The organism is Sphingomonas sp. FW306-05-A, assembly GCF_058782275.1.
In genome coordinates, this window is sequence record NZ_JBYSXN010000002.1 from 683,525 (window position 1) to 739,295 (window position 55,771).

Sequence of the window (55,771 nt, forward strand, 5' to 3'; positions counted from 1 at the left end):
GCAGCGCTGCTTTCACCCAGAACGCGCGCAACCGCGAGCAGGACTTCGGGGCGCACCTGCACCAGCACGTGACTGCTGCGCACCTCGATCGTCCGGCCGTTCGCATCGTGGCAGATCATGCCGTTGACGAACCCGTCGCTACGGCTCCAGATCGCGGTCGACGGCACGGGCAGCGGTTCCGCCACCAGCTTGCGTTGCGCCAGCACGCCGGGCGAATCGATCCGTTCGCCGGTCAGCAGCTGGAACGTCCGCCACACGTTGGTTGCAAGCGGTGATCCCGCAAAGGGCGAGCTGATCGTGATCACTTCCGCCACCGCGTCCGGCAGGCGGTGCGCGGCGTAGCGCGCCATGATCCCGCCGAGACTGACGCCCACCAGCGTCACACGCTGCCCGGTTTCCGCATGCAGCGACCGGACTCGCTCGAGCAACAGCGCGCCCTCAAAACCGATCGCCCGAACCCCGAGGTTACGCCCCAAACCCCAGCCCTCGGCGCGATACCCGAGACGCCGCAGATAGCGCCGCAGCACGACCATAGACCGGTCGCTGTTGATCATCCCGGGCAACAACAGCACCGGCCGCCCGTCCCCGCGCGGGGCCGCGTCGAGCTTGCGCCGAGCGCCCAGCAGTGATGCGAGCCCGAAGGCAGCACGCGGCAGTTCCGCGGCCCACAACAGGCGCGATGGCGGCTTCATGCCGCAAACCAATGGAGGACGGTCGCGGAGAACGGCGTCCACGCGCCGACCCGCACCCCCGCAGCGCGCAAGCCGTCCCCGGTCCAGGCGTTGCATGTGTGGATCGCGTCGTATCGACCCGTTGCTGCGTAAAAGGCGTCGTCCATCCCGTATCCCGTGCGGTGCCAGCCTCGCGGCGCGAAGCTTGCCCGGATGAACGCGGCCAACCGGCGATATTCTCCCGGGCGCAACAGAATAACGCGCGCATCCGGCCCCGGCTTGGGCATCGCGATATGCTCGACGTGGAGGACCGTCTGCCCGCTGCCGAGCGCGGCCCACAGCATCGTCATCGGGCGCACGTCCGCCCAAGTCGGCGTCTCGACGTAGAATTTCCGATCGCCCCACCCGATCGCGACGTGATCATAGCCGGCATAGCGCGGATCGGCGAGGTCGCCCGCGGGCAGCAGGTTGCGCCAATCCACCCCGGCCGCGACCTTGGGCAGCACCAGTCCGGTGTGGACCCCGTTGCTCTCGATGATGACGGGAATGCCCTGCGCCGGGCGAACCGAGCCGGCATTGGACGGGATCAAACCGCCGACCACCCCCGCGACACCGTACGCCCCCAGCACAAGCAGCAGAAGAAAAAGGCCGATTCCGACCGAAAGACGCAACTGTCGCATTCGCTTCCTGTTTCAACCGCAACGATCGCTATGGTAGGGATGATGGATGACCGATGATACGCATGTTCTCGACGCTCCCCCGGCAGAGGCCAACGCCGACTGGACCATTCCGCAAAACTGGGACGCTTTTACGGCAGAGGAGCATCGCGTCTGGGATACCCTGTTCGAACGCCAGGCGAAATTGCTGCCGGGGCGTGCTTCGAACGCCTATCTACGCGGGCTGGATGTACTCAAGCTGTCCAAGCCCGGCATTCCCGATTTCGACGAATTGTCCGAACGGTTGATGCAATTGACCGGCTGGCAAGTCGTCGCGGTGCCGGGACTGGTGCCGGACGACGTGTTCTTCGACCATATGGCGAACCGTCGCTTCGTCGCAGGCAATTTCATCCGCCGTGCGGACCAGCTCGATTATCTGCAGGAACCCGACGTCTTCCACGACGTGTTCGGGCACGTGCCGATGCTCGCCGACCCGGTGTTCGCAGATTATCTCGCGGCCTATGGGCGCGGAGGCCAGCGTGCACAGGGACTCGATGCGCTCAAATATCTCGGGCGGCTGTATTGGTACACGGTCGAATTCGGCCTGATCGCCGAACCTGAGGGGTTGCGCATCTATGGCGCAGGGATCGTATCGAGCTTCACCGAGAGCCGCTTTGCGCTCGACGATCCGAGCCCCAACCGGATCGCGTTCGACCTGGAACGGGTGATGCGCACCGAATATCGGATCGATGATTTCCAGCAGAACTATTTCGTCATTCCGAGTTTCGAGGAGTTGTTGCGCGTAACGGTCGAGACCGATTTCGCCCCATTGTATCGCACGCTGGCGACGCAGCCCGACGTGCCGGTCGCCGAAGTGCTGCCGGGCGACACGATGATCACGAACGGAACGCAGGCCTATGCGTTGGGCAAGCGTTAACCCATTCTCTAGGAACACCGCATGATCATCGTCAGCATCCTGTACGAAGCGTCCGACCATTTCGACGAAGACTATTACATGACCCAGCACATGCCGCTGGTGCGGGACCGCTGGTCCGGCGTGCTGAGCGAAACGCGGATCCTGAAGGGGATGACAGCGCCCGACGGCACGCCGCCGCTGTACGTCATCATCGCGGAACTGTCGTTCGCGACGATGACCGATGTCGATCAGGCGATGAACGGTCCGCACGCCGCCGAGATCTTCGGCGACGTCGCCAACTTCACCGACGCCAAGCCCAAGCAGTTGATCAGCCAGACGCTCGACTGATTGGTTCGCTACAGATCCAGCGCCCAGCCATCGCGCCCCTTGGGGTCGATCGGCTGGGTCGGGACATAGCGCACTGCCCCGGCGTGCAGGCGCAGGATCGTCCAGTCGCCCCGCCGATCGGTCTCGGCAAGCGCACACCCGCAGCGTTCGAACGCTGCAACGACATCGGCACGTTGCGTGTCGAGCAACCCGGCAAGCACGATCGTCGCCCCCGGTGCCGCAATCGCGGCAATCTCGGGCGCCATCGAGACGAGCGGCCCCGCCAAAATGTTGGCGATGACCAGATCATAGGGCGCACGCGCCGTGATCCCGTCGTCCAGCGTCCCGTCCGCGACGATCAGGTCGACCCCGTCGACGCCGTTCAGTGTCGCATTCTCTTGCGTCACGATAATCGCGCGCGGATCGATGTCGGTCGCGACGATCTCCGCCTGCGGCCACAGATGTCGCGCGGCGAAGGCCAGCAGCCCGGTGCCCGTCCCGATATCGATCGCGCGCGTAAAGGACTGTTCCGCCATCCGGTCGAGCATCGCCAGACACCCCGACGTGGTCGCATGGTGCCCGGTACCGAACGCCTGCCCCGCCTCGATCAGGAACGCGCGGCCACCGGCGGGAACATCCGCCGGATGCGCGCTGGTGTGGACGACGAAGCGTCCCTCCGCGATCGGCTCGAGCCCCTGCTGACTGAGCGTTACCCAATCCTCCTCGGGCAAAGCCTCGATCTGCGGTACTGAACCTGCCGCACTGGGCACGAGCGCCTGGATCGCGGCGATCATCGCGGCGTCGGGTTCGTCCTCGAGATACGCGTCGAGCCGCCAATGCTCGCGGTCGTCCTCCTCGAGTTCGGTCGTCATCAGAACGACGCCGTCGGCGATATCCTCGGCGGCATCGATCGCTTCCGCTTCGGCGCGTGTGCAGGGGAGGCTCAATTTCCAGCTGGTCATCCCGGCGTCCTGCCCGCGCACGCCCGCACGCGCAAGCGTCCTACAAACCCTGCTTCTCTTTGTGGCTTCGTGCCTTTGTGCGAGTCCATTCTGCCTTCTTCAGAAGAAGATGGACTCGCACAAAGCCACAAAGCCACGAAGGTAGAAGAGAGAGTTGTTGCGCTGCGCGCGGCTATTCGTGGCGGAGGGCGTCGATCGGGTTGAGCGCGGCGGCGCGGCGGGCGGGGAAATAGCCGAAGACGACCCCGATCACCGCCGAAATGGCAAAGGCGATCATGTTGATCTGCGGATCGAACAGGTAATCGACCTTCATCACCCCCGTCAGGGACAACACCGCGATCTGCGCCACGACCAGCCCGATCAGTCCGCCCAGCATCGACAGCGCGATCGCCTCGACCAGGAATTGCAACAGGACCTCCCCCGCCACCGCGCCGATCGCGAGGCGGATACCGATCTCGCGCGTGCGCTCGGTCACCGAGACGAGCATGATGTTCATGATCCCGATCCCGCCCACGACGAGACTGATCCCCGCCACCGCGGTCACGATCCCGGTCAGCAACGTGGTCGATTGCGTCAGCGTCGCCGAAATCTGCGCGGTATCGAAGATGTTGAAATCATCGTCCTTGCCCCCGGTAATGTTGCGCCGTTCGCGCAGCAAATCCTCGATCGCCGCCTGCACCGATCCGGTCGAATACGCCTGGTCGACCCCGACCAGCATCAGCTTCAGGTCGGTCGACCCGGTGAAGCGGCGTTGCACCGCCTTCAACGGCATGATCACGACATCGTCCTGATCCCCGCCAAACCCCGCCTGTCCACGCGCCGACAGACGCCCGATCACGTCGCAGGAGATCCCGCCGATCCGCATCCGCGTGCCGAGCGGCGAGCCGCCGCGATACAGGTTCGTGTTGACGGTATTGCCGATGATGCAAACGGATTTGCCCGCGCCCTCTTCCGCCGGCGTGAACGTGCGGCCCTCGGTCAGTGGCCACGGCTGGACCTGGAAATAGGCGTTGGTCGTGCCATTGAGCGTGGTCGACCAGTTCGCGCCTTCGTAGATCGCGGTCGCGGTCGTACCCGCCTGCGCGGCGACCGCAGTGACGCCCGCAATCTGGTCGCGGATCGCGACTGCGTCCGCGGGCTTGAAGTCGGGCGGCCGCGGCCCGCCGCCGCCACGTCCGAACCCCTGGCCGGGCCGGACCTGCAGGATGTTGGTGCCGAGCGAGGAGATCGATTTCTGGACCGCGGCGGTGGTCGCCTTGCCGAGCGTGACCATGGTCACGACCGCCGCGACGCCGATGATGATGCCGAGCGTGGTGAGGAACGAGCGGAGCTTGTGCCGCGCGATCGAGCGGAGGGCGAGTGAGAGGGTTGTGCCGAACATTATCTTAGCCCCTCCCCTTTAGGAGTGTCGGGTCGGCCATGCCCCCGGCATGGCCTGAAGGATGCGGGGCATCCTTCACCCGACACTGGGTTGGGGTGGGGCCGTGCAGATAACACCGCGCCGGCATGCTGCACGGCCCCACCCCCAACCCCTCCCCTGAAGGGGAGGGGCTTTTTGGACATCCAACTCACGACACCACCTCGTCCTGCCGATGCTGCGTATCGATCCGCTCCACCAGCCCGTCCTTGAAATGCACGATCGTCCGCGCGAACGCAGCCATTTCGGGTTCGTGCGTCACCATGATCACTGTGATCCCGCTGTCGCGGTTCAACCCCGCGAGCAATTCCATGATCTCGACCGACCGCTCCGAATCCAGATTGCCCGTCGGCTCGTCCGCCAGCAACACCGCCGGGCTGGTGACGATCGCACGCGCGATCGCGACGCGCTGCTGCTGCCCACCCGATAGCTCGGCCGGCGTATGGTCCCACCAGTTCGCAAGGCCCACCTTGTCGAGCGCTGCCATCGCAGCGGCACGCCGCGCGGCCTTCGCGTCACCACGATACAGCAACGGCAGCTCGACATTCTCGAGCGCAGTGGTCCGCGCGAGCAGATTGAACCCCTGAAACACGAAACCCAGATACTTCCGCCGCAACAAGGCGCGCTGATCGCGGTCGAGCGTCTCGACATGGACGTTCTTGAACGCGAACGTCCCGCCGGTCGGCACGTCCAGGCACCCGAGGATGTTCATCGTCGTCGATTTGCCCGATCCGCTCGCGCCCATCACCGCGACGAAGTCACCCTGCGCGATATCGAGGTCGATCCCCTTGAGCGCGAGGAACGCGGTCGCACCGTCGCCATAGCGCTTGATGACGTTGCGCAGCGAGATGATCGGCGCGACCGCAGCCGCCTCCGATACCGCGGGGGAGGCGGGGTTACTGGCCACCGCCCTGCCCGCCCGACCGCCGCCGCTGGCCGCTTCCGCCGCCTGCGCCATTCGCATCCTTCGCGAGTTGCCCGGTAATCACCTTGTCGCCGGGCTTGAGTGCGCCGCCGAGGACCTCGGTCATCGATCCGTTGCTTTCGCCGGTGGTGATGTCGACCGACTTGGGCGTGCCTTCGGCAGTCAGCACATACACCGTCTGCGCGCCGCCACGCTTGACGGTCTCGCCCTTGCCGCTGTTCGCGCCGCCACGCCGACGCGGGCGGGGCACCAGGGCACCTGCGATCCCGCTGCTGCCGGTCGAAGCCCCGGTGTCGGTCGGCTTGAACCGCAGTGCGGCATTGGGGACGAGCAGAACGTTGGGCTTTGCGGTGGTTACGATGTCGGCGGTCGCGGTCATCCCCGGGCGCAGTTGCAGGTTGGCGTTTCCGACCGACAGCTTCGCGCTATAGGAAACGACCTGCCCCGCCGTCGTCGCGGTCGTAGTGGTCGATGTCGTCGATTGCGCACTAAGGTTCGACCCGAGATCGACCCGGGTAATCGTCGCAGGGAAGCTCTTGCCCGGGAAGGCGTCGACCGCGAAGCTCGCGGCCTGCCCTTCCTTGACCGACCCAACGTCCGCTTCGTCGATCGCGACCTCGAGCTTCATCCGGCTGAGATCCTCGGCGATGACGAACAGCGTCGGCGTGCTGAACGAGGCGGCGACGGTCTGCCCCGGTTCGATCTGGCGCGCGAGCACCACGCCGTTGACCGGCGACCGGATCACCGTCTTCACCAGCTGAGTCGCGTTCGACGACAGGGTCGCGCGCGCGGAAGCGACGTTCGCTTGTGCCGCGCGCACGTTGGCCACCGCGCGCGCGCGATCGGCCCGTGCCTGGTCGAGCTCGGTCTTGGCGGGAACCCGCCCGCCCGACAGCCGGCTGACTTCCTCGAACCGCGTGAGCGTCGCGGACGATTGCGCGAGCGTAGCCTGATTCTGCGCCACCGTCGCGACGGCGTTATCGAGCGCCGCCTGGCTCTGGTTGACCGCATCCTGGAACCGCGACGGATCGACCAGCGCGAGCGGCTGGTTCTTGGTCACGCGGTCGTTGACGTCGACGACCACCTTTGTGACGAGGCCCGACAATTCCGAACCGACCTCGACCTGATTGGTCGGTGCAAGCTTGCCCGTTGCAGATACGCTGACCGACAACGCACCGCGCTCGACCGCGGCGGTTGCATAGTCGGGCTTCTCCGCTCCGGCGAAACAGCTCTTGAGCGCGAGCAGCAACAGCACAACGCCGAGAGCGACGAGTACCCATTTCCCCCAGCGCTTCCACGCCGGAACGGGTTTGGTACCCAGAAAGGCATCGAGATCGCCGTTGGGCTGGGTCGGGGAGGTGCTGGCCATTTAGCGTTCCTGGCGGACGATGGGGTTCGACGCGGGTGCGGCGATGACGGCGGTAGGATCGGCGCTGCTGTCCCACCCGCCGCCGAGCGCGAGGAACAACTGAACCAGCGCGGTGGCGCGGTCCGATTGCGCCTGACTGAGCCCGTTGCGCGCGTTCAGCAGCGCGGTCTCGGTGGTGTTGAGCGTGAGGAAGTCGGTCAGTCCCGCGCGATACTGGCTGCGCGACAGGATCGCGCTGTTGTTAGCGGCGTCGAGCGCGATCGAGAATTGCTCGACCCGGCGCTTGGCGGAGTCGAGCGCGACCACGGCGTTCTCGACATCCTCCAGACCCTGCAGGACGGTCGACTTGTACGCCGCGAACGCGCCCTCGGCGGCGGCTTCGCTGCTGCGCACCTGCGAGCGCAACCGTCCGCCGTTGAAGATCGCCTGCGTCAGCCCGCTGAACACCTGCCCCGCGATCGTCTGGAACAGATTGGTGATCTTGGAGGCGTCAGTCGACAGGCTGCCGCTGATCGCGAACGCGGGATAAAGCTGCGCCTTTGCGACGCCGATCTGCGCGGTCGTCGCGGCAAGCGAGCGTTCGGCGGCGCGCACGTCGGGTCGCTGCCGCAAGGTGTCGATCGGAACGCCGACCCCCACGCTGTCCGGCCCGTTCGGGATCAGGCGCGGCGCGGCGAGTTCGGCTTTGAGCGCGCCGGGCGCCTGCCCCGTCAGCACGCCGATCCGCGACACCGCCGCATTGTAATTCTGTTCGATTGTCGGGATCGTCGCGGCGGTGCTCGCCCGCTGCGACCGCGCCTGCTCGACATCGACCGACGAGACCAATCCGGCCTGGACGCGGAAGCCCGCGATCTCGAGATTGTCGTCCTGCAGCCGCAGCGATTCCTGCGCATTACCGAGCTGTGCCTGATACAGTCGCGCGAGCAGATAGTTGCGCGCCGCTTCCGCTTCGGTCGACAGTGCGATCGTCGCCAGATCATAGCCCGCCGTCTCATATTGCGCCCGGCTCGCCTCGACGGTGCGGCGGATCTCGCCGAACAGCCCGACCTGATATTGCACGTCCGCGCCGAGCGACAGCGTATCGCCCGATCCGCGACCGGTGATGACGGTCGCACCACCGGGCAGCGTCGTGGTGCCGCCAAGGATGCTTTGCGACCGCGTATAGCCGCCCGATCCGTTGAGCGTCGGCAGCAGTTGTGCGCGCGACTGGACGAGCGATTCACGGGCTTGCCGCAACCGCGCGACCGATTGCGCGATGTCGAGGTTGTTGGCGCGCGCGCGCTCGACCACGCTGGTCAGCAGCGGATCGTTGAACTGCGTCCACCACGCGGTCAGGTCTCCGCGCGCCTGCGCTGGCAAGGGCACAGAATAGACGTCGGGAACCCCGAGAGCAGTCGGCGACGCCGGATGGTAATCCGGGCCGACCGTGCAGGCCGCGATCGGCAACGTCAGGGAGAGCAGCAGGATCGGGCGGAGGCGCATTCGTCCTATGTGGCTAACACACCGCGCCCGGTCCACCGAATAGTTGTCGCAATATGTCGCGACGGAGCCTCCTGACGTTATTCCATTTCGAGGATAATCGCGTCGACCGCCAGACTGTCGCCCGTCTTGGCGTTGACCGTCTTGACCGTCCCCGCCTTTTCGGCGCGCAGGATGTTCTCCATCTTCATCGCCTCGACCACGGCAAGTGGTTGTCCCGCCTCGACCTTGTCGCCGACCCCGACGTCCAGCCGCATCAGCAGGCCCGGCATCGGGCACAGCAGGAACTTCGACAGATCGGGCGGGATCTTCTCGATCAGATGCTGCGCATAGGGCGCGACATGCGCGGGCAGCACACGCGCCTCATGGCTCGCGCCGCGAGTGGTCAGCCGGAAACCGCCGCGCGTGCGGACGATCTTCACGCTGAGGTCGGCGTCGTCGATCTCGGCATGCACCATCCGGTCGCCGGGGGTGTATTCCAGCCCGATGTCCAGATCGTCGCCGTCAATGGTGACGCCGTCGGTCGAAATGTCGACGACATGCGTAGCGTCGCCGATCTTGACCGACCATTGTGCGGGCGGGCGCAGCCGCTTGCCGAGCTGGCCATCGATCCGGCGCGCACGATCTGCTTCGGCGGTCGCGGCGAAGGCGGCGATCGCGGACAGGTCGCGGATGAGGTCGTCCGACGCGGGCGCGCCGTGGAAGCCGTCGGGATATTCCTCGGCGATGAACCCTGTGGTGATGTTACCCGAGCGGAAACGCGGGTGCTGCATCAGCGCGGAGAGGAAGTCGATGTTGTTGCCGGGGCCGGTGATCTCGAACGCATCGAGCGCGGCGATCTGTTCGTCGATCGCTTCCTCGCGGGTCGGCGCCCAGGTGATCAGCTTGGCGATCATCGGGTCGTAGAAGATGCTGACCTCACCGCCTTCGCGCACGCCGTCGTCGACACGGACGTAAGCTGCTCCTTCTTGCCCCTCCCCTTCAGGGGAGGGGTAGGGGGTGGGGGCGGTCTCACCGAGCCCGACGTCGGTTGAGTCCGCTGCACGGCCCCACCCCAACCCCTCCCCTAAAGGGGAGGGGCTCAAGGTCGAATAAGGCGTCCCCACACTCTCCGGCGGCTGATACCGCACCAGCCGCCCCGTGCTCGGCAAGAACCCGCGATACGGATCCTCCGCATAAACCCGGTTCTCGATCGCCCAGCCCTTGAGCGTCACGTCGTCCTGCCCGAACGGCAACGCCTCGCCCGCCGCCACGCGGATCATCAGCTCGACCAGATCCAGCCCGGTCACCGCCTCGGTAACCGGATGCTCGACCTGGAGCCGGGTATTCATCTCGAGGAAATAGAACCCCTCCCCAGTCGTATCCGCGCCCGACACGATCAGCTCGACCGTCCCCGCCGAATAATACCCGACCGCCCGCGCCAGGGCGACCGCCTGCTCGCCCATGGCTTTCCGCATCTTGGGCGTCACGAATGGCGACGGCGCTTCCTCGACCACCTTCTGGTGGCGGCGCTGGATCGAGCATTCACGCTCGCCGAGATAGACGATGTTGCCGTGCTGATCGCCCATCACCTGGATCTCGATGTGGCGCGGCGATTCGATGAACTTTTCGATGAACACGCGGTCATCGCCGAACGACGCCAGCCCCTCGCGCTTTGTCGCCTCGAAGCCCTCGCGGACGTCCTGCTCGGAGTAAGCGAGCCGCATCCCCTTGCCGCCGCCGCCCGCGCTGGCCTTCATCATCACCGGATAACCGATGTCGCTCGCGATCCGTACCGCCTCGTCGGTGTCCGCGATCTCGCCCAGGAACCCGGGGACGACGTTGACGCCCGCCGCCTTGGCCAATTTCTTGGACTCGATCTTGTCCCCCATCGCGGCGATCGCTTTCGGGGGAGGCCCGACGAACGCGATCCCCGCATCGGCACAGGCACGCGCGAAGCTCTCGCGTTCGGACAGGAAGCCGTAGCCCGGATGAATGCAGTCCGCGCCGGTCTCCTTGGCGGCGAGCAGGATCAGGTCGGCGAGCAGATAGCTCTCGCCCGCCGGCGGCGGCCCGAGCCGGACGCTCTCGTCCGCCATCAGCACATGCGGCGCGCGCGCGTCCGCGTCCGAATAGACTGCGACCGTCGCGATCCCCATCTTCTTGGCGGTCCGCATGACGCGGCAGGCAATTTCGCCGCGGTTCGCGACCAGGATTTTCTTGAACATCACTCGCCCTAAACTGTGCCGTCTCCCCGAACGAATACCGGGTGCGGACTGATCGTTATTGGTACCAGATCATCGACTTGAGTTGTGCCGTGCGGGCCCGCGTCAGGCGTGTCCGGCACGCCGCCATCGTCATGCCCTGCGCGGAGCCGCCCGCATATTGCCCGCCCTCGATCACGCACTGCGTATCGCGGAACTGAAGCCACGCGCGCTGGCTCGCGAGCAACGACGCCGCGAAGCCGAACCCGCCACCGCGCGACGTGTCCTGCCCGTCGCGGCGCTTCATATACGCATAGGTGCGCTTCCACTGCGCGGTCATCGCCGCATCAGCGACCGCATAGCTCGAACCCGCACTGCGGTTCATGTCCGCCTGCGTCTGGACCGGCGCGGCAGTGGCGATCAGCAGCGCGATCAGCAGCATGTCTTCTCCTTCCGCATCGGTTCTTCGCCAACCATCGGGACGAGCCCGAGCTTCGCGAGCAGCGCAGCGTCCTTGTCGTCCCCGGCATTGCCCGTGGTCAGCAGCTTGTCGCCGGTGAAGATCGAATTCGCCCCCGCCATGAAGCACAAGGCCTGCGTCGCATCGGACATGCTCTCACGCCCGGCCGAAAGCCGCACCATGCTCAGCGGCATGGTGATCCGCGCGACCGCGACGGTGCGGACGAACTCGATCTCGTCGATCGCGGCGAGCGGCGTGTCCGCCAGCATGTTGCCGAGCACCGTGCCCTTGACCGGCACCAGCGCATTGACCGGCACGCTCTCGGGATGGCGCGGCAAGGTGGCGAGCGCGTGAATGAAGCCGACGCGGTCGCCGCGCGTCTCGCCCATCCCGACGATCCCGCCGCAGCACACGTTGATCCCCGCCTCGCGCACATGATCGAGCGTATCGAGCCGGTCCTGGAAAGTGCGCGTGGTGATGACTTCGGCGTATTTCTCCGGCGAAGTGTCGATGTTGTGGTTGTAATAATCGAGCCCCGCGTCGGCGAGCTGCTCGGCCTGGCTCGGCGTGAGCATGCCGAGTGTCATGCAGGTTTCCATCCCCATCTGGCGGACGCCCTGCACCATCTCGATGATCGCGGGCATGTCCTTGTCCTTGGGGTTGCGCCACGCGGCGCCCATGCAGAACCGCTGGCTCCCCGCGTCGCGCGCCTGCGCGGCGGATTGCAGCACCGCGCGGACGTCCATCAGTTTGCTCGCTTTCAGTTCGGTGTCGGCGCTGGCGGACTGGTTGCAATAGCCGCAATCCTCGGGGCAGCCGCCGGTCTTGATCGACAGCAGCGTACACAGCTGCACCTGCCCCGCGGCATGATGCGCGCGGTGCGTGGTCTGCGCGCGGAACATCAGTTCGTCGAAGGGCAAGTCGAACAGAGCGGCGATTTCAGCGCGCGTCCAGTCGTTCCTGGTCTGCCCCTCCCCTTCAGGGGAGGGGATGGGGGTGGGGGACGTCTCACCGAGCCCGACGTCGGTTAAGTCCGCTGCACGGCCCCACCCCAACCCCTCCCCCGAGGGGGAGGGGCTTTGAACGGCGGTCAGTCCATCAGTCATTCCACATTTCCCTCAACCGGGGGCATGTTATGCCCCAGCAATCGCAACACTTCGCCCGCCGCCTCGACCAGATTGGTCCCGGGCCCGAAAATCCCCTGCACGCCCGCGTCGCGCAACGTCTGATAATCCTGCGCGGGGATCACCCCGCCCGCGATCACCTTGATGTCGCCGCGCCCGGCCTCGTGCAAATGCCCGATCAGCTCGGGGATCAATGTCTTGTGCCCCGCCGCCAGCGAGGACGCGCCCACCACGTCGACATCGCGCGCGATCGCCAGCGCGGCGGCTTCGGCGGGCGTCTGGAACAACGGCCCCGGCACGACCTCGAACCCGAGATCGCCGAACGCCGACGACACGAGGTTCGCGCCGCGGTCATGCCCGTCCTGCCCCATCTTGGCGACGAGCATGCGGGGCTTGCGGCCGTTGCGCGTTTCCAGCGAGACGACGCCTTCCTTCAGCCCCTGCCACGCGGCGTCGAACTCATGCGCGCCGCCGTAGATGCCCGACACCGGCGTAGGAACGGTGTCGTAGCGCCCGAACACATCCTCCATCGCGGACGAAATCTCGCCCAATGTCGCTCGTTCCCGCGCACATTCGACCGCAAGCGCGAGAAGGTTCGACTCCATTCCTCCCCCAACGGGGGAGGTGGCAGCCGAAGGCTGACGGAGGGGTTCTGCCGCAAGCGCTGCGCCCGGATCGACCCCTCCACCGTTCGCTGACTGCTCACGGTCCCCCTCCCCGTTCCGGGGAGGATTTGCTCTGGCACCCTCGCGCAACGCATCCAGCGCCGCCTGACACTTCGCCTCGTCCCGCCCGGCCTTCGATCGCGCAATCCGCGCGATCTGCGCCTCGCGCACCGCGACGTTGTCGACGTCGAGAATGTCGATCGGATCCTGTTCGGAAAGCTTGTACTTGTTGACGCCGACGATCACGTCCTCGCCCTTGTCGACCCGCGCGGCACGTCCGGCAGACGCCTCTTCGATCATTGCCTTGGGCCAGCCCGCCGCGACCGCCTGCGCCATCCCGCCCTCGGCCTCGACGCGCTGGATGATCTCCCACGCCTTCTCGACCAGCTCCTCGGTCAGGCTCTCGATATAATAGCTGCCGCCCAGGGGATCGACGACCTTGGTCATCCCCGTCTCTTCCTGCAGCACGATCTGCGTGTTGCGCGCGATCCGCGCCGAGAAGTCGGTCGGCAAAGCGATCGCTTCGTCGAGCGCGTTGGTGTGGAGCGACTGCGTCCCCCCCAGCATCGCCGCCATCGCCTCGACCGTCGTGCGGATCACGTTGTTATACGGATCCTGCTCGGTCAGCGAGACGCCGCTCGTCTGGCAATGCGTCCGCAGCATCTTGGAGCGTTCGTCCTTCGCGCCAAGATCGGTCATCACGCGGTGCCACAGCTTCCGCGCAGCGCGCAGCTTGGCGATTTCCATGAAGAAGTTCATGCCGATCGCGAAAAAGAAGGACAGCCGCCCCGCGAACGCATCGAGATCGAGCCCCGACGCCATCGCCGCCTTGGCATATTCCCGCCCGTCCGCGATCGTGAACGCCAGCTCCTGAAGCTGCGTCGCCCCGGCTTCCTGCATGTGATAGCCGGAGATCGAGATGCTGTTGAACTTCGGCATGTGCGCCGACGTATACCCGATGATGTCCGAGATGATCCGCATGCTCGGTTCAGGCGGGTAGATATACGTGTTGCGGACCATGAACTCCTTGAGGATGTCGTTCTGGATGGTCCCGTCGAGCAGATGCTGCGGTACCCCCTGTTCCTCGCCCGCGACGATGAAGAAGGCGAGGATCGGGATCACCGCGCCGTTCATCGTCATGCTGACCGACATCTTGTCGAGCGGAATCCCGTCGAACAGGATCTTCATGTCGTCGATCGTGTCGATCGCGACCCCCGCCTTGCCGACATCGCCGGTCACGCGCGGATGGTCGCTGTCATAGCCACGATGCGTCGCCAGATCGAACGCGACCGACAGGCCCTTCTGCCCGGCGGCGAGGTTGCGGCGGTAGAACGCGTTGGACGCCTCCGCGGTCGAGAACCCAGCATATTGCCGGATCGTCCACGGCCGCCCCGCATACATCGACGCGCGCACGCCGCGCGTGAACGGCGCGAAGCCGGGGAGGCCGGGGTCGATGTCCGCCACGTCCGCCGCGGTGTAGAGCGGCTTGACGTCGATCCCTTCGGGCGTGTGCCAGGTCAGGTCCCTGCCCTTGACCTCCTTCGCCGCCGCCGCCGCCCAGGCGTCGAGCGTCGGACGCTTGCTGGGCTCGGGAAGATCGCGTGGGGCCGGCGTACTCCCGGCGTCCTCACCCGTGTTCAGTTCAATCTCTGCCATCAGGTTCCTGTGAACTGTGGCTTTCGTTTCTGCAAGAAGGCCATGCCGCCTTCCATCGAATCCGCCGTACCGCGGACATGCCGCTGGTTTTCGGCCTCCTGGAGCATCGCCGCAGCGTAATCCGTCTCATAGGCATGGCGGATCTGGCGGCGGATCAGCCCCATCGCGACGGTCGGCCCGGCGGCGAGCCGTTCCGCCAATGCGACCGCTTCGGCATCGAGCGAGTCGTCCGTGGTGACCTTGTGGATCATCCCCCAATCGAGTGCCTTTTCAGCGGGAACGCGTTCGCCCAGCAGCATCATCTCGGTCGCGCGCGCCCGACCGATCAGCCGCGGGAGCATCCACGACGCGCCGCCATCGGGGACGAGCCCGATGTTGACGAACGCCTGGAGGAAATAGGCGGTCTCGCTCGCGACGCAGAAGTCGGCGGCGAGCGCGAGGCTGCACCCGATTCCGGCGGCGGGTCCGCGCACCGCACTGACGACGGGGACGGACAGGTCGGCGATTGCGGCGATCGTCGGGTTATACGCTTCGGTCAGCGCCTTGAACGTGGCGTTGCCCGGGTCGTCGCTCCCGAGCGCGCCGCCGCCGACATCCGCGCCCGAGCAGAACCCTCGGCCGGCCGCGGCGATCAGCACCGCGCGCGCGCCGTCCAGCGTGGCAAGCGCGGTGCGGAGGTCGTCGAACATCTGCGGCGGGGCTGCATTGAGCCGGTCGGGGCGGTTGAGCGTCACGATCAGCACGTCGCCGCGCCGTTCGGTCTGGATCGAGGGGTCGGGCATGGGTCGGTCCTTGGAAACGTGCTGTGATTGGTAGCGCAAAGCGGGGGCAGGTTCCCCCCTATCGATTAGTTGAAGCAGGATTCCCGTCCCCCCTTCCGGCATTCTCGCGAAAGCAAAAGTTTTCAAAACCGTCCGTCATCCTGAACTTGTTTCAGGATCCAGCCCTCCGCGAGTCCGGACTTGGCCTGTTGCGCGGTGGATGCTGAAACAAGTTCAGCATGACGGCAGCTTGTGGGGCAAGGGGTCACGATCAAACCTTCGATTGCCTTCATTCAGCGGTCTCGCCTTCGCCTGAGGGCAGGCCGAACTACCCGCTCCCCCCTCACCCCGCCGCGAGCGCCGCAAGCAGCAGCAACGCCACGATGTTCGTAATCTTGATCATCGGATTGACCGCCGGCCCCGCCGTATCCTTATACGGATCCCCCACCGTATCCCCCGTCACCGCAGCCTTGTGCGCCTCCGATCCCTTGCCCCCGTAATTTCCGTCCTCGATGAACTTCTTGGCATTGTCCCAGGCACCACCCCCCGAGGTCATCGAGATCGCGACGAACAACCCCGACACGATCACCCCAAGCAGCATCGCGCCCAATGCCGCGAACCCCTCGGCCTGCCCCGCGACGAAGGTGATCACGAAATACACCAGGATCGGCGACAGCACTGGGAGCAGCGACGGCACGATCATCTCGCGGATCGCCGCGCGCGTCACGAGGTCGACCGTTCGCGCATAATTCGGGCGGCTGGTGCCGAGCATGATCCCCGGATTGTCGCGGAACTGCGCGCGGACTTCCTCCACGACAGCACCCGCCGCACGCCCGACCGCAGTCATCCCCATCGCACCGAACAGATAGGGCAGCAACGCGCCGAGCAACAGCCCGACGATGACATACGGGTTGGAAAGCGCGAAATTGACCGTGAGCGTCGGGAAATCGCGTGCCAGATCCGACGTATAGGCGTTGAACAGCACCAGCGCGGCAAGCGCTGCCGAACCGATCGCATACCCTTTGGTCACCGCCTTGGTGGTGTTGCCCACTGCGTCCAGTGCGTCAGTACGATGCCGCACGTCATCGGGCAGCCCCGCCATCTCGGCGATCCCGCCCGCATTGTCGGTCACCGGCCCATAAGCATCGAGCGCGACGACCATCCCCGCCTGCGCGAGCATCGCAGTCGCGGCGAAGGCGATCCCGATCACCCCCGCCAATTGATACGCCGCGATCACTGCGACGACGATGACCAGCGTCGGCAGCGCGGTCGATTCGAGGCTGATCGCGAGTCCCTGGATCACGTTGGTGCCATGCCCCGTCTCGGACGCCTTAGCGATCGAGCGGACCGGGCGGAAGTTGGTGCCGGTGTAATATTCGGTGATCCACACCAGCAGGCCGGTCACTGCCAGCCCGATCATCATGCACCAGAACAATTGCATGCCGGTGAAGCTCGTCGCCGCCATCCCCGCGATCGCCTCGGGCGTCGCACCGTCGAGAAACGCATTGCCCCCGATCCGCGCGCTCATGTCGCCGAGCGTATAGCTGGTCGCGAAATAAATCGCCGGGATCGACAGCCCGACGCTCAGCCAGAAGCCCTTGTACAGCGCCCCCATGATCGTGCCGTTCCCCAGCCGCACCGCATAGGTGCCAAGGATCGAGGTCAGGATGCACACGCCGCCGACGATCAGCGGCAGCGTCATCACGCTCAGCAGATGATCCGCATTCTTGAGCGCGAGCGCGACCGAGATCATCGTCACGCCGATCGTGACGACATAAGTCTCGAACAGATCCGCCGCCATGCCCGCGCAGTCGCCGACATTGTCGCCGACATTGTCCGCGATCGTCGCGGGGTTGCGCGGGTCGTCCTCGGGGATCCCCGCCTCGACCTTGCCGACCAGATCCGCACCGACGTCCGCCGCCTTGGTGAAGATGCCCCCGCCCAGCCGCGCGAAGATCGAGATGAGCGATGCGCCGAACGCCAGCGCGGTCAGCGCCTTGACCACGACGGGCGCACCCGCGTCGACACCGTTCGGCCCGGCGAGATACAGGAACGTGCCGGAGATGGAGAGCAACCCGAGCCCGGCGACGAGCAACCCCGTCACCGCCCCCGACCGGAACGCCATCGTCAGTCCACCCTGCAGCGAGGTCCGCGCCGCCTCTGCGGTCCGCACGTTCGCACGAACCGAGATGTTCATGCCGACATATCCCGCGACGCCGGAAAGCACCGCGCCCAGCGCGAAGCTCAGCGCGGATACGGGCGTGCGCATCCCGTCGAGGAACACCCACACCAGCAACAGGACGATGACGCCGACGATCGCGATCGTGCGATATTGCCGCCCGAGATAGGCCTTCGCCCCCTCCTGAATCGCGGCGGCGATATCCTGCATCTTTTCATTGCCCGCGGGCGCGCGGAGGACCTGCTGGCTGGTGATCGCGCCGTAGGCGACGGCGATCAGGCCACAGATGATGGCGGCATAGACGATCGTCATGCTGTTCCTTTCCCTGAAGTCCGGCAAGGATCGCGACACGCGGTCTCGTCCCCGCTCTTGGGCATCATCCTACAGGTGGAGGATGGGTTGGCAAGCGCGCGCGACGCTTACCGGTTGTGCTGGAACCCGAGATTGCCGGGAAGCGGAACGGCTTCGCCCGCGTCGGTCAGCGTCAGTCCTGATCCCGATGCGAACCAGCCGACGCGTGTCGCGGGACACGGCAAAGCAACGTCGGGCGCGGCGGCGAACAGGAGCTGGTAATCGTCCCCCGCGGTCGCCGCCGCGAGCCGCGCCGCGCGGTCATCCCCCGCGAACGCGCGATAAGCGTCGGACAACGGAATATCGGCAAGGTCGAGCGTGACCGCCAGCCCGCTCGCCGCCGCCATCCGCTGCGCATCGATCAGCAAGCCGTCGGACACGTCCATCATCGCGCTGACGACGCCCGCCAGCGCGCGCCCTTCGGCGAGCCAAGGCTGCGGGCGGCGGTACGCGGCTAGCAGCTCGGCGGGGCCTGTTTGCCCCTGCGCGATCCTCAGGCCAGCGCCCGCATCGCCGATCGTCCCGGTCACGTAGAGCGCGTCGCCCGCACGCGCGCCGGTGCGGATCGGTGCCGTCGCGTTCGAGCCAATCGCGGTGAGGGTGATGACGCGCGGAGCGTGCGCAGGAAGCGACACGGTGTCGCCACCGAGCAGCGGGGCGCTAAAGGTGGTGAGCGCGTCCGCGAAGCCTTCGAGAAACGCGGCGTCCCAGCTTTCCCCATCCCCCCCTTCTTGCTTCCCCGGCGAAGGCCGGGGCCCAGTCGAAGTGGCCGAGGTAACGTCTGGCTGCCCTTCGCCATCACCGTTTCGCAACTGGGCCCCGGCCTTCGCCGGGGAAGCGAAGTAAGGGGAAGAAGACGCCCGCAAAGGATAGTTGAGCATCACCCCGACCGGCACAGCGCCCTTGGCAGCCAGATCCGACACATTGGTCGCCACCAGCTTCCACGCCACATCCCCCGCCGAATCGTCGGAAAGATAATGCACCCCCTCCACCAGCGTATCGGTGGTGAGCACCAGATCCCCCAGCCGCGCCGCATCGTCGCGCAGGTCGAGCGCACCGGGGTGGAGCGGGAGGCGGCGCAGCGCGGCGATAAATTCGGCTTCGGTCATGCGCTGGGGTCTAGCGGGAGTGGCAGCCCTGCAGGTACGAATTTTTCGGGGTAGTCGCGCCACGCCCCGCAATCAGGGTCTCAGCCACGCAGCGACCGAGACGGTCACGCTAGAACAGGAAGAAGGCGCCTGGCGGATCGTCGCGGTAGTCATCGACTAGCGACGACGGACCGAGCGCGAGGACTCACTCCTCGCGCTTCGCACCGTCGAGCAACCGCGCCTGCCGTTCGGCCTCGACCGCCGCAGCGTCGCGCTCGGCCTTGGTCCGGCCGAACGCGGCGCGGTTGACGGCAGCACCTTCGGCGGCGACATCGCGCGCGCGGGCCTTGCGGGCGCGGCGAAGGTTGATGACCTCCGCCATGCTCAGCTGCGCACGTCCTTGGCGATCGCGTCGAGCAGCCCGTTGACGAACCCCGACTCGCGCTTGTCGAAAAAGGCGTGTGCGACGTCGACATATTCGGTGATGACCGCGCCGGTCGGCACGTCGGCACGCGCCAGCAGTTCATAGGTGCCCGCCCGCAGGATCGCACGCATCGCCTTGTCGAGCCGCGCGAGGTTCCAGCCCTTGGCGAGCTTACCCGCGATCGCGGTGTCGATCTCGGACAGCCGCGCGCTCGTGCCCTTTACCACGTCGTCGAAGAAATCGACTTCGGGCTCGGCATATTCGGCATCCTCGATCGTCGCGCCGAGGCGGTGGTTGTGGAATTCGTGGAGCAGCACCGGGATCGCGGTGGCTTCCATGTCGTGCTGGTACAGCGCCTGGACGGCGGCAAGGCGAGCGGCGGCGCGCGCCTTGGAGCGCGGGGCGGTGCGGGGGGTAAGGTGGGAAGACATTGCGCGGCCCTTAAGCGAAAAAGCCGCGAACGGGAAGCGGGCGCAACCTAAGCCCCTCCCCTTCAGGGGAGGGGTTGGGGTGGGGAAGTCCAGCAGAACTTTGCTCTCTGCGAGGCACTGCCCCACCCCCTACCCCTCCCCTGAAGGGGAGGGGCAAGAAAAACGGGTTACTTCAACCGCAACGCCACCGACCTTGCATGCGCAGGCAACCCCTCGGCCTCCGCCAGCGCCACCGCCGCCGGCCCGATCGCCGCCAGCCCCTGCGCCCCCAGCTCCAGGAAGCTCGTCCGCTTCATGAAATCGAGCACTGACAACCCGCTCGAAAACCGGGCCCGCCGGCCAGTGGGAAGCACATGGTTCGGCCCAGCAACATAATCGCCGATCGCTTCGGGCGTATGCCGTCCCAGGAACACCGACCCGGCATGCCGCACCCGGTCGAACAACGCCTGCGGATCATCACACGCCAGCTCGAGATGCTCCGGCGCAAGCCGGTCCACCAGCGGCAACGCTTCCTCGAGGCTCGCGGTCACGATGATCGCCCCATTCGCATCCCAAGCCGCCCGCGCAACCTTGGCGGTTGCGAGCGTGCCGATCTGCAAATCCACCTCCGCCGCCACCGCACGCGCGAACGCGGCATCGTCGGTGAACAGGATCGACTGGCTGGTCGGGTCATGCTCGCTCTGCGACAACAGGTCGGCGGCGATCCAGTCCGCACGGTTCTTGCCGTCCGCGACGACGACGATCTCGGACGGCCCCGCGACCATGTCGATCCCGACCACGCCGTACAATTGCCGCTTCGCCTCCGCGACCCAGGCGTTGCCCGGTCCCGTCACGACATCGACCGCGCCGATCCGCCCGGTGCCATAAGCGAGCGCGGCCACCGCCTGCGCCCCGCCGATCCGCCACATCTCGTCGACGCCAGCGACATGCGCGGCGGCGAGCACCAGCGGATTGACCTCGCCGTTGGGGGTCGGCGTCACCATCACCAGCCGGTCGACGCCAGCGACCTTGGCCGGAATCGCGTTCATCAGCACCGAGGAAGGATAGGCCGCGCGTCCGCCAGGAACATACAGCCCCGCCGCCGCCACCGCATTCCAGCGCGCGCCGAGCCGCACGCCCGCGTCGTCGGTGGTGTCGCTGTCCGCGGGCTTCTGCTTCTCGTGATACGTCCGGATCCGCGCCGCCGCGAGATCGAGCGCATCGCGCAATTCGGGCGTCAGCGCCTCATAGGCGGCGAGCCATTCGGCGCGTTCGATCCGCCAGCCGGTCTCGTTGAGATCGTGGTGGTCGAACTTGCGCGTGAACGCGTGGAGCGCGGCATCGCCCTCGTCGCGTACGCTGGAGACGATCGTGCGGACGTCGCGCGCGACATCGGCGTCGGCCTCGCGGCGTGCGTTGACGAGGGTTTCGAACGCGCGGTCGAAGCCGGGCTCGGAAGTGGAGAGACGGATCATGCTTTTCTCCCCTCCCCTTCAGGGGAGGGGCCGGGGGTGGGGCAGTGCAGCAAACTGGCCGTCGGAAGGAGGCACGGCCCCACCCCAACCCCTCCCCTAAAGGGGAGGGGCTTAAGAATAGAAACTAAATTCACGCCGCCATCTCCCGCGAAACCGCCCGCCGAAACGCCTCGACCAGCGGCACGATCTGCCCGCGCGTCTTGAACGCGGCGCGATTGACGATCAGCCGGCTGGTGACCTCGCAGATCACCTCCACCTCGACCAACCCGTTCTCCTTGAGCGTCCGCCCCGACGACACCAGATCGACGATCCGCGGCGCCAACCCCAACAGCGGCGCAAGCTCCATCGCCCCGTTCAACTTGACGCACTCCGCCGACACGCCCCGCGCGGCAAAATGCGCTTCGGTAACGTGCGGATATTTGGTCGCGATACGAACATGGCTCCACCCCCGCGGGTCGTCATGCGCCGCCAGATCCGCAGGTTCGGCGACCGACAAACGGCAATGCCCGATCCCGAGATCGACCGGCGCGTACAGTTCGGAATAGTCGAACTCCGCGAGCACGTCCGACCCCACGATCCCCAATTGCGCCGCGCCATGCGCAACAAACGTCGCGACGTCGAACGCGCGGACGCGGATCAGGTCGATCCCAGGATTGTTGGTGGTGAAGCGCAAGGCGCGCGAATCCGGGTCGCTGAACGCGGCTTCGGGAACGATTCCAGCGCGTTCCAGCAAGGGAACCGCTTCGGACAGAATACGCCCCTTGGGGACGGCAATGATGATCGGGTCGGCCATATGGGTCGGGGCTTTACTTGGGCGGGGGGGTAGGCGCAACAACGCCGGGAAACACACCAAACGCCGCGCAAAAAGGATTGGTTCAATGGCCGACGAACAGACCAACCGCGGCGCCTTCCTGATCCAGCAGCATTATTGCGACCGCAATGCCGCGCCGATCTACGCGCGAATGTGCGCGGCGGTGGCGGCGGGCCTCACGCGGGACAGCGCGATCGGCAAGCGAGTGCTCGACTGGCCGGGCGAGCCGACGCGCGACGCGCTGCCGTTGCGGCTGTTCGGCGGGCTGCATGCGCTGGTGCTGGCGGGGCAGGATGCGGGGCTGGCGGAGGTGTATGCGGGGCGCGTCACCGATCCGGGCGAGATCAGCGCAACGCTCGAACGCGTGTTCGCCGAGCATGCGGCGGCGCTCCTCCCGTGGCTCGACGGGCCGCCGCAGACCAACGAGCCGGGGCGGTCGGGCGCACTGATGCTCGGACTGATCGCTCTGGCGCAGCGGCACGGGCCGAAGATCGAACTGCTCGAGATCGGGTCGAGCGCGGGGCTCAACCTGTTGATCGACCGCTATCGCTTCGATCTCGGCGGGACGCTTTATGGCCCCGCGGACTCGCCAGTGACGATCCGACCCGCGTGGACGGGGTCCCCTGCCCTCTCCGTGCCGCTCGACATCGTGTCGGTGCGCGGCTGCGACATCAACCCGATCGACGCGACCGACCCGGCGGTCGCAACGCGGCTCGCGGCCTATGTCTGGCCCGACACCCCCGAGCGGCTCGCGCGCGTGCGCACCGCGATCGCGATGCTCGGGGCGCGCGGGGTCGATCTGGTCCGCGCGGATGCCGCCGACTGGATCGAGGCGCAACTCGCCGAACCACAGGCGGCGGGGGTGACTCGGGTGCTGATGCATTCGGTCGTGTGGCAATATCTGCCCGAGCCCGTCGCAGAGCGGATCCGCGCGGCAATGCAGGCGGCGGGTGCGCGGGCGACGGAGGAACGTCCGCTCGGCTGGGTGATGATGGAGCCGGACCGATCGGTCGGCCACCAGAATATCCGCGCGCGAAGCTGGCCGGGGGATGGGGCGTGGGAGACGGTTGCCACCGCGCATGCGCATGGCGCCTGGGTGGATAGCGGCGGGGGGAATGGGGATGCACCGTTGGTAGCGCTGCCGGAGGGTGCGAGGGTCGCGGTTTGAACCTTCTGCACGCTTCCCCTTCCTGCTTCTCACTTCTTACTTCTTCCCCGGCGAAGGCCGGGGCCCAGTCGAGAGACGACGGTAAAAGGGCGCAGCGCGCGGTAACAAGAACCTTCGCTACTGGGCCCCGGCCTTCGCCGGGGAAGCGGCCTTAAAACGGAAAGCGGCCTTATGAGAACGCGTTCGAATAAAACCGCGCTAGCGTCAGCTATCCTCCAACCACCCCCGGATCGCGGCAACCACCGCAGGCGCATTCTCCCACGGCACAAAATGCCCCGCATCGACTTGCCGCACCGTCAGGTCCGGCACCAACACGTCCAGCCCCTCGAGCTGGCTCGGCAACAACGCCACATCCTTCATCCCCCAGATCACCAGCGTCGGCTGCCGCACCGGCGGGAATGGCGCGTCGAGGAACGCGGGGCGCTCGGGGGTCTCGTCCATCTCAGGCACGATGATGGCGCTCGCGCGATACCAGTTGAGCATTGCGGTCAGCGCGCCGGGCTGGCTCCACTGGTCGAGATAGACCGGCTTCTCGTCCGCGATCTTGGCGGCATCGGCATGCTTGGCGAAGCTACTGTCGAAGAACGCCGACAGACCGATCCCCTCGACATGCTTTTCGATCTCCGGATTACGGAACGCGCGGATGTACTGGCTCGCCGCGCGCTGCGCCATGTCGTCGAACAGCGTGCACTGGAAGACGAACGGGTGCGGCGCGTTAATGATGACGAGGCGCGTGATCCGGTCGGGGTTCTGCAACGCCGCCATCCACGCGATCGCGCCGCCCCAGTCGTGCCCGACCAGCATGAACTGCGCGACCCCGAAATGGTCGGCGAGCGCGAGCAGGTCGGCGACGATCTTGTCGGGGGTATAGTCGCTGACCTCGGCGGGCTTGGACGACCGCGCGAACCCGCGCTGGTCGGGCGCGATGACGAAATGATCGCGGGCGAGCTCGGGCATCACCTCGCGCCAGGTGCGGTGCGATTCGGGGAAGCCGTGGAGCAGGATGACCGGCGGCTTGGCCGGGTCGCCCGCGGTGGCGACGTCGAGCGTCACGCCGGTGGCCAGATCGATCCGGTGCAGGTCTTCAGCCACTGTCTCTCTCCCTTTTTTGTTCTTCTAAAGCCCCTCCCCTTCAGGGGAGGGGTTGGGGTGGGGAAGTCCAGCCAAACCGGCCTCTCGATGAGATACTGCCCCACCCCCAACCCCTCCCCTGAAGGGGAGGGGCTTAAGCATTAATCACGGATAGCTAACCGTCTTCGGCACCGCCGGAATCGGAATCCACTCCTTCTCGTCCCCCGGCACCCGCGCGAACTCCCCCGCGGTCCACGCGCGCTTGGCTTCGTCGATCCGGTCGCGGCGCGAGGAAACGAAGTTCCACCACACATGCCGCGGCGTCGTGAACGCCTCGCCGCCGCACAAGGTCACGCGCCCGCCCGATGCCGACCGCAAGGTGGCCGCGATCCCCGGGCGCACGACGTACAGCGTCATCGGTTCGAGCGTCATCCCGTCGAGCGTCGCCTCCCCCATCGCGACATACAGCGCGCGCTCGTCGGCGGCTGCGTCGATCGGGACCGAACCGCCTGGATCCAGCATGATATCGGCGTAAATCGTGCTCGCATAGGTCGTGGTCGGCGCGGAAACGCCCCACAAATTGCCCATAACGACGCGTGCTTTCGCCCCCGGCGTCTCGACGACCGGCAGCTTGTCGCGCGGGACATGCTCGAACGCGGGGTCCATCTCCTCGTCCTTTTCCGGCAGCGCGATCCAGGTCTGAATCCCCGACAATTCAGGGCCGTGCGCCCGCTCGGCAGTCGGCGAACGCTCGCTGTGGACGATCCCGCTGCCCGCGGTCATCAGGTTGACCGCGCCGGGCTCGATCGTGGCCAGACTCCCGACCGAATCGCGATGATCGATCGCCCCCGCAAACAGGTAAGTGACTGTGGCAAGGTTGATATGCGGATGCGGCCGGACATCGATCCCCTCCCCCACGCTCAGCACGGCGGGCCCCATCTGGTCGAAGAAGATGAACGGCCCGACCATCGTCCGCGGTCGCGACGGCAGCGTACGATGCACCTTGAACCCGCCAAGGTCGTGCGTCACCGGGGTAATCGTCTGCAGGATCAGATCGTCATTGGTCACAGGTCGGTCTCCAGTGCCGCAAGAATGTCGCTGAGATCGCTCGGAAAATAAGGCTCGTCCAGCGCGACGAGTTCGTCGGCGGTAAACCACCGCCAGCGCGTCATCACCCGCTGTTCGAGCGCGGTATGGCCAGCGGTGTCGATCGCGTCAGCATCGGTGCGCACATGGAAATAGCGCTCGTCCGCGCTGACCGGCACGCCCTCGATGGTGATGAACTCGACGTCGCGTTGCAGCACTTCCGGCCCCGGATCGGCGTGGATCCCGGTTTCCTCGATCAGCTCGCGCCGCGCCGCGGTCGCATAATCCTCGCCCGGATCCAGCGCGCCACCGGGGGTGCACCAGAACGGCGGGCGGTCGTCGGGATCGAAGCGGAACAGCAGCACCCGGTCGGCCGCATCGCGCAACAGGATGCGCGCGGCGGGACGAAGCGCGCGCGGTCCATCGGTGTCGGTCATTCGCCGTCCAGTTCCGGATAGTGCCGAAAGATGCCCTCGGTCGTGAACGGCAAGCGCCGCTCGCTCTTGAGATAGGCGCGGATGCCGGGGAGGTCGGCCACCCGATCGTGGATTGCGATCACGTTGGGATAATCCTGCTCGATCGCCGCCATGCGTCGGGGGAACATATAGCGTAGCCCCTCGACCACCTGGAACAGCGAGGTATCGGCATAGGTCCAGCGATGATCGATCAGCCAGTCACCGCCATGCGACGTGGCTGCGCGTTCGAAATGGTCGAGGAACTTGGGCAACCGCTCGTCGCGGAATGAATCGGCGGCGGCCAGGGCTGCCGTCTTCTGGTCTTCGTAATAGGTCGCCACGTCGACCGGATGGTGGACATTGTGAACCTCGGCCACCAGGTCGCACAGCGTCAACTGGAGCTGGTTGAGCCACAGCCGCTCGGCCATCGTCGACAGGCCGATCTGATGTCGGTCGCCCAGATATTGCAGGATGTTGGCAACCTGGCCGATCACCATCCCGTCAAGTTCGAGATAGGGCGGCGCGAACGATCCGCGCTTGGCGGCGTGCTGCGCCAAGTTGGCGACGAGCGCCTCGACTCCCTCTTCGCGCGCGCAATCGACATAGTCGATCCCTGCCGCCTCCAGCGGAAGGCGGAGGAACTCGCCGCGCCCCTGGATACTTGGCCAATACCACAGCCCGTAGCGCACCGTCATTCTCCCGGCGCCGTTGCGCGGATCGCAAGGGCGTGGATGCGGTCGCGCAGCAGATCCGCCAGCGCCTGATTGACCAGCCGCTGCCGCTGCACACGGGACACGCCGGCAAAGGCGGGCGCCTCGATCGTCACCGAAAAGTGCGACTCGCCCGTACCATCGTCCCCCATGTGCCCGGCATGCTGCGCGCTGTCATTGCTGACGTCGAGACGCGTCGGGGAAAGCGCCGAATTCAGTCGGTTCTCAATCTCGACGACGAGCGGAATGGGGGCGGCGGCTGTGCTGGAAGGTTCGATCATCGCGCCTATATAGGGCGCTTTTGCATCCTCAGGGAGCCTGCGTGGCGCGCGAATCCGAAAAGAAAGACCGACCCAATGCCCGCTTCCACGGCCGCGTGGAGGGGACCGGACGGCTATGCTCCTACCCTGGCTGCCCCGAACCGGGCGAATTCCGCGCGCCGCCCGAAGAAGGCCCGGCGAACGGGTTCGAGGGACCGCGCCCCTATCGCTGGTTCTGCCTCGAGCATGTCCGTGCGTTCAATGCGCGCTACAACTTCTTCTCCGGCATGAGCCCGGACGAAATCCAGCAACAGCAACGGCCCTTTTCCGGATGGGAGCGCGAAACCCGCGCGTTCGCGCATTCGGGCGCGGATGTTCCGCCAAAATGGTCCGACTTCCACGACCCGCTCGACGCGATCGGCGCGCGATTCCGCCGCGCGGCGGAGGCGCAACGCAAGGACGGGCGTCCGTTGTCCGAAGCGGACCGGCGCTCGCTCAAGGTGCTCGGCCTCGCGACCGACGTCGACCGGCGCGCATTGCGCGAGCGCTATGCCGAGCTGGTGCGGCGCTATCATCCGGATCGCAACGGCGGCGACCGCAGTTTCGAATCCAAGCTGCAGGAGGTGATCGGCGCCTATACGCAGTTGAAGGGCGCACCGGCGTTCGCGTGACCGCGGTGCCGGGTCACGCGATCCGCCGAGCAACGACCTCCAACTGTTCGGCCACCTTGGCCCAGCCGTCGGTAAACCCCATCGCCTCATGCTGCGCGCACGCCTCCTCGGTCCAGTGGCGGGCACCAGCGGAATAGCGTGTCTTGCCTGCTTCGTCGGCGAATTCCATGAAGCCGACGATGAACGGCCCCGCCGGGATCCACCCCTTGGTGAAGGCATCGGTGAAGACGATTCGCTCCATCGGCACGATCTCCAGGAAAACCCCCTCCTGCGGCATGACCTCGCCCTCGGGCCCGTGCATGATCACCGCAGAGCGACCACCCGGACGCGCATCCTGCTCGACAATTTCGACGGTCCATGGCGCGGGGCACCACCATTCGGCAAGGTGATCGGTCCAGGCGCGCCAGACCGCCGCACGCGGCGCGTCGATCAGGCGCGTGATCCGCAGTTCATGCACCGGGGTCGGGGGAAGGGCGCAGCTCGACATGGATCATTCCTCATCCGCTCGGAAGTTTCAGTCGCGGTCCGGTGCGCCCAGCGGGAACAGCGCGCGATACGGCCGCGCGTCGTCGACGCACCGCTTGACCGACGCGCGCGCAAGCAGCCGTTCGCGATAAGCGTGTACCGTCGGAAAGCGCGGCTCGATCGGGTGAACCCAGTCGGCGTAGAACAGCGCCGGAGCGGCGGCACAATCCGCCAGCGTGAAGGCCTCGCCCACCGCCCAGGCGCGGCCTGCCAGCCGTTCGTCGAGCCAGGCATAGATCGTGTCGAGCGCGGTGGAGACCGCGGTCATAACATGGGGGTCGCGCCGCTCGAGCGGCAGCATCGCGTCGATCACCGCGCGCTGCATCACCCCCATCACATGATTGTCGAAGATCCGATCGAGCATCCGCACCTCGATCGACGCCACCGCATCGGCGGGCAGGAACCGCACGGGACCGGCATGATGCACGTCGAGATATTCGATGATCGTCGAGGATTCGACTACGGGAACGCCCGCGTCGACCAGCACGGGAAACTTGCCGATCGGCCACACTGCCTTGAGCGCGCGGCCGTTATCCCGCTGCTCCGGCCCCAGCGGGCGGAACGTGAAGGGCGTGGCATTTTCGTACAGCGGGATCAGCGCCTTCCATGTGTAGGACGAAAACGGGTGACCGTAGAGTTCCAGCGCCATCGCCTATCCCAGCACTGCGGCTTCGATCGCGGCGATATCGATCTTGCGCATCGTCATCATCGCCTCCATCCCGCGCCGCGCCGCCGCCGGATCGGGGTTTGCCATCGCCGTCATCAGCGCGCGCGGCGTGATTTGCCACGACAGGCCCCACCGGTCCTTGCACCAGCCACACATGCTCTCGCTGCCGCCGTTATCGACGATCGCGTGCCACAGCCGATCGGTCTCGGCCTGGTCATCGGTATAGACCTGGAACGACACCGCCTCGCTGTGCGGAAAACGCGGGCCGCCATTGAGCCCGAGGAACGCCATGCCGCACACGGTGAACGCCACGGTAATCACCTGCCCGGCCGCGCCATCGGGATAATCCGCGGGGCTGCGATGCACCGAGCCGACATGGCTTTCGGGGAAGGTCGCCGCATAGAAGGTGGCGGCTTCCTCCGCCGCGCCGTCATACCAGATGCAGGCAGCGATCTTCCCGGTCACGCCGGTGCGCCGGCCGCCACCACGCCAAAGACGACCCCGTGCGGATCGGTAGCGACGATGATGCGGTCCCCGTCCGGGACTTCGTGCGGCCCCAGCAGCACCGTCCCGCCGCCGTCGCGCACTGCCGCCGCCGAAGCTTCGATATCGGGTGCGCGAAAGTAGAATTGCCAGCCCAACGGCTGTTCCGGACTTTGACGCGGCATCGTCGCGCCAATCTCGCCGTCACCGGCATGGATGAAGACATAGTCGCCACGGCCATCCGGCAATACCATCCTGTTCGGGTAGCTCCAGCCGAACAACGTGGCGTAGAAGGCGTTGGCCGACGGCTGGTCCGACGTGACCAGTTCATTCCAGTGGCATTTGCCCATGTCGGTGCGGTCGAACGCGGTGCTCGCTTCATCGCTATCGCCGCGCATGATGTAGAAAGGGATTCCCTGCGGATCCGCGACCACCGCCATCCGGCCGATGCCGGGAATGCTCCACGCTGGCATCAGGACGGCGCCGCCCGCAGCGGAGATCGCCGCGGCGGTCGCATCGACATCCTCGACCCCGATATAAAACAGCCATTTCGGCGTCGCGCCGCCCGCCGCCATTTCGTCGGTCAGCCGCATAACCCCGCCAACGTTGCCGTTGCCGGTCGCGATCATGCGATAATCCATCCCCGCCGGGGACTCGGCGTCTATCTCCCAGCCAAGCACCGCGTCATAAAAGGTGCGCGAGGCACCGGGATCGGGGCTGACCAATTCATACCAGATCGGCGTGCCATAGGCGTTTGTCATCGTCGTTCCCCTCCCCAGGTCGATCAGCAGTCGAGCACCACCTGAAAGCCGCCGAAAATCATTCGCGCGCCATCGATCGGCATGTCGACGCCGGTCGGAACCATCCGCGGATCCGCGCGCACTTTTGCCATGCCGGCATCACGCGCCGCCTTGTCGGGCCATTCGATCCACGAGAACACGACCGTCTCGCCGTCGCTCGCCTGAACCGCGCGGCGAAAGTCGGTCTGCTTTCCGTCCGGCACGTCGTCCGCCCACCCTTCCACGACGCGCGTCGCGCCATGGTCCCGGAAGATCGGCGCGATCGCCTCGGCAAAGCGTGCATAGCCAGCGCTGTTGGTTCCCGCCCTGACGGGAATGACGAGGCCATCGACGTAGGTCATGCGATCCTCTCCTGATGCCAGTCGAGTCGAAGCGCGGGTCAGGCCAGTTCCATGGCAGCGTCCGTCGCCGCCTCATCCATCCATACCGGCCCGAAACCGTGGCCGTCGGGATCCTCGACCCCGCGTGAGTACATGAAGCCGTGGTCTTCCGCGCCGTGGACCTCCCGGCCACCAGCGGCGAGCGCACTTGCCGCGAAGGCATCGACCGCTTCACGCGTATCGCACGAGAGTGCAAACAGCGCGGCGCTGGTCGCGGCGACGTCGGCGATCGGTTTCGTGGTCAAAGTACCGTAGAAGTCGTGACGGGCGAGCATGAAGGTGATCGTATCCGACCAGACCATTGCCGCCGCCTGGTCGCCGGAAAAACGCGGATCGCGCGTGCAGCCGATCGCTTCGTAGAAAGCGGTCGAACGCCCCACGTCCGCAACCGGAAGGCTGATGAAGATTCCCTTGGCCACGGCGCACTCTCCCCTTTGCGACTCGTCGTTTGCAAAGTCTGCTCCGACTGGGTAGCAAAAACAACCATGAAGTTAGAAAAGATAACCAACAAGCGCTGGTATGGCGACGCCTGCGGAACCGCGCTCGCGCTCGAGTTTCTCGGCGAACGCTGGGCGCTGCTGATCGTGCGGGAGCTCCTGCTCGGCCCGCGCCGTTTTGGCGAGATTCGGGACGGGCTGCCGGGCGTGAGTGCGAACGTTCTGACACAGCGGCTCCAAACGCTCGAAGCCACCGGGGTGCTGACGCGGAAAACCACACCGCCCCCCGCGACTGTCCATGTCTATGCGCTGACGCAGTGGGGCCGCGAAGCCGAACCGATCGTCATGGCGCTCGGGCGCTGGGCGCTGCGCTCCCCGGCGCATGATCCTTCGCTGCCGTTTTCGCCCGTCTCGTTGATGCTGGCGCTGCGGATGATGCTCCTGCCCGAGCGTACCCACGGCTTCGACGCTACGATCGGGTTTCGCATGGGCAATGACGCTTATGGCGCGCGTGTCGCGAACGGCATGGTGCTGATCGAACGCGGCACGCTCGACCACGCGGATGCCATGCTTTCGGGCAAGCCCAACGCGTTCCTGCCCGCGCTGTTCGGCACCACCCCCTTGCCGGACGTCGTTGCGCAGGGGCGCCTTGCGGTCAGCGGCGATGTCGCGCTGGCCGCGCGTTTCTGCACGTTTTTCGAACTTCCGCCAAAGATCGGATGCAACTGACGGCTCGACTTGGCGCGCCGCAAACGGCTAGGGAGGGCGGACCTTCTGTAAGAGCGCCCCCCTCATGACCGATATCCCCAACACCCAGCCAGACAGCCGCGAGACGACGATCCTCGATGCGCCCGATCGCATGGTGAAAGTCCGCGACCTGTTCGGGATCGATTCGGACATGGAAGTCCCCGCCTTCAGCGAAGCCGACGAGCGCGTTCCCGATCTCGACCCGGCCTATGTGTTCGATGCGCCGACCACGCTCGCGATCTGCGCCGGCTTCGCGCACAATCGCCGCGTGATGGTCCAGGGCTATCACGGCACCGGCAAGTCGACGCACATCGAACAGGTCGCGGCGCGCCTCAAATGGCCATGCATCCGCATCAACCTCGACGCGCACATCAGCCGCATCGATCTGGTCGGCCGCGACGCGATCGTGCTGCGCGACGGCCAGCAGGTCACCGAATTCCGCGAAGGCCTGCTCCCCTGGGCGCTGCAGACCCCGACTGCACTCGTGTTCGACGAATATGACGCGGGCCGGCCCGACGTGATGTTCGTGATCCAGCGCGTGCTCGAAACCGAGGGCAAGCTGACGCTGCTCGACCAGAATCGCGTGATCCGCCCGAACCCGTATTTCCGCCTGTTCGCGACTGCCAACACGGTCGGCCTCGGCGACACGTCGGGCCTGTATCATGGCACGCAGCAGATCAACCAGGGCCAGATGGACCGCTGGAACATCGTCGTCACGCTCAACTATCTGCCCGCCGCGGTCGAGGCGCGGATCGTGCTCGCCAAGTCGGGCGAATACGACAAGCCGACCGGCAAGGCCGAGGTCGAGAACATGGTCCGCGTCGCGGATCTCACCCGCCGCGGCTTCATGAACGGCGATATCTCCACCGTGATGAGCCCGCGCACCGTCATCACTTGGGCGCAGAACACGCTGATCTTCGGCGACGTCGGCTTCGCGTTCCGCTTGTCCTTCCTCAACAAGTGCGACGAGACCGAGCGGTCGCTGGTCGCGGAATATTACCAGCGCGTGTTCGGCAAGGACTTGCCCGAGAGCGTCGTCGGCGCGGGCGTGAAGTAGGCCATGCTGCTCGCCCTGCTCCTGCAAGTCGCCGCCACGCCCCCCGTGCCGTGGCTGGTGACGACCAAGGTGGGCGCGGCGAGCACGGCGACCTCGACCTCGGTCTGGTCCGAGGACGGCAAGGCGCGGCTGGTGGTGCGGTGCGATGCCGCCAAGGAAAAGATCGTCTCGATCCAGTTCATCCCGCGCGGCGGCTTCCCCGCAGCGCAACCCCGCCCGGTGTCGATGAACATCGACGACAATGGCTGGCTCGGCGCGAACTGGCAGTTCCCCGGGAGCGGCGCGTTTACCAGTCAGGACGCGATCGTTACCACGCTCGCCGCACAGATCGCGCGCGGCAAGACGATCAAGGTCCGCGTCATCAACCCCGACAACACGCCGGTCGATGCAACCTTCGCTGGGCCCGCGACCGATGCGCCGGTCCGCCGGGTGCTCGGTGCGTGTGCGTATGAGATCGGTGTGGTCCCAGCGCGATCCGCGGTGCCTGCCGCCCTGCCCGACGCCAAGCCGACCCCGGCGTCTTCCGACGAGGAATAAGCGATGGAATTCGGCCGTCTCAACCATGTCGGCGTGGCCACGCCGTCGATCGAAAAGTCGATTGCCGTCTATCGCGACCTGATGGGCGCGACACGGATCGGGGAACCGTTCGATCTTCCCGCGCAGGGGGTGAAGGTGTGTTTCATCGATACGCCCAACACCCAGATTGAGCTGATCGAACCGTATGACGACAGTTCGCCGATTGCGGGGTTCCTGCGCAAGAACCCCGCGGGCGGGCAGCACCACGTGTGTTTCGAGGTTCCCGACATCCACGCCGCTGTCGCCGACCTGAAGGCCAAGGGCGCGACGATCCTCGGCGAACCCCGCATTGGCGCGCACGGCACGCCGATCGTTTTCATCCACCCGCGCGACATGGGCGGCGTGCTGGTCGAGCTGATGGAAACGCCGCACCGCGACCACGACTGACGGCCTGCGCCGCTCCTCTCCAATCGGCCGTCCTCCTCATCCGTCATCCTGAACTCGTTTCAGGATCCAGCCCTCCGCGAGTCCGGACCGTGCCTGTTGCGCGGTGGATGCTGAAACAAGTTGAGCATGACGGCAGCTGAGGAGGGGCTGACGATCAAACCTTCGGACAACAAGCCTCATCTCCGCCCCCCTCACCCCCGCGCTTCCCTTTTGGCCCACCTTCGGCTAAGGGCCGCGCTCCCGTATTTCCGTAACATCGCTAGAGGTTTGTTTGGCCAAGGAAGAACTGCTCGAAATGCGTGGACAGGTGGTGGAGCTTCTCCCCAACGCCATGTTCCGCGTAAAGCTCGAAAACGACCACGAAATTCTCGGCCATACCGCCGGCAAGATGCGCAAGAACCGCATCCGCGTCCTCGTGGGCGACGAAGTGCTGGTTGAATTGACGCCGTACGATCTCACCAAGGGTCGCATCACCTATCGCTTCAAGTGATCGGTCCGCTTCCGCGGGCGCGATCCCCGGGGAAGACGCTGCAATGACCCTCGTTCTCGCCTCCGCCTCGCCGCGCCGCCGCGACCTGCTCGCGCGGCTCGGGGTGACGCCGGGTCGTGTCGCCGCGCCCGATATCGACGAGACCCCGCTCAAGGCGGAACCTGCCCGCGTTTACGTCGAGCGGATCGCTGCTGCAAAGGCGCGCGCGGTGGAGCGTGCGCCGGGCGAGGTGATCCTCGCGGGCGACACCACCATCGCACTCGGGCGCCGGATCCTCGGAAAAGCCGACGACGATGCGACGGTACGCAAGATGCTCGCCGCTTTGTCCGGCCGCCGCCACCATTGCCTGACCGCGGTGTGCGTGATCGATTCGACCGGCAAGCTGCGCGCCCGCCTGTCGGACACGATCGTCGCGTTCAAGCCGCTCTCCCCGGCCGAGATCGACGCCTATGTCGCGTGCGGCGAGGGGCTCGGCAAGGCGGGGGGCTATGCGATCCAGGGCCGCGCCGAGGCGTTCGTGCGCTTCCTGGCGGGGTCGCATTCGGGCGTGATCGGCCTGCCGCTGTTCGAGACGCGCGCGCTGCTGCTTGCGGCGGGTGTGCCGCTTGGCTGAGTGGCTCCACGAGGCCGGGATCGGCGAAACCCGTGCCGCGCTGGTGGTGGACGGCGCGATCGTCGAAGCCCGGATCGAGCTCGATCGCCCCGGCCCGCGACTCGGCGCTATCTTCCCTGCCCGTCTGATCGAAATCACCGTCAAAGGCCGCGAAGGCCGTGTCGCTTACAACGGCGGCGAGGCGATGCTGGCGCCGCTTCCCCCCGGCATCACGCAGGGGGCCGCGCTGACGGTCGAACTGACCCGCGAGGCGATCCCCGAGGGCAGGCGCACCAAGCTCCCGCGCGTCGCCCCCGCCGAAGCCCCCCCGCGCGATGGCCCCGACCTGCTCGCGCGAATCACCGCAAGCGGCATCCCCATCCGCACGCTCCACGCACACGAACCCGATGCGCTGGAGGCGGCGGGCTGGTCCGAGGTGCTCGAGGAAGCGATGACCGGCGACATCGTCTTCCACGGCGCGGTCGGCGGCGCGCTTCGCATGAGTCCGACGCCCGCGATGACGCTGTTCGACGTCGACGGTTATCCCCCGCTCGAACCGCTCGCACTTGCGGCGGCGAAGGCGGTCGCGGCGGCGATCGTACGCATGGACATCGGCGGATCGATCGGGATCGATTTTCCGACGATCACCGGCAAGGCTGCGCGCGCCGCGATAGACGCCGCGATCGACGCAGGCCTCCCGCAGCCTTTCGACCGTACCGCGATGAACGGCTTCGGCTTCGTCCAGATCATCCGCCGCCGCCCGCGCGCGTCGCTCCCTGAATTGCTCCGCGCCGATCCCGCCGCGGCGCAGGCGCGCGCGCTGCTCCGGCGAATCGAGCGCACCCCGCCCCCGGTCCCCGCGAATCACCGCGTCACTGCGCGCGTTCATGCCGCGTTGATCGCCAACCCCGACTGGTCCGCTGCGCTGGCGAGGCGCACCGGTGTCACCCCGCACTTCGAGGTCCTCTGATGGCGCGTAACAAACCCTGTCCGCTCTGCGGCAAACCCCTGTCGCAGGCGCACGCCCCCTTCTGCAGCCAGGGCTGTCGCGACCGCGACCTGCTGCAATGGCTGGGCGAAGGCTATGCGATTCCTGTGACGACTCCGCCAGGAGATGAAGAAGACGGGCTAGACAGCACGAAATCAGCCGACTAAGAGGCCGCTTCCCAGACGGCCCCAGCGGGGTCGCCCGGTGTGCCCGAGTAGCTCAGTTGGTAGAGCATGCGACTGAAAATCGCAGTGTCGGTGGTTCGAATCCGCCCTCGGGCACCATTCCTTTACAGCGCGAATGGACCCCATCCATGACCGAGACCAAGCGAACCGCCTTCATCACCGGCGGGACCGCCGGGATCGGCGCGGCGGCCGTCCACGCCTTCGCCGCCGCCGGATGGCGCGTCGTAACCACGGGACGTCGCGCGGACCGTCTCGACAAGCTGACCGAAGCGCTCGGCGCGGACACCGTCCACACGCTTGCCTTCGACATTCGCGATCAGGCTGCGCTCGAAAGCGCAATCGCCGGATTGCCCGCCGATTTCGCCGACATCGACCTGCTCATCAACAACGCCGGTCTCGCGCTCGGTACGTCGCCCGCCAACGAGGCGAAGCTCGACGACTGGCAGACGATGATCGACACCAACATCACCGCGCTGGCCACCGTCACGCGGCTGCTGCTGCCGGGGATCGTCGCGCGCAAGGGTGCGATCATCAACCTGTCGTCGGTTGCGGCGACCTACCCTTATGCCGGCGGCAACGTGTACGGCGGGACCAAGGCGTTCGTCCGCCAGTTCAGCCTGGGTCTCCGCGCCGACCTGCACGGCAAGGGCGTCCGCGTCACTTCGATCGAGCCGGGGATGGTCGAGACCGAATTTACCACCGTCCGCACCGGCGGGGATCAGGCCGCGTCGGACAAGCTGTACGGCGGCGTCAACCCGATGACCGCCGAGGATATCGCCGCCACCATGCTGTGGGTCGCCGAGCAGCCTAAGCATCTCAACATCAACACGCTCGAACTGATGCCGGTCAACCAGTCGTTCGCAGGCTTCGCGGTCGCGCGCGAAGGCTGACGCGTTACGCAGACCGGTTGCGCGCGTCGATCCGGCCACGCGCGGACAGGCTGCGGAAGGTCACCGACCAGCGCGTTTCCGCGATCGGGGCGATGCTATGCTCCCAGTCCCACCGCGCTTCGCCCGAGAGGCGGTAGATCGATCGCGGCGCCAGCGCTTGCGCCTCGCGACGATAGGTCGCGCGGCCCTCGCGCGCGCCATTCCTCAGTCGGAACCGCATCATCGCGGGTGCCCCCAGCGACAGGCCGACGACATGCTCGAACGTCGGTCGGTCGCGATGCCAGCCGATCCCCGCCCCCGGATCGTAGCGAATCAGCAGTGCCTGGACGAGCGCCTCCGGCTCGAGCCCCGCAAACGCTGCGGCGCGCGCTCGGATCGGCAGGAGCATATCGGGCATCGGGTCGGTCGGGGTGAAGCTGCCTTGCTCGAAATCGTAATGCCAGCCGAACGACGCGGTCAGGCGTTTGCCGGTCCATTGCTGGAAGCGGAACGGCGTCAGGTCCGCGGCATCGACCATTGCGATCAGCGCCTGTTCCTCGCCCGCCGAAAGGAAAGCATCCGCCGCGGTCAGTCCGGGCGGGGATGATTCCCCGAAGAGGTCGATCTGTTGCGGGGTCATGAATGCGATATAGGCACCCGCGACTCCGGTCCCAACACGCTCCTGACCCGTCGATATGCAGATCGTCCGACCGGCTTTGCGACGAACCGCCCAGGAGTCGGGACGGAAACTGCCCCAAGGCGGGATCGAACCGCCCCGATTAAGACATTGCGCCCCATTTATATGGTAAAGCAACGCTATCAACGATGAGGGACAAGTTCCAAACCGTGCAAGATCAATCACTTATGCTATCACGCCGGGCTTTTGCCGGTTCCGCACTGGCCATGCTCGGCGCTTCGACGATCGTTCCGGCGCGCGCACAGGCCCCTGTTTTCGCCGGTCCGCCGACCCCGGCAACGATCCAGCCGCTCGCTTCGACTCGCGTCGTGCGTCCCGAATTACTGCGTCACGCGCTTGCCGCGTTGCAGCGCCACGGGTCGCGAATCCCGCACCATGACCGGATCGCGATCGCCGATTTCTCGCTCTCCTCGGCGCAGCCGCGCTTCTACCTGGTCGACATGGCGAACGGCATGGCGACGACGCTGCTCGTCACCCACGGCAGCGGCAGCGACCCGTCGCACACCGGCTATCTCCAGCGCTTCTCGAACAGCGAAGGCTCGAACGCCTCGAGCGAGGGCGCGTTCGTCGCATCGGACTATTATGTCGGCAAGCATGGCCGGTCGCAGCGGCTGATCGGGTTGGACGGCACCAACTACAATGCGTTGCAGCGTGCGCTGGTGGTTCATTCGGCATGGTATGCCGACCCCGACATGGTCCGCACGCACGGCCAGCTCGGCCGCAGCCAGGGCTGCTTCGCGGTCAGCGAAGGCGATCTCGACCAGGTCTTCGCCCGGCTCGGCCAGGGCCGGATGATCTACTCCGCAAAAGTCTAAGGCTACGCCAATCGCAGGCATGACAGGAAGTTCATGCCCGCGATGACGCGCCGTCATGCGCCCGGGCGCAGGGATGGGATCCACCCGTTGTAAAGGGATCCCAATGACCAAGCTTATCGCGCCCGCACTCGCCATCTTCGCTCTGGCAACCAGCACCATCGCCCTCGACACCGCCGCATCGGCCAAGGGCTGCATCCGCGGCGCAGTCGCGGGCGGCGTCGCCGGCCATTACGCACACCACCACGCAATCGCCGGTGCGGCGGCCGGCTGCGCCATTGCGCACCACCATTACGCAAAGAAGGCCAAGGCCGCCGCAGCGCAACCCGCACGGTAAGAGCACGGCCCCTACCGTTTTCCGGCGAAAGCCGGGATCCAGGGTTCGGCAGAACACCGTCTGACGGTGCGCGCCACCCTGGATCCCTGCTTTTGCGGGAACACCGCGCGCACCACGCCACCCATCCGAAAGCCCTTCGCGATGCCCGCAAAAATCCCCCGTGTCGGCACGGCACTGCGAGTCCTTGCTGCCGCGCTGCTGGCCGTCACGACCGCGCCCGCCATCGCCGCGCCAGCGCCCGGGGGAACCGTCGCGCTGACGTTCGACGATCTGCCCGTGTTTGGCCAGAAGACATCCCCCGCCGACGGTGCCGCGATGACGACGCGACTGCTCGCCGGGCTCAAGCGCGAGCATTACACCGCCACCGGCTTCGTGAATGAGTCCCAGCTCGCCGGTCCCGATCACGCCCAGCGACTCCGGTTGCTGCAACAGTGGCTCGACGCCGGGATGGACCTCGGCAACCACAGCTATTCACACCTGTCGCTCAACGCGGTCCCGGTCGAGACGTACATCGCCGACGTCGCGCGCGGCGCGCACGACACCGGCGCACTGCTCGCCGCACGCGGACGGCGTGAACGATGGTATCGGTATCCGTATCTCGAGACCGGCAAATCACCCGAAGTACGCCACCGCTTCGAGGGCTGGCTCGCCAAGCATGGCTATCGCGTCGCCCCCGTGACGATGGAAAATGCCGACTGGCGCTTCGCCGCCCCCTATGACGACGCGGTCGCGCGCGGCGACCACGCCGAGGCGCAGCGCATCCAATCCGCCTACCTCACGTTCACCCGCCAGATCGTCGCCTGGTATCGTCAGGCGGGGCGCGAACTGCTCGGCCGCGAGCCGGCGTTCGTCTTCCTGCTCCACGCGAGCCATCTCAACGCCGCCAGCATCGACGATCTCGCCGCGATCCTGCACGACCAGCATCTGCGCGTCGTCCCGCTCGACACCGCGATGCGCGACCCCGCTTACCGGATTGCCGATACCTATGTCGGCCCGAACGGCACCGGCTGGCTCGATCGCTGGTCGCTGACCCTCCACCGTTCCCTCCCCTATGCGTCGCTCCCGACCGTGCCCAAGGCGATCATCGCCTATGACGCGCGGCTGGAAGGCGCGACCGATCCTCGAGCTGCAGCGACCTCCTGACCCATGAAGACCATCCTCCCCTGCCTCGCCCTCCTGCTGGGGGCGGTGTTGGCACCCATGCCTGTCCAGGCGTCCTCCCCATGGCCCGCGGGCGTCGCGCTCCCCGCGGGCGAACCGATCGACGAAGCCTATCGCCAGGAATTCGGCACATGCGACCGTGCGGACCGCTTCCACGGGCATAAGGTCCACGGTTGTCGCGACGATCCCAACGCGGTCACCGCGCTCCGCCGCCTGCCGGGTGGCGCGATCGCCTATGTCGCCAAGCTCGCGGTCGATCTCGACGGATCGCCGTTCGCGTGCAGCCCGGCGCATGGCGCGATGGACCAATGCCCGACGTCGCTGATGCTGCCCGACGCCAAGGGCCGCGAGACGCCGGTCGATGCCGACAAGATCCCCTATGTCGTCATCCCGTGGGAAGGCCCGCGCGACGAACAGGGCCGCTTCACCCGGATGACCGGGGTCGATGTCGGCGATTTCGGCGTGGTGATCGCGCACGGGCGAACGATTCCGGTGATCGTCGCGGACACCGGCCCGTTCGAGAAACTCGGTGAAGGCTCGCTCGCACTCCACCGCGCGCTCGGCCGCGAACTGTGCGTCGCGCGGAACAGTACGGGCACGTGCCGCCGCGTGATCGAACGGATGGAGAGCATTGGTGGCGACGTCACCACCGTGCTGTTCCCCCACACCGCGCGCAAGGGCCTCACCCCCGCGACGATCGCACAGGTCGTCCGGACCGAGGCGCTGCGGCACTGGCAGGCAATGCAAAGCCAGGGGTGACGCACGCCGTCCGAAACAATTTCCCTTTTTGTAGTACAACAGCTTGCCGTGCCGCGCTTCTCAATTAGGATGCGGGCATGATCACCCGGCGCCACATCATCGGATCGTCCCTCGCAGCATGGGCGGCAGCGGGGATTCCCGCTCCCATCCTCGCCGCCCCACCCAAAGGCAGGCTAAAGCAGTCGGTCAGCCGCTGGTGCTACCAGAAGATCCCGCTCGACCAGTTGTGCGCCGCCGCGGCAAAGATGGGGCTGCAGGGAATCGATCTGCTCGAACCTGCCGACTATGAGACGCCGCGCAAATACGGTCTGCGCTGCACGATGGGCTATGCCGCCGCCCCGATGACGATCCCCAACGGCCTCAACCGCCGCGAGAACCACGCCGCGATCGAGCAAGCGTTCCGCGTCGGCATCCCGCAGGCGGCCAAGGCAGGCGTCCCCAACGTCATCGCCTTCTCGGGCAATCGCAAGGGCATGTCGGACGAGGAAGGTGCGGCCAATGCCGTCATCGGCCTCAACCGCGTCAAGAAGATCGCCGAGGACAATGACGTCACGATCTGCATCGAGCTGCTCAACAGCAAGCGCGACCATGCCGATTACATGGCCGACCATACCGCGTGGGGCGTCAAGGTCTGCAAGGAAGTCAACTCGCCGCGGGTCAAGCTGCTCTACGACATCTACCATATGCAGATCATGGAAGGCGACCTGATCGCCACGATCCGCGAGAACATCCAGTGGCTCGGCCATTTCCACACCGGCGGCGTGCCGGGGCGCCACAACCTCGACGGGTCGCAGGAAGTGAACTGGCGTGCGGTCGCGACGAGCGTCGCGGACCTTGGCTTCAAGGGCTATTTCGCGCACGAGTTCATGCCGGTGGGCGACCCGCTGACCGCGTTGGCGGCAGCGGTCAAGACATGTACGGTCTGAGATAACGGGGAAACAACGTGGATTTCGACCGACGACAAGCGCTTACCGGCATCGGACTTACTGCTGCGGCGGTGGCCGTTGCCGGTCCCGCCAAGGCCGAAGGATCGGTCGGCGTGCGTCATCAGGTTTTCTTCTGGCTCAAGCGTCCCGGGAATGCGGACGACCGAGCCAAATTGGTGGCCGGCCTGAAAACGCTGTCTGCAGTACCGCAGGTGCGCGAGCTCCACGTCGGCGTGCCGGCGGGGACCGAACAGCGCGACGTGGTCGATGCCAGCTTCGACGTTTCGGAACTGATGCTGTTCGACACGCTCGCCGATCAGAAAGCCTATCAGGAGCATCCGACGCATCTGGCGTTCGTCGCGGCGTGCTCATCATTGTGGCGCAAGGTCGTGGTCTACGACACCGTGCCGGCCTGACCGACGACTGGAAGGACGCAGAGCTTTCTCCCCTCCCTGGAAGGGAGGGGTTGGGGGTGGGTTGGCCAGCGGCGCGCGCCACGCTCTCCCCATACGAACCACCCCCGGCCCCTCCCTTCCAGGGAGGGGAGACGGCAGGGGCCGTTACGGCGGCAGCAGCGGGCAGCACTGCAGCGTGCCGACGGAACCCTCCCGTGCTCCCGTGCGGGGCAGCAAGATGCCATCTAGCGGACCTCCACACCGGCTTCTCAGCCCACGACCACCCGCCCCCGCACATCCTGAAGCTACCGCCTCACCATTCCACACCGATCTTCCCGAAATGCCCCGCGCCCACCTCATAGCGGAACGCGTCCGCAAGCTGCTCCAGCGGGAAGCGGCGGTCGACCACCGGGCGCACGCCGCTCGCGTCGAGCGCGCGGACGAACTCCTGCTGCTCGCGGCGGCTGCCGACGATCAGCCCCTGCAACCGCGCCTGCTTGGACATCAGCGCCGCGGTCGGCACCTCGCCCGCGCCGCCGGTCAGCACGCCGATCAGCGAGATGTGCCCGCCGACCCGCACCGCCGTGATCGACTGCGCGAGCGTCCCCGGCCCGCCGACCTCGACGACGTGATCGACTCCGCGCCCACCGGTCCACTCGAGGATCGCGCTGCCCCATTCGGGCGTGTCACGGTAATTGACACAGTGGTCGGCGCCCAACGCCTTGGCACGCGCCAGCTTCTCGTCCGACGACGAGGTGATCGCCACCGTCGCGCCCATCATCTTGGCGATCTGCAACGCCCAGATCGACACGCCGCCCGTCCCGAGCAACAGCACCGTGTCGCCAGCCTTGAGCTTGCCGTCGACCACCAGCGCGCGCCACGCGGTCAGGCCCGCAGTGGTGATCGTCGCCGCCTCGACCGCGTCATAGCCCTTGGGGGCATGGGTGAAGGCGGTCGCCGGCAGCACCACCGCCTCGCGCGCGAAGCCGTCGATCCCGTCGCCCGGCGTGCGGCTGAAGTCACCGATCGTCGGCGTGCCGTCCTGCCAGTCGGGGAAGAAGCACGACACGACCATGTCCCCCACCGCGAATTCGCTGACACCGTCGCCGACCGCCTCGACCAGCCCCGCGCCATCGGCAAGCGGGATCCGGCCCGACGCCTCGCCCATCCGCCCGGTCACGACGCCGAGGTCGTGGAAGTTGAGCGAGCTGCCGTGTAGCGCCACCCGAATCTCCCCCGCGCCCGGCTGGCCCGGGTCGGCCGTTTCACCCAGCGCCAGCGTATCCAGCGTCATCGGATTGCCCACTGTGATCGTCCGCATCGTAATCTCCTGTTCGGGCCCACTGCCCGGTCTCGCGCGCTCAACGCCCGGCGGCGGCGACCGGCCCCGAAGAAGGATAATGCAAAGAAGCCCCTCCCCTTCAGGGGAGGGGTTAGGGGTGGGGCAGTCCAGCAGAACTCCGCTCTCTGCGAGGCACTGCCCCACCCCAACCCCTCCCCTGAAGGGGAGGGGCTTAGAAGCGGCAACACTTAGCGCGGCGGAACATCGGGCGATCGACGGCACAGGCGGATACGGTGCCCAGTCAAAAAGCGATGAACTCCCCACTTGGTAAGCCGTTGTGCTGCAAACCCCTGACCCGGAAAGCGAAACGCGCATGGCCTTCTCCCCCTCCCCCGTATGGCTCGTCACCGGCTGCTCGACCGGCTTCGGACGCGACCTCGCGCAGTTGATCATCGACCGCGGCTGGCGCCTGATCGCCACCGCCCGCGATGCCGACCGCGTCGCCGATCTCGCCGCAGCCGCACCAGATCGCGTCCTCGCGCTTGCGCTCGACGTCACCGAGCAGGCCCAGATCGACGGCGTCGTTGCAGCCGCAATCGAAAAGTTCGGGCGGATCGACGTGCTCGTCAACAATGCAGGCTATGGCTATCAGAGCACGATCGAGGAAGGCGTCGACGACGAGATCCGCAAGCAGTTCGACGCCAACGTGTTCGGCCTGTTCGCGATGACCCGCGCGGTGCTGCCGCACATGCGCGCGCAGAAGAGCGGGCATATCATCAACATCACCTCGGTCGCAGGGCTCGTCGGCTTTATGGGATCTGGCTATTATGCGGCGTCGAAGCATGCGGTCGAGGGCTTCTCGGATGCGTTGCTCGCCGAGGTCAAGCCGCTCGGGATCGACGTCACCTGTGTCGAGCCGGGGCCGTTCCGCACCGACTGGGCAGGCCGCTCGCTCCAGCAGACGCAGAGCACCATCGCCGATTATGCCGACACCGCGGCCAAGCGCCTTGCCGACACGCGCGGCGGGAGCGGCAAGCAGGCGGGCGACCCCGTCCGCGCGGGCGAAGCGATGATCGCGCTGACGGTCGATCCCAATCCACCGCGCCATCTGGTGCTTGGCAAATGGGGCTATGACGCGGTGACCGACAAGCTCCGCGCGCGTTCCGCCGAGATCGAGGCGCACCGTGACGCCAGCCTCGCCGCGGACTATCCGGACGCCTGATCGCATCCGCATCCCCGCCGGTCCGGACAGGACCGGCGGGGTGTAGCGGTGTTCACGCCGTCGTCAGAACGCCCTGGAACACCTGGTCGTCGAGCGCCTGCCCCGCCCCCGTCGCGACGCAGGTCAACGCGTTCTCGGCCACGATCACAGGCAATCCGGTCGCCTCCGACAGCACCGTGTCGAGCCCGGCGAGCAAGCTGCCGCCCCCGGTCATCACAATTCCGCGATCGAAGATGTCGGCGGCCAGTTCCGGCTCGGTCTTCTCCAGCGCGGACAGCACCGCCTCGATCACCTGCCCGACCAGATCGGCGAGCGCTTGCGCGATCTCCGCCTGGTTGACGGTGATCTCGCTCGGTACGCCGTTGAGCAGGTCGCGCCCGCGGACGCGCATTTCCTGGCCGACGCCATCCTCGGGGATCAGCGCGGTACCGATTGCGAACTTGATCTGCTCGGCGGTCGCTTCACCGATCATCAGATTGTGCTTGCGGCGGATGCTGGAGGCGATCGCATCGTCCATCCGGTCCCCGCCGACGCGCACCGACGTGCTGTACGCCAGCCCGCGCAGCGACAGGATCGCGACCTCGGTCGTCCCGCCGCCGATATCGACCACCATCGCGCCGATCGGCTCGGCGACGGGCAAGCCCGCCCCGATCGCGGCCGCCATCGATTCCTCGATCAGATGCACCTTGCGCGCGCCCGCGTTCATCGTCGCCTGGCGGATCGCGCGACGCTCGACCGGGGTTGCACCGGAAGGGATGCAAATCACGATCTCGGGGCCGCGCGACAGCCAGTTGCGCCCGCCGTTCACCTTCTCGATGAAATGCTTGATCATCTGTTCGGCGACATCGATGTCCGCGATCACGCCGTCGCGCATCGGGCGGATCGTGCGGATCGCATCGGGAGTCTTGCCCAGCATCAGCTTGGCCTCGGCGCCGATCGCACGGACACGCTGCACCCCGTCCAGCGTCTCGAGCGCGACGACCGAAGGTTCGTTGAGGACGATTCCCTTCTCGCGCAGATATATGACGGTGTTCACGGTGCCGAGATCGATCGCCAGGTCGCTGGAGGAAGGTGACAACAGGCGAGACAGGCGCATGGGCATACAATCTTCAAAAGTCGGGAAGTACAGGCCCCCCGGGGCGAACGGAATGCCTCTGGCCGTGGTCTTCCGCAATCGAGCGGTCAAGCCCGTCTGCGTCAAAACGACCGGTGATGACGCTCCGACGCCATGACCCGAGCACTGGCCGGGACAGACACCATGCTTCGACCACCGCCGCCTTTCATGCGGACGGGCGATCGCAATGCCGGACATCCGGCACGGTACGCCAAGTCTTGGTGGCGAATGCGACCCGCAATTAGCTCCAAACCATCAGCAAACTTGGAATTCAGGTGTGTTAGCATATTGGCACACTAATCGCATGGCGAAGGGGCGCGCCGAACAGGTCGGCGCTTTGATCGCCTGGAGTTTCGTCATGCCCCTGCTGTTTTTCATCGCGATCGCAAGCCTTGCGAGCGCACCACCGCCGCACGCCGCCCCCTCCGGCGCCACGCCGTCCGCCACGATGCGGGATCTGCCCACGATCACCGATACCTACCGCGTGCGCTACCAGGCACGCGGCAATGTCTATTGCATCCGGATCTTCGCGGATCCCGCACCAGCCGAGCCCTACCCGCGCGTCTCCGGCGATACGTGCCAGTCCCGCGCGAAATGGGCGAAGGAGGGTCTCACCATCCGCGATCCCCGGCGCGATGCGGTAGATACGGAAGCAAAGTCTTAAACTTGCCCGCATATCAACCGGCTGCCGCATCTAGCGTGGAAGACAGAGCCGTGCCCCGCCCGCTATCAATCACCGTGTTCGCCCTGATGTTCGGCTTTGCGGTAATCGTGTCGGGCGTCCTTGCGCTTTATGCCGGACGGACGCCGGATTTCGGCTTTCCGATCGCGCCCGAGGCCGCTGCGACGCTCGCCATGCGGATCAAGGCGATCCGCTTCATCGGGATCGCCTTCGCCGTGTCGATGATGCTGCTGGTGGTGTTCGGCAATTCCCCCGCCGCGCGCAACACGCTCGGCTTGCGGTGGATCCTCGGGCTCGGCACCAGCGTCGCCTTCCTTCGCGGCATCGGTGCGATCGCGCCGATGGGGGACGGCGACGTCGCCGCGATCGCGCTGTCGATCATTCAGCTTGGCGTCGAGGGGCTCGCCATCCTCCTTCTCTACGGCGACGATGCGGCCCCCTGGTTCGACCGCTACCGGAACCGCTGAACCGGCAGGACGGCGGCTACGCCTTCGCCGCCTGGATATACCGGCTGACGTTCTGCGCGAGCACGTCGAGCGGAACGTTCCCGCCATCGACCACCGCCTGATCGAAATCGCGCAAGTCGAACCGTCCGCCGAGCGCCGCCTTGGCACGATCGCGTTGCGCGACGATCTCGATCCGGCCGAGCATGTAGCCGCACGCCTGCCCCGGCCACGCACAATAGCGTTCGACTTCGCTGACCGCGTTGCTGCGCGGCAATCCCGTCGCCGCGATGAATTCGGCCAGCGCCTGGTCGCGCGTCCAGCCCATCGCGTGGATCCCCGTGTCGAGCACCAGCCGCACCGCGCGCCACGACAACCCCATCAGATACCCCAACCGCCCTGCCGGATCGCCCCGATACATCCCGAGCTCGTCGGCGAGCGTTTCGGCATAAAGCGCCCAGCCTTCGGTATAGGCGTTGAACGCGAGGATCGAGCGGATCAGCGGCAGCTTCTGCGCATATTCCCCCTGCCAGACATGGCCGGGGATCCCCTCGTGGAACACCAGATCGGGGATGGTGACCTTGTTGTGGATCGTCGGGTCGCCCAGGTTGACCCAGACTTTCCCCGGGATCGACCCGTCGAGCGACCCCGGCCCACCATAAGCCGCGGGTGCGCCGGGTTCCTCCGCCAGCGGCATCCGCCGGATCTCGAGGTTCCCCTTGACCAGCGACCGGAACGCCTGCGGCAGACGCGGACGGATCGCGTCGATCTTGCCCTGCATGTATGCGACGATCTGCGCGCGTCCGGCGTCATCGTTTGAAAACGCGATCTCAGGTCGTTTCTGCAACTGCGCCGACCGTTCCGCGACCGAGCCCTGCGTCAGACCGAAGTCCTTGAGGATCACGTCCATCTGCGCATGAAGCTCAATCAGCTGCGCCCGCCCGAGCGCATGGATATCAGCGGGCGTGCGCCGCGTCGTCGTGCCGGCGCGCAGTCCCCAGGCATACCATTCGGGGCCATGCGGCCGCGTGCCCAGCCCCGCGGCATCGGTCGCCACAGCACGCTGCGCGCGGATTTCGGCCAACTGGCGGTCGAGCGCCGGACCGATCGCTTCCCTCGCGATCGCGCTGGCACGCGCAACCCAATCGCCCGGGATCGCACCGCTCTTGCGCGCGAGCGGACCGATCAGCGGGCCGTCGGCGGCATCCACCGTCGCGCGCGTGCGGGTCAGCCCTGCGATCGTCTTGTCGAGCAGGAACGACGGCGGGACCAGTCCCTTGCCGCGCGCCGCCCGGATCCGGACCGTCTCGCCGTCCAGTTGCGCGGGCATCGCCACGAGCCGCGCGAGATACGCCTCCGCATCGGCGGCGGTCCGCACCGGCTGATTCCCGTCGAGCAGTTGCGGTACGTCGAGCCAGCTCCCGACATTCTGGATCACGCCGTACGGCGTATTGCGCCAGTTGCCGATCGTGGCGACGCCATACGGCAGCGCCATCCCGTCGAGCGCAGTACGAAACGCGCTTTCGGTGACTGCAAGGCTCGTCAGGAGCGAGGCATCGAGCCCCTGCCGCGGCACATTTGCCAGATCGCGCAGCGCATCCGACAGGAATCGCTGGCGCGCCGCGACGCCATCCGGGGAACGATCATCCAGGCGCCTGCGCAATCCCGCATGCGCGCCCGTGTCGACGCCGAGGCTGGTCGCCTGCGCCGGATCGATTTCGAGCAATCCCCACGCCAACCGATCGAGCAAAGCCGCTGCGGTGGGCGCAGCGGTCGCACCGATCGCAGGCGCGGCGGCAAGCGCCGCGCCTCCGGCGAATGTGGCAAGCGTATCGCGGCGAGAAAACATGGGCGTGGTCATTCCCGACAGATGCCGGTTGCAACCCCGCAGGTCAAACCACCGACGACGCCCTTAGGCGCCGACGGTGTCCGGCGTCATCAGAAGTTGGCGGTGAAGCCAATCGCGATGTTCCGGCCCAGGCTGTCATACCGTGCCGGGATCGTGTTGCTGCGCGCGAGGCTGATGTTGTACGAGTTCGGCAGGATCGGCGGTGCCTTGTCGAGCAGGTTGTTCGAGATCAGCCGCAGGCTGTAGCGCTTCGCGATGTTGAAGGTCAGCGCGAGATCGAAGTAGCTGACCGGCGCGATCCGCGCGAAGGTCGTCTGCGCACGATCCGGCGTGCCGCCGATCGCGGCATCCCCCGAATTGTTCGCATTGGTCAGCGAGCCCACGTAGCGCCAGTTGAACGATGCGTTGAACAGCTGGTTACGCGTCACATAGGTCGTGCGCAGCGTATGGCTCCACTCGGGCAGCAACTGCCCGCACCCGTTGCCGAAATACCCGGCGCAATTACGCTGCGGCTGGACCGGCGAATCCTGACCACCGGCAAAGGTCGTCAGCGAGCCGTTGAAGCTGAAATCCAGCCGCCCGACGGTGCCGAGGCCAAGCGCATATTGCGACTGGAAGTCCCAACCGCGCGCGATCGACGTGAAGTAATTGGTCGTGCCCGAACGGATGAACCCGCTCGTCGCGTTAGAGTTGAGCGGCGCATACAGCGTGCCGTTCGCCGCGCGGACGATCCCCGAGCAGAAGAACGGATCGCCGTTCGAGCGCAGGCACCCATCGGTATAATAGCTGTCGTCATTATAGCCGAGCGAGTTGTTGATCTTGATCCGATACCGATCGACCGAGAAGACCAGCCCCTTCACGAAGCGCGGCTTCAGGATGATCCCGTAGGTCTGGGTATAGGCCGTCTCGGGGTCCGCGGTGAACCCGCCCGAGCGTACCGTGCACTGGCTGTCCGGGCACAGCAGCAACGCGCTGCCATATTGTGCGTCGCTCAGACCCGTCGCGCGACACACTTCACGTGAAGCAAGCGGCACGGTCGTGGTGATCGTGCGCCCAGGATTGTTGGGATCGGAAACCTGCCGTGCGACCGGCGCGCAGAAGTCGTTCTGCGATCCGCCCTGGCGCGAATAGCTGATATTGCTCGCCTGGAACGCCTCGACCACGGTCGGTGCGCGCTGCGCCTTGTTGAACGATGCGCGCAGCACGATGTCGCGCACCGGCGAGTACAGCCCCTCGCCCTTCCACGTCGTGAACGTGTCCGGGTTGATGTTGTACTTGGACAGACGCACGCCGCCGTTGACCTGGATGAGTTCGGCGAACGGCTTGTGCTGGACGAGCGGGGCCTGGACCTCGACGTTGCCTTCCCAGACATGCTGGCTGCGATCGGAATCGGTCCCGCCGTAATCTGCACGGAACGCGGCATTGGCGACCGAGAACTGCCGGTCTTCGCGATATTCGACCCCCGCTGCGAAGGCGAGGCCGTCCTCGGCGAACGGCGACGCGATGCCGTATTTGCCGAGGTCACCCGTCACGTTCGCCTGCAGGTCGTACAGGATGCCGACGGTCCGCTGCTTCTCGGGATCGACCCCGCCGTAGATGTAGTCGACCAGCGACTGGTTGCTGTTCCCGGCGCTGAACGCATCGAACGGAACGCATGCGGGATCGGTGCCGTTGACGGTCGCAGTGCAGGTCGGCGTCCCGTTGACGTTGACGACGTTGAGCGCATTGTTGATCCGGCCGAAGTTCGGCAGCGTTGCGGGCATCCAGTCCTGCTGGTTGCGCGCATAGACGCCGCCGACGTCATAGGTCCACGCTTCGCCGATCTTGCCGCGGACACCGCCGGTCGCCCGGATGCCGGTGTTGACGTAGGTATCAAGCAGATACGGCGCATTGTCGAAGCGATAGCGGACGTCGATCGGCGCGGTTGCGCCGGTGCCAGCCGCCGCACCGCAGATCGCGGTCGCCTGCGATGCCGACAGGAACGGGTTGTTGCAATTCACCTGATACGGGGTCGAGCCGTAATTGCTGAACGCGAAGACGCGGGTCGGGACGCGGTTGGTCGACTTGTCGCGGAACCACAGCGCCGAGCCATAAAGCTCGAGTTCGGGCGAAATCTTGAACGAGGTGAACCCGCCCGCATTCACGCGCTCGAATGCGCGCTGATAGGAATAGCCGTCATACGGGTTGGCGGCATTGCCAGCACCGACGCCATAGGGAACGAACGTACGACCGCCCGCCGGGTTGTTGACGAAGCCCTTGCCGCTATTCACGCCGGACTGCGGCGCGATGTAGCCGCTGGGCGAATAGGTCGAGAGCGTGCAGCTGAGCGGCCCGTCCTTCTCGCTCTGGAGCAACTGGCACGCCGAGGTCGAGCGCGAGGCATATTCGACCAGATCGGCATGCTTGTAGTTGACGAAGCCCGAGACCTTGAACCGGTCGTCGAACAGCGACGTGCCCGCGGTCAGCGTGATGTCCGCGCGGCCGCCGTCATTGACCAGCCCCGTGTTGATCGGGAAGCCGTTGGCCTGCGCCGTCTGCGTGACGACGTTGGCGCGGTTCTGGTGGTTGTAGAAGTTATAGTTGCCGTCGATCCGCACGCCCTTGAAGTCGGGCTTGATCACGAAGTTGACGACACCCGCGACGGCATCGGACCCGTACACCGAAGATGCACCACCGGTCAGCACGTCGACCCGTTCGATCAGCGATACCGGAACGATACCAGCATCCTGTCCATTTTGCGTGCCGAGGCGCTTGCCGTCGATCAGCACCAGCGTGCGCTCGAACCCGAGACTGCGCAGCTTGATCCGCTGGCGACCGTCCGAGTCCTGGTAATTCTGCTGGCTGTCCGGCGCGATCTGCGGGAGGCGGTTGAGCACTTCCTCGATATTGGTCGGCGACTGCGCCTTGATGTCCTGCGCGGTCACCGAGGTGATCGGCGCGGCGGAGGCGATGTTCGGGCGCGTGATCCGCGTGCCGGTCACCATGATGTCGCCATCGCTCGAGGTCGAAACAGGCTGACCGGAAAGGACATTTGCCTTGGTGGCGGTCGAGACGTCGGGATCCGTCGCAGGCTCAGCCGCAGCGGTCGTTGCGGCACCCACGGCAGGGTCGACTTGCTGCGCCCAGGCCGGAGCAGCACACCCAAGGGCGGCACTCATGGCAGTCAGCGAAACGGCATAACGAAACGACATAGATTTCCCCCAAATCAGACCGCCTCGCCCCTGCGAGACCGGATCCCCACTAAAGGTTCCGTCCAATCGTGAATTTGGTCAATACCTATACGATACCGCTACCATCCTTTTTTTGACATTTCGTTACAGTGTGGCATGATTACACCATTCGAATGGTACCGGGGGAATCCATGACAAGTCGACGTACCTTGCTCACCGCGACGACCGGCGCGATCGGCGCGCTGGTCGCGACCAAGGGACTTGCAGCCGCAACGCCCGCGACGTCCGGGGACGCGCTGATCCTGTCGACCTGGGATTTCGGCGCAGCGGCCAACGACGCCGCCTTCGCCCGACTTACCAAGGGCGGATCGTTGATCGACGCGGTCGAGGCGGGTGCGATGGTGCCAGAGGCAGACCCCAACAACCATTCGGTCGGCTATAGCGGCTATCCCGATCGCGACGGTCACGTGACGCTCGATGCGGTGATCATGGACGACGCCGGCAACGTCGGCGCGGTCGCAGCACTCGAGAACACGATGCACGCGATTTCGGTCGCGCGCCGCGTGATGGAAAAGACCCCGCACACGCTGCTGGTCGGCGAAGGCGCAACGCGGTTCGCCCAGGCCGAGGGGTTCCCGCAACAATCGCTGCTGACCCCGGAAGCCGAGAAGGCGTGGCGCGACTGGCTCAAGACCGCGAACTATAGCCCGCAAGCCAATAGCGAGAACCGCATCACGCGGACACCGGGCGGCGCGCTCGACCATGATACGATCGGTTTGCTCGCACGCGATCGCAGCGGACGGCTCGCGGGGGCCTGCACGACGTCGGGCATGGCGTTCAAGATGCGCGGTCGCGTCGGCGACTCCCCGCAGGTCGGCAGCGGCCTGTATGTCGAGGCCGGCGTCGGTGGCGCCACCTCGACCGGCCTCGGCGAGGAAGTGACGCGGATCGCAGGGACCGCGCGTGTCGTCGCGTCGATGCGCGCGGGCAAATCCCCGCAAGCCGCGTGCGAAGAAGCGGTGCGGCACATCGCGCATCTGCGCGGCGACAAGATCCGTGGCGTCCAGGTCGGCTTCCTCGCGCTCGATCCGCGCGGCAACATCGGCGCGTTCTGCCTGTTGCCGGGCTTTACCTATGCAGTGACCGACACGGCGGGGCGCACCGTGGTCCACAAGGGAGCATCACTATTCAAGGCCTGAGCGCCCCCGCCGACTTTACGCGCCGCGCCGGCGCCGCGCTCGAGGTGTGCGTCGAATCCGTCGCCGGGCTGCACGCAGCGGTCGAGGGCGGTGCGGACCGGATCGAACTATGCGCGGCGCTGTCGGTCGGCGGGCTGACCCCGCCCGCGTCGCTGATCCGTGCCGCCGCCGCCGCACCGCTTCCGGTACACCTGCTCGCCCGGCCGAGTGCGGGAGGGTTCGTCTATGATGCGGCCGAACAGGCGCTGATCGCGGACGATATCCGAACCGCAGCCGAAGCGGGGCTCGCCGGCGTCGTGATCGGCGCAAGCACCAAGCGCCGCACGCTCGACGTGGCACTGCTGGCGCGCTGGATCGACCTTGCACGCACCCTTGGCGATGCGCGTGGGAAGCCCGTGTCGCTCACCCTGCATCGCGCCTTCGATCTGGTCCCCAATCCAATCGACGCGCTGGAGGCGAGCATCACGCTCGGGTTCGACCGGATCCTGACATCGGGCTGCATGCCGCGCGCGATCGATGGCGCGGAGACGCTCGCGATGCTCCATGCCCGTGCCGACGGCCGGATCATCATCCTGGCCGGGAGCGGGGTCAACGCGGCGACGGCCCCCGCCATCCTCGCCACCGGGGTCCGCGAGCTTCATGCCTCGTGCCGAAGCGTTCGCCCCGTGGACGAAGCGTCGCCCGAGCGGCGCTTCGGGTTCGTCGGGCCAGACGCCGGGATGACCGATCCGATCCGCGTGAACGACCTGGCGCGCATCACCCATTTGACCGCTTGAGTAGTACCAATATGTGACCTAGAACGGTCGGATATTGAATGGACGGGCCAATGCACGACACCAATCCAGATAAAACAACGCTGATGTATCAGGAGGCGGCAGAGGCGAATGCCGCGGTCGAGCGCATGCTCGCGGCGAATGCTGCGGCGTTCGTGCAGCTTGGCGAGACGCTGCGGGCGTCGCCACCCTCGGTCGTGGTCACCTGCGCCCGCGGCTCGTCCGATCATGCGGCGACCTATGCCAAATATCTGATCGAAACGCGGATCGGCATCCTGGTCGCGTCCGCTGCGCCGTCGGTTGCCTCGGTCTATGCCGCGCCCGTCGCCCCCGGCAACGCGCTGTGCATCGCAATCTCGCAAAGCGGCCGCAGCCCCGACCTGCTCGCCACGGTGACTGCGCAGAAGACGGCAGGTGCGCATGTCGTCGCGATCGTCAACGACACCACTTCCCCGCTCGCCGAGATGGCGGACACGTTGATCGCGCTTTCGGCCGGCGTCGAACGCTCGGTCGCCGCAACCAAGTCCTACATCACGTCGCTCGCCGCCATCGCGGCGCTGGTGGCCGAATGGTCGCAGGACGAATCGCTCGGCACCGCGGTTGCCGCCCTGCCCGAATTGCTCCGTCGATCCTGGGCGTTCGACTGGCAGCCGGTGGGTACCGCGTTGCAGAACGCGAACAACCTGTTCGTCATCGGCCGCGGGCTCGGCCTGGCGGTTGCACAGGAGGCCGCGCTCAAGCTCAAGGAAACCTGCGGCCTCCATGCCGAGGCGTTCAGTTCGGCGGAAGTCCGGCACGGTCCGATGGCGATCGTCGGTGACAGCTTCCCGATCATCGCCTTCGCAACCTCCGACACTGTCGGAGACGACGTACGCGCGGTCGCCGCCGAATTCGCGGGCCGCGGTGCCCATGTCTGCCTCGCCGATGCCGCGGCGGACGGTGCGACCGCTTCCGCCACCGCAGTCCCTGCGGCAAAGGCGGATCCAGCGATCGAGCCGATCCTGATGATCCAGAGTTTCTACCGCATGGCGGATGCCCTATCGCGGGCGCGTGGCTACGATCCCGACGCACCAAGCCACCTCAGCAAGGTAACCCGCACATTATGACTTCGCTCAGCTTCGTGAACGGCCATATCGTCACCGCGCACGGCGTGCAGCCGGCGGTGACGATCGACGTCGAGAACGGCGGCATCGTTTCGCTCGACGGTCGCGCCGGCGCGAATGCGGTCGATCTCGATGGCGGCTGGCTGATGCCGGGGTTCGTCGACACGCAGGTCAACGGCGGCGGCGGCGTGCTGTTCAACGACGAACTGACCGTCGCGGGCATCGCCGCGATCGGCGACGCGCATCGTCCCTATGGCACGACCAGCTATCTCCCCACGCTCATCAGCGATTCGACCGATGCGATCGCCCGCGCGCTCGACGCGACCGATGCCGCGATCGCGGCGGGGGTGCCCGGCGTGGTCGGCGCGCATATCGAAGGGCCGGTCATCAACGTCGCGCGCAAGGGCATCCACGACCCCAGGCATTTCGGGACGCTCGACGACGCGCTGATGGAGGTGCTGCTCAAGCCGCGCCGCGGCCGCGTGATGGTGACGCTCGCCCCCGAAGTCGCCGCGCTCGACCGGATCTCGGCGCTCGCACGCGCGGGCGTGCTGGTCAGCCTCGGGCATAGCGACGCGACCTATGCGCAGGCGCGCGATGGCTTCGCCGCCGGGATCACCGGCGTCACGCATCTGTTCAACGCGATGTCGCCGCTGGTCCACCGCGCGCCCGGCGTGGTCGGCGCTGCGCTGGACGACCAGCACGTCTATTGCGGGTTGATCGTCGACGGCTTCCATGTCGACGATGCGGTGCTTCGTGTCGCACTCCGCGCGCGTCCGCTCGACCGGATGATGCTGGTGTCGGATGCGATGCCCTGCGTGAACGCGGCAGTGAAGGATTTCGTGCTCCAGGGCCGCCAGATCCTCGTCGAGGGTGGCCGCTGCGTCGGCACCGACGGGACGCTCGCGGGGTCCGATCTCGACATGGCGCGCGC

The 55,771-nt window shown here is 66.5% G+C and carries 60 protein-coding genes and 1 tRNA gene (2 of these 61 cut by a window edge); 27 read left to right on the top strand and 34 right to left on the bottom strand.

Annotation, left to right across the window (positions count from 1 at the left end; translation table 11 throughout):
* Positions 1-692: the 5' portion of an alpha/beta fold hydrolase gene (locus tag AC3WJR_RS12050; RefSeq protein WP_354281721.1), read on the bottom strand. The gene continues 13 nt to the left of window position 1, outside the view; 692 of the gene's 705 nt are visible here — the first part of the coding sequence; the start codon lies at positions 690-692; its stop codon lies beyond the left edge, outside the window.
* A complete protein-coding gene (locus AC3WJR_RS12055; RefSeq protein ID WP_492725288.1) occupies positions 689-1,351 on the bottom strand; it encodes a TIGR02117 family protein in 663 nt (220 codons plus the stop codon). Before AC3WJR_RS12055 ends, AC3WJR_RS12050 begins: the two co-directional genes overlap by 4 nt.
* A gap of 46 nt (positions 1,352-1,397) precedes the next feature.
* On the opposite strand from AC3WJR_RS12055, the gene phhA reads away from it, so the two are divergent.
* Both phhA and AC3WJR_RS12065 read left to right on the top strand, forming a co-directional pair.
* Positions 1,398-2,264, top strand: a complete 867-nt coding sequence (gene phhA / locus AC3WJR_RS12060) for a phenylalanine 4-monooxygenase (RefSeq protein ID WP_492725290.1) — start codon at positions 1,398-1,400, stop codon at positions 2,262-2,264.
* Positions 2,265-2,285: 21 nt separating this feature from the next.
* Positions 2,286-2,591 (top strand): EthD family reductase, encoded by a 306-nt coding sequence (locus tag AC3WJR_RS12065; RefSeq protein WP_354281715.1) that lies wholly within the window; start codon positions 2,286-2,288, stop codon positions 2,589-2,591.
* A gap of 8 nt (positions 2,592-2,599) precedes the next feature.
* Here AC3WJR_RS12065 and AC3WJR_RS12070 read toward each other — a convergent pair whose 3' ends face one another.
* From AC3WJR_RS12070 to hisG, 16 genes are all read right to left on the bottom strand, one after another.
* Entirely contained in the window at positions 2,600-3,532 is a 933-nt protein-coding gene (locus tag AC3WJR_RS12070) for a 50S ribosomal protein L11 methyltransferase (protein WP_492725291.1), read from the bottom strand.
* Positions 3,533-3,704: 172 nt separating this feature from the next.
* Positions 3,705-4,913 (bottom strand): ABC transporter permease, encoded by a 1,209-nt coding sequence (locus AC3WJR_RS12075; RefSeq protein ID WP_354281710.1) that lies wholly within the window; start codon positions 4,911-4,913, stop codon positions 3,705-3,707.
* Between the two features lie 187 nt (positions 4,914-5,100).
* A complete protein-coding gene (locus AC3WJR_RS12080) occupies positions 5,101-5,913 on the bottom strand; it encodes an ABC transporter ATP-binding protein (RefSeq protein WP_354281708.1) in 813 nt (270 codons plus the stop codon).
* Positions 5,846-7,243, bottom strand: a complete 1,398-nt coding sequence (locus AC3WJR_RS12085; protein WP_354281706.1) for an efflux RND transporter periplasmic adaptor subunit — start codon at positions 7,241-7,243, stop codon at positions 5,846-5,848. The genes AC3WJR_RS12080 and AC3WJR_RS12085 overlap by 68 nt, the downstream gene beginning before the upstream one ends.
* Positions 7,244-8,725, bottom strand: a complete 1,482-nt coding sequence (locus AC3WJR_RS12090; RefSeq protein WP_354281705.1) for an efflux transporter outer membrane subunit — start codon at positions 8,723-8,725, stop codon at positions 7,244-7,246.
* 77 nt (positions 8,726-8,802) lie between these two features.
* The gene (locus tag AC3WJR_RS12095) at positions 8,803-10,932 is read right to left on the bottom strand and encodes an ATP-binding protein (RefSeq protein WP_492725292.1); all 2,130 of its coding nucleotides are present in this window, start codon (positions 10,930-10,932) and stop codon (positions 8,803-8,805) included.
* A 52-nt stretch (positions 10,933-10,984) separates the two neighbouring features.
* The gene (locus AC3WJR_RS12100; protein ID WP_492725293.1) at positions 10,985-11,347 is read right to left on the bottom strand and encodes a lysozyme inhibitor LprI family protein; all 363 of its coding nucleotides are present in this window, start codon (positions 11,345-11,347) and stop codon (positions 10,985-10,987) included.
* Positions 11,338-12,471: a biotin synthase BioB gene (bioB, locus tag AC3WJR_RS12105; protein WP_492725294.1), complete on the bottom strand. Its 1,134-nt coding sequence runs from the start codon at positions 12,469-12,471 to the stop codon at positions 11,338-11,340. Before bioB ends, AC3WJR_RS12100 begins: the two co-directional genes overlap by 10 nt.
* A complete protein-coding gene (scpA, locus tag AC3WJR_RS12110) occupies positions 12,468-14,810 on the bottom strand; it encodes a methylmalonyl-CoA mutase (RefSeq protein ID WP_492725295.1) in 2,343 nt (780 codons plus the stop codon). The genes bioB and scpA overlap by 4 nt, the downstream gene beginning before the upstream one ends.
* Positions 14,810-15,592 carry an enoyl-CoA hydratase-related protein gene (locus AC3WJR_RS12115; RefSeq protein WP_492725296.1) on the bottom strand — a complete coding sequence of 261 codons (783 nt, stop codon included), beginning with the start codon at positions 15,590-15,592 and terminating at the stop codon, positions 14,810-14,812. The genes scpA and AC3WJR_RS12115 overlap by 1 nt, the downstream gene beginning before the upstream one ends.
* 322 nt (positions 15,593-15,914) lie before the next feature.
* A complete protein-coding gene (locus AC3WJR_RS12120; protein WP_492725297.1) occupies positions 15,915-18,062 on the bottom strand; it encodes a sodium-translocating pyrophosphatase in 2,148 nt (715 codons plus the stop codon).
* Between the two features lie 107 nt (positions 18,063-18,169).
* Positions 18,170-19,210 carry a thiamine-phosphate kinase gene (locus AC3WJR_RS12125; RefSeq protein ID WP_492725298.1) on the bottom strand — a complete coding sequence of 347 codons (1,041 nt, stop codon included), beginning with the start codon at positions 19,208-19,210 and terminating at the stop codon, positions 18,170-18,172.
* A 184-nt stretch (positions 19,211-19,394) separates the two neighbouring features.
* The gene (locus AC3WJR_RS12130; protein WP_492725299.1) at positions 19,395-19,571 is read right to left on the bottom strand and encodes a DUF4169 family protein; all 177 of its coding nucleotides are present in this window, start codon (positions 19,569-19,571) and stop codon (positions 19,395-19,397) included.
* 2 nt (positions 19,572-19,573) lie between these two features.
* Complete coding sequence (gene nusB, locus AC3WJR_RS12135) at positions 19,574-20,044, bottom strand: transcription antitermination factor NusB (protein WP_492725300.1); 471 nt, start codon at positions 20,042-20,044, stop codon at positions 19,574-19,576.
* 167 nt (positions 20,045-20,211) lie between these two features.
* On the bottom strand, positions 20,212-21,498 hold the full coding sequence (gene hisD, locus AC3WJR_RS12140; protein WP_492725301.1) for a histidinol dehydrogenase: 1,287 nt from the start codon (positions 21,496-21,498) through the stop codon (positions 20,212-20,214).
* A gap of 130 nt (positions 21,499-21,628) precedes the next feature.
* Positions 21,629-22,291, bottom strand: coding sequence for an ATP phosphoribosyltransferase (gene hisG, locus AC3WJR_RS12145; RefSeq protein WP_354279380.1), 663 nt, complete (start codon positions 22,289-22,291; stop codon positions 21,629-21,631).
* Positions 22,292-22,376: 85 nt separating this feature from the next.
* Here hisG and AC3WJR_RS12150 point away from each other — a divergent pair, with 85 nt between their 5' ends.
* On the top strand, positions 22,377-23,477 hold the full coding sequence (locus tag AC3WJR_RS12150; RefSeq protein WP_492725302.1) for a DUF2332 domain-containing protein: 1,101 nt from the start codon (positions 22,377-22,379) through the stop codon (positions 23,475-23,477).
* Positions 23,478-23,681: 204 nt separating this feature from the next.
* Here AC3WJR_RS12150 and AC3WJR_RS12155 read toward each other — a convergent pair whose 3' ends face one another.
* From AC3WJR_RS12155 to AC3WJR_RS12175, 5 genes are all read right to left on the bottom strand, one after another.
* Positions 23,682-24,569, bottom strand: coding sequence for an alpha/beta fold hydrolase (locus tag AC3WJR_RS12155; RefSeq protein ID WP_492725303.1), 888 nt, complete (start codon positions 24,567-24,569; stop codon positions 23,682-23,684).
* 144 nt (positions 24,570-24,713) lie between these two features.
* Entirely contained in the window at positions 24,714-25,616 is a 903-nt protein-coding gene (locus AC3WJR_RS12160; protein ID WP_492725304.1) for a pirin family protein, read from the bottom strand.
* The gene (locus AC3WJR_RS12165; RefSeq protein ID WP_492725305.1) at positions 25,613-26,071 is read right to left on the bottom strand and encodes an NUDIX hydrolase; all 459 of its coding nucleotides are present in this window, start codon (positions 26,069-26,071) and stop codon (positions 25,613-25,615) included. The genes AC3WJR_RS12160 and AC3WJR_RS12165 overlap by 4 nt, the downstream gene beginning before the upstream one ends.
* Complete coding sequence (locus AC3WJR_RS12170) at positions 26,068-26,784, bottom strand: glutathione S-transferase (RefSeq protein WP_492725306.1); 717 nt, start codon at positions 26,782-26,784, stop codon at positions 26,068-26,070. Before AC3WJR_RS12170 ends, AC3WJR_RS12165 begins: the two co-directional genes overlap by 4 nt.
* Positions 26,781-27,080, bottom strand: a complete 300-nt coding sequence (locus tag AC3WJR_RS12175) for a BolA family protein (RefSeq protein ID WP_492725307.1) — start codon at positions 27,078-27,080, stop codon at positions 26,781-26,783. The genes AC3WJR_RS12170 and AC3WJR_RS12175 overlap by 4 nt, the downstream gene beginning before the upstream one ends.
* Before the next feature lie 41 nt (positions 27,081-27,121).
* Here AC3WJR_RS12175 and AC3WJR_RS12180 point away from each other — a divergent pair, with 41 nt between their 5' ends.
* On the top strand, positions 27,122-27,730 hold the full coding sequence (locus AC3WJR_RS12180) for a J domain-containing protein (protein ID WP_492725308.1): 609 nt from the start codon (positions 27,122-27,124) through the stop codon (positions 27,728-27,730).
* A gap of 13 nt (positions 27,731-27,743) precedes the next feature.
* Here AC3WJR_RS12180 and AC3WJR_RS12185 read toward each other — a convergent pair whose 3' ends face one another.
* The 6 genes from AC3WJR_RS12185 to AC3WJR_RS12210 are packed head-to-tail and all read right to left on the bottom strand — an operon-like array spanning position 27,744 to position 31,004.
* A complete protein-coding gene (locus AC3WJR_RS12185; RefSeq protein ID WP_492725309.1) occupies positions 27,744-28,217 on the bottom strand; it encodes an SRPBCC family protein in 474 nt (157 codons plus the stop codon).
* Between the two features lie 27 nt (positions 28,218-28,244).
* Entirely contained in the window at positions 28,245-28,904 is a 660-nt protein-coding gene (locus AC3WJR_RS12190) for a glutathione S-transferase family protein (RefSeq protein ID WP_492725310.1), read from the bottom strand.
* 3 nt (positions 28,905-28,907) lie between these two features.
* Positions 28,908-29,387: a VOC family protein gene (locus AC3WJR_RS12195; RefSeq protein WP_492725311.1), complete on the bottom strand. Its 480-nt coding sequence runs from the start codon at positions 29,385-29,387 to the stop codon at positions 28,908-28,910.
* Positions 29,384-30,166 carry a VOC family protein gene (locus AC3WJR_RS12200; protein ID WP_492725312.1) on the bottom strand — a complete coding sequence of 261 codons (783 nt, stop codon included), beginning with the start codon at positions 30,164-30,166 and terminating at the stop codon, positions 29,384-29,386. Before AC3WJR_RS12200 ends, AC3WJR_RS12195 begins: the two co-directional genes overlap by 4 nt.
* 23 nt (positions 30,167-30,189) lie before the next feature.
* On the bottom strand, positions 30,190-30,546 hold the full coding sequence (locus tag AC3WJR_RS12205; protein ID WP_492725313.1) for a DUF1428 domain-containing protein: 357 nt from the start codon (positions 30,544-30,546) through the stop codon (positions 30,190-30,192).
* Between the two features lie 38 nt (positions 30,547-30,584).
* The gene (locus AC3WJR_RS12210) at positions 30,585-31,004 is read right to left on the bottom strand and encodes a VOC family protein (protein ID WP_492725314.1); all 420 of its coding nucleotides are present in this window, start codon (positions 31,002-31,004) and stop codon (positions 30,585-30,587) included.
* 66 nt (positions 31,005-31,070) lie between these two features.
* On the opposite strand from AC3WJR_RS12210, the gene AC3WJR_RS12215 reads away from it, so the two are divergent.
* From AC3WJR_RS12215 to AC3WJR_RS12260, 10 genes are all read left to right on the top strand, one after another.
* Positions 31,071-31,751: a winged helix-turn-helix transcriptional regulator gene (locus AC3WJR_RS12215; protein ID WP_492725315.1), complete on the top strand. Its 681-nt coding sequence runs from the start codon at positions 31,071-31,073 to the stop codon at positions 31,749-31,751.
* A gap of 64 nt (positions 31,752-31,815) precedes the next feature.
* Positions 31,816-32,826, top strand: a complete 1,011-nt coding sequence (gene cobS, locus AC3WJR_RS12220) for a cobaltochelatase subunit CobS (protein WP_010162485.1) — start codon at positions 31,816-31,818, stop codon at positions 32,824-32,826.
* 3 nt (positions 32,827-32,829) lie between these two features.
* Positions 32,830-33,363 (top strand): hypothetical protein, encoded by a 534-nt coding sequence (locus AC3WJR_RS12225; protein WP_492725316.1) that lies wholly within the window; start codon positions 32,830-32,832, stop codon positions 33,361-33,363.
* A gap of 3 nt (positions 33,364-33,366) precedes the next feature.
* On the top strand, positions 33,367-33,789 hold the full coding sequence (gene mce, locus AC3WJR_RS12230; RefSeq protein WP_492725317.1) for a methylmalonyl-CoA epimerase: 423 nt from the start codon (positions 33,367-33,369) through the stop codon (positions 33,787-33,789).
* Positions 33,790-34,060: 271 nt separating this feature from the next.
* The gene (infA, locus tag AC3WJR_RS12235; protein ID WP_010162480.1) at positions 34,061-34,279 is read left to right on the top strand and encodes a translation initiation factor IF-1; all 219 of its coding nucleotides are present in this window, start codon (positions 34,061-34,063) and stop codon (positions 34,277-34,279) included.
* 43 nt (positions 34,280-34,322) lie between these two features.
* Entirely contained in the window at positions 34,323-34,892 is a 570-nt protein-coding gene (locus AC3WJR_RS12240) for a Maf family protein (protein WP_492725318.1), read from the top strand.
* Entirely contained in the window at positions 34,885-35,841 is a 957-nt protein-coding gene (locus AC3WJR_RS12245; RefSeq protein ID WP_492725319.1) for a ribonuclease, read from the top strand. Before AC3WJR_RS12240 ends, AC3WJR_RS12245 begins: the two co-directional genes overlap by 8 nt.
* Complete coding sequence (locus AC3WJR_RS12250; RefSeq protein ID WP_354279361.1) at positions 35,841-36,026, top strand: DNA gyrase inhibitor YacG; 186 nt, start codon at positions 35,841-35,843, stop codon at positions 36,024-36,026. Before AC3WJR_RS12245 ends, AC3WJR_RS12250 begins: the two co-directional genes overlap by 1 nt.
* Before the next feature lie 41 nt (positions 36,027-36,067).
* Positions 36,068-36,143 (top strand) — tRNA-Phe (locus AC3WJR_RS12255).
* Positions 36,144-36,172: 29 nt separating this feature from the next.
* Positions 36,173-36,934, top strand: a complete 762-nt coding sequence (locus AC3WJR_RS12260) for an SDR family NAD(P)-dependent oxidoreductase (protein ID WP_492725320.1) — start codon at positions 36,173-36,175, stop codon at positions 36,932-36,934.
* A 4-nt stretch (positions 36,935-36,938) separates the two neighbouring features.
* Here AC3WJR_RS12260 and AC3WJR_RS12265 read toward each other — a convergent pair whose 3' ends face one another.
* The gene (locus AC3WJR_RS12265; protein ID WP_492725321.1) at positions 36,939-37,553 is read right to left on the bottom strand and encodes an alpha-ketoglutarate-dependent dioxygenase AlkB; all 615 of its coding nucleotides are present in this window, start codon (positions 37,551-37,553) and stop codon (positions 36,939-36,941) included.
* A 224-nt stretch (positions 37,554-37,777) separates the two neighbouring features.
* On the opposite strand from AC3WJR_RS12265, the gene AC3WJR_RS12270 reads away from it, so the two are divergent.
* The 6 genes from AC3WJR_RS12270 (at position 37,778) to AC3WJR_RS12295 (ending at position 42,021) form a co-directional block, all read left to right on the top strand.
* Positions 37,778-38,425: a murein L,D-transpeptidase catalytic domain family protein gene (locus AC3WJR_RS12270; protein WP_354279357.1), complete on the top strand. Its 648-nt coding sequence runs from the start codon at positions 37,778-37,780 to the stop codon at positions 38,423-38,425.
* Between the two features lie 103 nt (positions 38,426-38,528).
* Entirely contained in the window at positions 38,529-38,759 is a 231-nt protein-coding gene (locus AC3WJR_RS12275) for a hypothetical protein (protein ID WP_492725322.1), read from the top strand.
* A gap of 141 nt (positions 38,760-38,900) precedes the next feature.
* Positions 38,901-39,902 (top strand): polysaccharide deacetylase family protein, encoded by a 1,002-nt coding sequence (locus AC3WJR_RS12280; RefSeq protein WP_492725323.1) that lies wholly within the window; start codon positions 38,901-38,903, stop codon positions 39,900-39,902.
* 3 nt (positions 39,903-39,905) lie between these two features.
* On the top strand, positions 39,906-40,679 hold the full coding sequence (locus AC3WJR_RS12285; protein WP_492725324.1) for a hypothetical protein: 774 nt from the start codon (positions 39,906-39,908) through the stop codon (positions 40,677-40,679).
* A gap of 77 nt (positions 40,680-40,756) precedes the next feature.
* Positions 40,757-41,605: a hydroxypyruvate isomerase family protein gene (locus tag AC3WJR_RS12290; RefSeq protein WP_492725325.1), complete on the top strand. Its 849-nt coding sequence runs from the start codon at positions 40,757-40,759 to the stop codon at positions 41,603-41,605.
* A gap of 17 nt (positions 41,606-41,622) precedes the next feature.
* A complete protein-coding gene (locus AC3WJR_RS12295) occupies positions 41,623-42,021 on the top strand; it encodes a Dabb family protein (protein ID WP_492725326.1) in 399 nt (132 codons plus the stop codon).
* A 292-nt stretch (positions 42,022-42,313) separates the two neighbouring features.
* Here AC3WJR_RS12295 and AC3WJR_RS12300 read toward each other — a convergent pair whose 3' ends face one another.
* Positions 42,314-43,321, bottom strand: coding sequence for a zinc-dependent alcohol dehydrogenase family protein (locus tag AC3WJR_RS12300; protein ID WP_492725327.1), 1,008 nt, complete (start codon positions 43,319-43,321; stop codon positions 42,314-42,316).
* 334 nt (positions 43,322-43,655) lie between these two features.
* Between AC3WJR_RS12300 and AC3WJR_RS12305 the strand changes: the two genes are divergently transcribed.
* Positions 43,656-44,504 (top strand): oxidoreductase, encoded by an 849-nt coding sequence (locus AC3WJR_RS12305; protein WP_492725328.1) that lies wholly within the window; start codon positions 43,656-43,658, stop codon positions 44,502-44,504.
* 52 nt (positions 44,505-44,556) lie between these two features.
* On the opposite strand, the gene AC3WJR_RS12310 is transcribed toward AC3WJR_RS12305, so the two are convergent.
* Positions 44,557-45,600: a rod shape-determining protein gene (locus tag AC3WJR_RS12310; RefSeq protein WP_354279349.1), complete on the bottom strand. Its 1,044-nt coding sequence runs from the start codon at positions 45,598-45,600 to the stop codon at positions 44,557-44,559.
* 322 nt (positions 45,601-45,922) lie between these two features.
* Here AC3WJR_RS12310 and AC3WJR_RS12315 point away from each other — a divergent pair, with 322 nt between their 5' ends.
* Positions 45,923-46,282 (top strand): hypothetical protein, encoded by a 360-nt coding sequence (locus AC3WJR_RS12315; RefSeq protein ID WP_492725329.1) that lies wholly within the window; start codon positions 45,923-45,925, stop codon positions 46,280-46,282.
* A 74-nt stretch (positions 46,283-46,356) separates the two neighbouring features.
* The gene (locus AC3WJR_RS12320) at positions 46,357-46,767 is read left to right on the top strand and encodes a hypothetical protein (protein WP_492725330.1); all 411 of its coding nucleotides are present in this window, start codon (positions 46,357-46,359) and stop codon (positions 46,765-46,767) included.
* Positions 46,768-46,783: 16 nt separating this feature from the next.
* Here the strand turns inward: AC3WJR_RS12320 and AC3WJR_RS12325 are convergent, their stop codons facing one another.
* Positions 46,784-48,604, bottom strand: coding sequence for a DUF885 domain-containing protein (locus tag AC3WJR_RS12325; RefSeq protein WP_492725331.1), 1,821 nt, complete (start codon positions 48,602-48,604; stop codon positions 46,784-46,786).
* 77 nt (positions 48,605-48,681) lie between these two features.
* Positions 48,682-51,750: a TonB-dependent receptor plug domain-containing protein gene (locus AC3WJR_RS12330; protein ID WP_492725332.1), complete on the bottom strand. Its 3,069-nt coding sequence runs from the start codon at positions 51,748-51,750 to the stop codon at positions 48,682-48,684.
* 203 nt (positions 51,751-51,953) lie between these two features.
* Between AC3WJR_RS12330 and AC3WJR_RS12335 the strand changes: the two genes are divergently transcribed.
* The 4 genes in view from AC3WJR_RS12335 to nagA are tightly spaced (at most 50 nt apart) and all read left to right on the top strand, a layout consistent with a single transcriptional unit that may run on beyond the window.
* Complete coding sequence (locus tag AC3WJR_RS12335) at positions 51,954-52,961, top strand: glycosylasparaginase (protein WP_492725333.1); 1,008 nt, start codon at positions 51,954-51,956, stop codon at positions 52,959-52,961.
* A 44-nt stretch (positions 52,962-53,005) separates the two neighbouring features.
* Complete coding sequence (locus AC3WJR_RS12340; protein WP_492725334.1) at positions 53,006-53,737, top strand: copper homeostasis protein CutC; 732 nt, start codon at positions 53,006-53,008, stop codon at positions 53,735-53,737.
* A gap of 50 nt (positions 53,738-53,787) precedes the next feature.
* Positions 53,788-54,840: an SIS domain-containing protein gene (locus AC3WJR_RS12345; RefSeq protein WP_492725335.1), complete on the top strand. Its 1,053-nt coding sequence runs from the start codon at positions 53,788-53,790 to the stop codon at positions 54,838-54,840.
* Positions 54,837-55,771, top strand: partial view of an N-acetylglucosamine-6-phosphate deacetylase gene (nagA, locus tag AC3WJR_RS12350; RefSeq protein WP_492725336.1) — the 5' portion only. Its footprint extends 223 nt past the window's final position; 935 of the gene's 1,158 nt are visible here — the first part of the coding sequence; its start codon is at positions 54,837-54,839; its stop codon lies off the right edge, out of view. Before AC3WJR_RS12345 ends, nagA begins: the two co-directional genes overlap by 4 nt.

Excerpts from the sequence above, each read along its gene's own strand:
- AC3WJR_RS12310 (WP_354279349.1), bottom strand. The coding sequence starts at position 45,600 with ATGCGCCTGTCTCGCCTGTTGTCACCTTCCTCCAGCGACCTGGCGATC.
- AC3WJR_RS12275 (WP_492725322.1), top strand. The coding sequence starts at position 38,529 with ATGACCAAGCTTATCGCGCCCGCACTCGCCATCTTCGCTCTGGCAACC.
- AC3WJR_RS12115 (WP_492725296.1), bottom strand. The coding sequence starts at position 15,592 with ATGCCCGACCCCTCGATCCAGACCGAACGGCGCGGCGACGTGCTGATC.
- AC3WJR_RS12300 (WP_492725327.1), bottom strand. The coding sequence starts at position 43,321 with ATGCGGACGATCACAGTGGGCAATCCGATGACGCTGGATACGCTGGCG.
- AC3WJR_RS12075 (WP_354281710.1), bottom strand. The coding sequence starts at position 4,913 with ATGTTCGGCACAACCCTCTCACTCGCCCTCCGCTCGATCGCGCGGCAC.
- AC3WJR_RS12200 (WP_492725312.1), bottom strand. The coding sequence starts at position 30,166 with ATGACAAACGCCTATGGCACGCCGATCTGGTATGAATTGGTCAGCCCC.
- AC3WJR_RS12270 (WP_354279357.1), top strand. The coding sequence starts at position 37,778 with ATGCTATCACGCCGGGCTTTTGCCGGTTCCGCACTGGCCATGCTCGGC.
- AC3WJR_RS12215 (WP_492725315.1), top strand. The coding sequence starts at position 31,071 with ATGAAGTTAGAAAAGATAACCAACAAGCGCTGGTATGGCGACGCCTGC.
- AC3WJR_RS12170 (WP_492725306.1), bottom strand. The coding sequence starts at position 26,784 with ATGACGGTGCGCTACGGGCTGTGGTATTGGCCAAGTATCCAGGGGCGC.
- mce (WP_492725317.1), top strand. The coding sequence starts at position 33,367 with ATGGAATTCGGCCGTCTCAACCATGTCGGCGTGGCCACGCCGTCGATC.
- scpA (WP_492725295.1), bottom strand. The coding sequence starts at position 14,810 with ATGGCAGAGATTGAACTGAACACGGGTGAGGACGCCGGGAGTACGCCG.
- AC3WJR_RS12100 (WP_492725293.1), bottom strand. The coding sequence starts at position 11,347 with ATGCTGCTGATCGCGCTGCTGATCGCCACTGCCGCGCCGGTCCAGACG.
- nusB (WP_492725300.1), bottom strand. The coding sequence starts at position 20,044 with ATGTCTTCCCACCTTACCCCCCGCACCGCCCCGCGCTCCAAGGCGCGC.
- AC3WJR_RS12290 (WP_492725325.1), top strand. The coding sequence starts at position 40,757 with ATGATCACCCGGCGCCACATCATCGGATCGTCCCTCGCAGCATGGGCG.
- AC3WJR_RS12165 (WP_492725305.1), bottom strand. The coding sequence starts at position 26,071 with ATGACCGACACCGATGGACCGCGCGCGCTTCGTCCCGCCGCGCGCATC.
- AC3WJR_RS12285 (WP_492725324.1), top strand. The coding sequence starts at position 39,906 with ATGAAGACCATCCTCCCCTGCCTCGCCCTCCTGCTGGGGGCGGTGTTG.
- AC3WJR_RS12120 (WP_492725297.1), bottom strand. The coding sequence starts at position 18,062 with ATGACGATCGTCTATGCCGCCATCATCTGTGGCCTGATCGCCGTCGCC.
- AC3WJR_RS12185 (WP_492725309.1), bottom strand. The coding sequence starts at position 28,217 with ATGTCGAGCTGCGCCCTTCCCCCGACCCCGGTGCATGAACTGCGGATC.
- AC3WJR_RS12070 (WP_492725291.1), bottom strand. The coding sequence starts at position 3,532 with ATGACCAGCTGGAAATTGAGCCTCCCCTGCACACGCGCCGAAGCGGAA.
- AC3WJR_RS12190 (WP_492725310.1), bottom strand. The coding sequence starts at position 28,904 with ATGGCGCTGGAACTCTACGGTCACCCGTTTTCGTCCTACACATGGAAG.
- AC3WJR_RS12080 (WP_354281708.1), bottom strand. The coding sequence starts at position 5,913 with ATGCGAATGGCGCAGGCGGCGGAAGCGGCCAGCGGCGGCGGTCGGGCG.
- AC3WJR_RS12125 (WP_492725298.1), bottom strand. The coding sequence starts at position 19,210 with ATGACCGAAGCCGAATTTATCGCCGCGCTGCGCCGCCTCCCGCTCCAC.
- hisG (WP_354279380.1), bottom strand. The coding sequence starts at position 22,291 with ATGGCCGACCCGATCATCATTGCCGTCCCCAAGGGGCGTATTCTGTCC.
- AC3WJR_RS12345 (WP_492725335.1), top strand. The coding sequence starts at position 53,788 with ATGCACGACACCAATCCAGATAAAACAACGCTGATGTATCAGGAGGCG.
- cobS (WP_010162485.1), top strand. The coding sequence starts at position 31,816 with ATGACCGATATCCCCAACACCCAGCCAGACAGCCGCGAGACGACGATC.
- AC3WJR_RS12065 (WP_354281715.1), top strand. The coding sequence starts at position 2,286 with ATGATCATCGTCAGCATCCTGTACGAAGCGTCCGACCATTTCGACGAA.
- AC3WJR_RS12335 (WP_492725333.1), top strand. The coding sequence starts at position 51,954 with ATGACAAGTCGACGTACCTTGCTCACCGCGACGACCGGCGCGATCGGC.
- AC3WJR_RS12205 (WP_492725313.1), bottom strand. The coding sequence starts at position 30,546 with ATGACCTACGTCGATGGCCTCGTCATTCCCGTCAGGGCGGGAACCAAC.
- AC3WJR_RS12260 (WP_492725320.1), top strand. The coding sequence starts at position 36,173 with ATGACCGAGACCAAGCGAACCGCCTTCATCACCGGCGGGACCGCCGGG.
- AC3WJR_RS12240 (WP_492725318.1), top strand. The coding sequence starts at position 34,323 with ATGACCCTCGTTCTCGCCTCCGCCTCGCCGCGCCGCCGCGACCTGCTC.
- AC3WJR_RS12130 (WP_492725299.1), bottom strand. The coding sequence starts at position 19,571 with ATGGCGGAGGTCATCAACCTTCGCCGCGCCCGCAAGGCCCGCGCGCGC.
- AC3WJR_RS12325 (WP_492725331.1), bottom strand. The coding sequence starts at position 48,604 with ATGACCACGCCCATGTTTTCTCGCCGCGATACGCTTGCCACATTCGCC.
- AC3WJR_RS12055 (WP_492725288.1), bottom strand. The coding sequence starts at position 1,351 with ATGCGACAGTTGCGTCTTTCGGTCGGAATCGGCCTTTTTCTTCTGCTG.
- phhA (WP_492725290.1), top strand. The coding sequence starts at position 1,398 with ATGACCGATGATACGCATGTTCTCGACGCTCCCCCGGCAGAGGCCAAC.
- bioB (WP_492725294.1), bottom strand. The coding sequence starts at position 12,471 with ATGACTGATGGACTGACCGCCGTTCAAAGCCCCTCCCCCTCGGGGGAG.
- AC3WJR_RS12330 (WP_492725332.1), bottom strand. The coding sequence starts at position 51,750 with ATGAGTGCCGCCCTTGGGTGTGCTGCTCCGGCCTGGGCGCAGCAAGTC.
- AC3WJR_RS12090 (WP_354281705.1), bottom strand. The coding sequence starts at position 8,725 with ATGCGCCTCCGCCCGATCCTGCTGCTCTCCCTGACGTTGCCGATCGCG.
- AC3WJR_RS12315 (WP_492725329.1), top strand. The coding sequence starts at position 45,923 with ATGGCGAAGGGGCGCGCCGAACAGGTCGGCGCTTTGATCGCCTGGAGT.
- AC3WJR_RS12085 (WP_354281706.1), bottom strand. The coding sequence starts at position 7,243 with ATGGCCAGCACCTCCCCGACCCAGCCCAACGGCGATCTCGATGCCTTT.
- AC3WJR_RS12250 (WP_354279361.1), top strand. The coding sequence starts at position 35,841 with ATGGCGCGTAACAAACCCTGTCCGCTCTGCGGCAAACCCCTGTCGCAG.
- AC3WJR_RS12305 (WP_492725328.1), top strand. The coding sequence starts at position 43,656 with ATGGCCTTCTCCCCCTCCCCCGTATGGCTCGTCACCGGCTGCTCGACC.
- AC3WJR_RS12265 (WP_492725321.1), bottom strand. The coding sequence starts at position 37,553 with ATGACCCCGCAACAGATCGACCTCTTCGGGGAATCATCCCCGCCCGGA.
- AC3WJR_RS12280 (WP_492725323.1), top strand. The coding sequence starts at position 38,901 with ATGCCCGCAAAAATCCCCCGTGTCGGCACGGCACTGCGAGTCCTTGCT.
- AC3WJR_RS12225 (WP_492725316.1), top strand. The coding sequence starts at position 32,830 with ATGCTGCTCGCCCTGCTCCTGCAAGTCGCCGCCACGCCCCCCGTGCCG.
- AC3WJR_RS12175 (WP_492725307.1), bottom strand. The coding sequence starts at position 27,080 with ATGATCGAACCTTCCAGCACAGCCGCCGCCCCCATTCCGCTCGTCGTC.
- AC3WJR_RS12150 (WP_492725302.1), top strand. The coding sequence starts at position 22,377 with ATGGCCGACGAACAGACCAACCGCGGCGCCTTCCTGATCCAGCAGCAT.
- hisD (WP_492725301.1), bottom strand. The coding sequence starts at position 21,498 with ATGATCCGTCTCTCCACTTCCGAGCCCGGCTTCGACCGCGCGTTCGAA.